40 protein-coding genes, 4 tRNA genes and 2 riboswitches (2 of these 46 only partly in view) are annotated in these 57671 nt (G+C 37.1%); of the genes, 13 read left to right on the top strand and 31 right to left on the bottom strand.

Annotation, left to right across the window (positions count from 1 at the left end; translation table 11 throughout):
- Both ACP3T3_RS16660 and ACP3T3_RS16655 read left to right on the top strand, forming a co-directional pair.
- Window positions 1–1076: the 3' portion of an N-acetylmuramoyl-L-alanine amidase family protein gene (locus ACP3T3_RS16660; RefSeq protein ID WP_426476932.1), read on the top strand. 211 nt of this gene lie to the left of the window's left edge; the window shows 1076 of its 1287 coding nt (coding positions 212–1287); its start codon lies off the left edge, out of view; it ends in the stop codon at window positions 1074–1076.
- Between the two features lie 59 nt (window positions 1077–1135).
- Window positions 1136–1207: transfer RNA gene (locus ACP3T3_RS16655), tRNA-Glu, on the top strand.
- A 232-nt stretch (window positions 1208–1439) separates the two neighbouring features.
- Here ACP3T3_RS16655 and ACP3T3_RS16650 read toward each other — a convergent pair.
- Window positions 1440–1739: a hypothetical protein gene (locus ACP3T3_RS16650; RefSeq protein WP_426476931.1), complete on the bottom strand. Its 300-nt coding sequence runs from the start codon at window positions 1737–1739 to the stop codon at window positions 1440–1442.
- Window positions 1739–3901 carry a zincin-like metallopeptidase toxin domain-containing protein gene (locus tag ACP3T3_RS16645; RefSeq protein WP_426476930.1) on the bottom strand — a complete coding sequence of 721 codons (2163 nt, stop codon included), beginning with the start codon at window positions 3899–3901 and terminating at the stop codon, window positions 1739–1741. Before ACP3T3_RS16645 ends, ACP3T3_RS16650 begins: the two co-directional genes overlap by 1 nt.
- A gap of 273 nt (window positions 3902–4174) precedes the next feature.
- Between ACP3T3_RS16645 and ACP3T3_RS16640 the strand changes: the two genes are divergently transcribed.
- The 7 genes from ACP3T3_RS16640 to ACP3T3_RS16610 all read left to right on the top strand — a co-directional run bounded on the left by ACP3T3_RS16640 (window position 4175) and on the right by ACP3T3_RS16610 (window position 6811).
- On the top strand, window positions 4175–4504 hold the full coding sequence (locus ACP3T3_RS16640; RefSeq protein WP_426476929.1) for a hypothetical protein: 330 nt from the start codon (window positions 4175–4177) through the stop codon (window positions 4502–4504).
- A gap of 57 nt (window positions 4505–4561) precedes the next feature.
- On the top strand, window positions 4562–4816 hold the full coding sequence (gene rpsT / locus ACP3T3_RS16635; protein WP_002983073.1) for a 30S ribosomal protein S20: 255 nt from the start codon (window positions 4562–4564) through the stop codon (window positions 4814–4816).
- Between the two features lie 10 nt (window positions 4817–4826).
- Window positions 4827–4898, top strand: a tRNA-Glu gene (locus ACP3T3_RS16630).
- An 82-nt stretch (window positions 4899–4980) separates the two neighbouring features.
- Window positions 4981–5052: transfer RNA gene (locus tag ACP3T3_RS16625), tRNA-Glu, on the top strand.
- Between the two features lie 63 nt (window positions 5053–5115).
- Window positions 5116–5187 (top strand) — tRNA-Glu (locus tag ACP3T3_RS16620).
- A gap of 283 nt (window positions 5188–5470) precedes the next feature.
- A complete protein-coding gene (locus ACP3T3_RS16615; RefSeq protein ID WP_426476928.1) occupies window positions 5471–5800 on the top strand; it encodes a T9SS type A sorting domain-containing protein in 330 nt (109 codons plus the stop codon).
- A 222-nt stretch (window positions 5801–6022) separates the two neighbouring features.
- Window positions 6023–6811 carry a T9SS type A sorting domain-containing protein gene (locus tag ACP3T3_RS16610; RefSeq protein WP_426476927.1) on the top strand — a complete coding sequence of 263 codons (789 nt, stop codon included), beginning with the start codon at window positions 6023–6025 and terminating at the stop codon, window positions 6809–6811.
- Window positions 6812–6962: 151 nt separating this feature from the next.
- Here the strand turns inward: ACP3T3_RS16610 and ACP3T3_RS16605 are convergent, their stop codons facing one another.
- The 18 genes from ACP3T3_RS16605 to ACP3T3_RS16520 form a co-directional block, all read right to left on the bottom strand.
- Window positions 6963–9221, bottom strand: a complete 2259-nt coding sequence (locus ACP3T3_RS16605) for a DUF5074 domain-containing protein (RefSeq protein ID WP_426476926.1) — start codon at window positions 9219–9221, stop codon at window positions 6963–6965.
- A 36-nt stretch (window positions 9222–9257) separates the two neighbouring features.
- Entirely contained in the window at window positions 9258–10451 is a 1194-nt protein-coding gene (locus tag ACP3T3_RS16600) for a cell surface protein (protein WP_426476925.1), read from the bottom strand.
- 14 nt (window positions 10452–10465) lie between these two features.
- Window positions 10466–11599 (bottom strand): YncE family protein, encoded by a 1134-nt coding sequence (locus ACP3T3_RS16595; protein WP_426476924.1) that lies wholly within the window; start codon window positions 11597–11599, stop codon window positions 10466–10468.
- On the bottom strand, window positions 11596–13629 hold the full coding sequence (locus ACP3T3_RS16590) for a TonB-dependent receptor (RefSeq protein ID WP_426476923.1): 2034 nt from the start codon (window positions 13627–13629) through the stop codon (window positions 11596–11598). The genes ACP3T3_RS16595 and ACP3T3_RS16590 overlap by 4 nt, the downstream gene beginning before the upstream one ends.
- Window positions 13630–13738: 109 nt before the next feature.
- Window positions 13739–13923: riboswitch (cobalamin riboswitch) on the bottom strand.
- 92 nt (window positions 13924–14015) lie between these two features.
- Window positions 14016–14963: a transporter gene (locus tag ACP3T3_RS16585; RefSeq protein WP_426476922.1), complete on the bottom strand. Its 948-nt coding sequence runs from the start codon at window positions 14961–14963 to the stop codon at window positions 14016–14018.
- Between the two features lie 12 nt (window positions 14964–14975).
- Window positions 14976–16025 carry a cytochrome-c peroxidase gene (locus ACP3T3_RS16580; RefSeq protein WP_426476921.1) on the bottom strand — a complete coding sequence of 350 codons (1050 nt, stop codon included), beginning with the start codon at window positions 16023–16025 and terminating at the stop codon, window positions 14976–14978.
- The gene (locus tag ACP3T3_RS16575; protein WP_426476920.1) at window positions 16018–16845 is read right to left on the bottom strand and encodes an MbnP family protein; all 828 of its coding nucleotides are present in this window, start codon (window positions 16843–16845) and stop codon (window positions 16018–16020) included. Before ACP3T3_RS16575 ends, ACP3T3_RS16580 begins: the two co-directional genes overlap by 8 nt.
- Before the next feature lie 178 nt (window positions 16846–17023).
- Window positions 17024–17392 (bottom strand): hypothetical protein, encoded by a 369-nt coding sequence (locus tag ACP3T3_RS16570; protein WP_426476919.1) that lies wholly within the window; start codon window positions 17390–17392, stop codon window positions 17024–17026.
- Between the two features lie 4 nt (window positions 17393–17396).
- Window positions 17397–18071, bottom strand: a complete 675-nt coding sequence (locus tag ACP3T3_RS16565) for a superoxide dismutase (protein ID WP_426476918.1) — start codon at window positions 18069–18071, stop codon at window positions 17397–17399.
- Window positions 18072–18439: 368 nt separating this feature from the next.
- A complete protein-coding gene (locus ACP3T3_RS16560; RefSeq protein ID WP_426476917.1) occupies window positions 18440–19117 on the bottom strand; it encodes an SCO family protein in 678 nt (225 codons plus the stop codon).
- Window positions 19104–19379, bottom strand: a complete 276-nt coding sequence (locus ACP3T3_RS16555) for a YHS domain-containing protein (protein WP_426476916.1) — start codon at window positions 19377–19379, stop codon at window positions 19104–19106. Before ACP3T3_RS16555 ends, ACP3T3_RS16560 begins: the two co-directional genes overlap by 14 nt.
- Before the next feature lie 176 nt (window positions 19380–19555).
- The gene (locus tag ACP3T3_RS16550) at window positions 19556–19918 is read right to left on the bottom strand and encodes a hypothetical protein (RefSeq protein ID WP_426476915.1); all 363 of its coding nucleotides are present in this window, start codon (window positions 19916–19918) and stop codon (window positions 19556–19558) included.
- A 1083-nt stretch (window positions 19919–21001) separates the two neighbouring features.
- Window positions 21002–22651: a heavy metal translocating P-type ATPase gene (locus ACP3T3_RS16545; protein WP_426479982.1), complete on the bottom strand. Its 1650-nt coding sequence runs from the start codon at window positions 22649–22651 to the stop codon at window positions 21002–21004.
- A gap of 378 nt (window positions 22652–23029) precedes the next feature.
- Window positions 23030–23449, bottom strand: a complete 420-nt coding sequence (locus ACP3T3_RS16540; protein WP_426476914.1) for a Fur family transcriptional regulator — start codon at window positions 23447–23449, stop codon at window positions 23030–23032.
- Window positions 23450–23461: 12 nt separating this feature from the next.
- Window positions 23462–24343, bottom strand: a complete 882-nt coding sequence (locus ACP3T3_RS16535) for a bestrophin family protein (RefSeq protein ID WP_426476913.1) — start codon at window positions 24341–24343, stop codon at window positions 23462–23464.
- A 132-nt stretch (window positions 24344–24475) separates the two neighbouring features.
- Window positions 24476–25693, bottom strand: a complete 1218-nt coding sequence (locus tag ACP3T3_RS16530) for an efflux RND transporter periplasmic adaptor subunit (protein ID WP_426476912.1) — start codon at window positions 25691–25693, stop codon at window positions 24476–24478.
- 1 nt (window position 25694) lies between these two features.
- Window positions 25695–30056, bottom strand: coding sequence for a CusA/CzcA family heavy metal efflux RND transporter (locus tag ACP3T3_RS16525; RefSeq protein ID WP_426476911.1), 4362 nt, complete (start codon window positions 30054–30056; stop codon window positions 25695–25697).
- A 148-nt stretch (window positions 30057–30204) separates the two neighbouring features.
- Window positions 30205–30582 (bottom strand): DUF6660 family protein, encoded by a 378-nt coding sequence (locus ACP3T3_RS16520; protein WP_426476910.1) that lies wholly within the window; start codon window positions 30580–30582, stop codon window positions 30205–30207.
- 323 nt (window positions 30583–30905) lie between these two features.
- Here ACP3T3_RS16520 and ACP3T3_RS16515 point away from each other — a divergent pair, with 323 nt between their 5' ends.
- Genes ACP3T3_RS16515 through ACP3T3_RS16505 form a run of 3 tightly spaced genes read left to right on the top strand, consistent with a single transcriptional unit; the run spans window position 30906 to window position 38921 of the window.
- Window positions 30906–31865 (top strand): hypothetical protein, encoded by a 960-nt coding sequence (locus ACP3T3_RS16515; RefSeq protein WP_426476909.1) that lies wholly within the window; start codon window positions 30906–30908, stop codon window positions 31863–31865.
- Between the two features lie 6 nt (window positions 31866–31871).
- Window positions 31872–32339 (top strand): hypothetical protein, encoded by a 468-nt coding sequence (locus tag ACP3T3_RS16510; protein WP_426476908.1) that lies wholly within the window; start codon window positions 31872–31874, stop codon window positions 32337–32339.
- A gap of 6 nt (window positions 32340–32345) precedes the next feature.
- Entirely contained in the window at window positions 32346–38921 is a 6576-nt protein-coding gene (locus ACP3T3_RS16505; RefSeq protein ID WP_426476907.1) for an RHS repeat-associated core domain-containing protein, read from the top strand.
- 704 nt (window positions 38922–39625) lie between these two features.
- Here the strand turns inward: ACP3T3_RS16505 and ACP3T3_RS16500 are convergent.
- Together ACP3T3_RS16500 and ACP3T3_RS16495 are read right to left on the bottom strand one after the other, a co-directional pair.
- Complete coding sequence (locus ACP3T3_RS16500; protein WP_426476906.1) at window positions 39626–41119, bottom strand: RagB/SusD family nutrient uptake outer membrane protein; 1494 nt, start codon at window positions 41117–41119, stop codon at window positions 39626–39628.
- Window positions 41120–41136: 17 nt separating this feature from the next.
- Window positions 41137–44070 (bottom strand): SusC/RagA family TonB-linked outer membrane protein, encoded by a 2934-nt coding sequence (locus ACP3T3_RS16495; RefSeq protein ID WP_426476905.1) that lies wholly within the window; start codon window positions 44068–44070, stop codon window positions 41137–41139.
- A gap of 83 nt (window positions 44071–44153) precedes the next feature.
- Window positions 44154–44252: riboswitch (SAM riboswitch) on the bottom strand.
- Window positions 44253–44497: 245 nt separating this feature from the next.
- Between ACP3T3_RS16495 and ACP3T3_RS16490 the strand changes: the two genes are divergently transcribed.
- Window positions 44498–44905, top strand: a complete 408-nt coding sequence (locus ACP3T3_RS16490) for a type II 3-dehydroquinate dehydratase (protein WP_426476904.1) — start codon at window positions 44498–44500, stop codon at window positions 44903–44905.
- A 150-nt stretch (window positions 44906–45055) separates the two neighbouring features.
- On the opposite strand, the gene pckA is transcribed toward ACP3T3_RS16490, so the two are convergent.
- The 9 genes from pckA to ACP3T3_RS16445 form a co-directional block, all read right to left on the bottom strand.
- Window positions 45056–46672: a phosphoenolpyruvate carboxykinase (ATP) gene (gene pckA / locus ACP3T3_RS16485; RefSeq protein WP_426476903.1), complete on the bottom strand. Its 1617-nt coding sequence runs from the start codon at window positions 46670–46672 to the stop codon at window positions 45056–45058.
- Window positions 46673–46799: 127 nt separating this feature from the next.
- A complete protein-coding gene (locus tag ACP3T3_RS16480) occupies window positions 46800–47705 on the bottom strand; it encodes a GYDIA family GHMP kinase (protein WP_426476902.1) in 906 nt (301 codons plus the stop codon).
- Window positions 47706–47715: 10 nt separating this feature from the next.
- Complete coding sequence (gene fabD, locus ACP3T3_RS16475) at window positions 47716–48591, bottom strand: ACP S-malonyltransferase (protein WP_426476901.1); 876 nt, start codon at window positions 48589–48591, stop codon at window positions 47716–47718.
- A gap of 70 nt (window positions 48592–48661) precedes the next feature.
- The gene (locus ACP3T3_RS16470; protein ID WP_426476900.1) at window positions 48662–50629 is read right to left on the bottom strand and encodes a LysM peptidoglycan-binding domain-containing protein; all 1968 of its coding nucleotides are present in this window, start codon (window positions 50627–50629) and stop codon (window positions 48662–48664) included.
- Between the two features lie 38 nt (window positions 50630–50667).
- Window positions 50668–52254, bottom strand: coding sequence for a bacillithiol biosynthesis cysteine-adding enzyme BshC (gene bshC, locus ACP3T3_RS16465; protein ID WP_426476899.1), 1587 nt, complete (start codon window positions 52252–52254; stop codon window positions 50668–50670).
- Between the two features lie 12 nt (window positions 52255–52266).
- Window positions 52267–54204 (bottom strand): putative porin, encoded by a 1938-nt coding sequence (locus ACP3T3_RS16460; RefSeq protein ID WP_426476898.1) that lies wholly within the window; start codon window positions 54202–54204, stop codon window positions 52267–52269.
- Between the two features lie 95 nt (window positions 54205–54299).
- Entirely contained in the window at window positions 54300–55127 is an 828-nt protein-coding gene (locus tag ACP3T3_RS16455) for a hypothetical protein (RefSeq protein WP_426476897.1), read from the bottom strand.
- A gap of 18 nt (window positions 55128–55145) precedes the next feature.
- Window positions 55146–56693: a RagB/SusD family nutrient uptake outer membrane protein gene (locus ACP3T3_RS16450; RefSeq protein WP_426476896.1), complete on the bottom strand. Its 1548-nt coding sequence runs from the start codon at window positions 56691–56693 to the stop codon at window positions 55146–55148.
- A gap of 12 nt (window positions 56694–56705) precedes the next feature.
- Window positions 56706–57671 carry the end of a SusC/RagA family TonB-linked outer membrane protein gene (locus ACP3T3_RS16445; protein ID WP_426476895.1) on the bottom strand. Its footprint extends 1905 nt past the window's final position, so the window shows 966 of its 2871 coding nt (coding positions 1906–2871); the start codon falls outside the window, past its right edge — the gene reads right to left on this strand; its stop codon occupies window positions 56706–56708.

Below are 57671 nucleotides of genomic sequence, written 5' to 3'. Positions count from 1 at the left end.
AAAACAGGGATTTCAAAGTAATATATACCCGAAAAATTGACGAGTATCCTTCTTTATCCGACAGAACCAACCTGGCCAACAGGAGTAAAGCAGATCTTTTTATATCTATTCACTGTAATTCTTCCCAAAGACCTACAGCCTATGGTACAGAAACGTATGTACAGGGGCCTAACCAGAATAACGAAAACCTTGAGGTAGCCAAAAGGGAAAATGATGTAATCTTTCTGGATGAAAAGGATAAGCAGACTTTTGGTTCTTATAATCCCGATTCTCCGGAATCATTGATTGCCCTGAAACTTCAGCAGAGTAAATATCTGGAATCTAGTCTTCTTTTGGGAGGATTGGTTGAGGACAACTTTGTTAATAAGGATAAAAGGTCTTCAAGGGGAGTTTTTCAGAAAAACCTTCACGTTCTCCGTATGAATGCTATGCCATCCGTACTGATAGAAACAGGCTTCATCAATCATCCTGAGGAAAGTCACTATATCGCTTCAGATAAAGGGCAGACTGAAATTGCAGAAAGTATTTACAATGCTGTTATTGATTATAAAAAGGCAATTGACAGAAAATCCGGCGGTTCTATTGCTGTCAGAAAGCCTGAGCCTGAAAAGCCGGCAGAAGTTCCCCTGAAAAATGATTTCAGAATCCTATTGATGAGTTCTCCTACGAAGTATAATGAAAATGATCCTGCCCTTAAAGGCCTGAATTATATTCTTACACTTAAGGAAAACGGGCAATACAAATATTATTACGCTGTAACCAATATGGCTTCTGTAAAAGATATTAATCTTAAAACTGCCAAGGATGCAGGATTCAGGAATGCCTTTGCTGTTGGATTTATGCCTAATCAGAGAATCAGTATGGGATATTATACTATAGAAGTATTTGCCGGTGATAAGCTGAATGGCAATTCTTATATCCTGCAGAATTTAAAAGATGTGGAACGAAACAAAGACAGTGGCGTATTCTATTATACGTATGGAAAGGTGTACACCCTGGAAGATGCTGTGAAGCTTCAGAAAGAGCTTGATGCTAAAGGTATCAAAAATACGGTGATACAAAGAGTCTACAAATAAATCCAGAAAATAATTTTGATGTTTAAAAGTTAATTCCTACTTTTGCGACCTCAAAATTCGGCCTATTCGTCTAGTGGTCAGGACTCAAGATTTTCATTCTTGCAACAGGGGTTCGATTCCCCTATAGGCTACAACAAAAACAATCCCTGAATCTTACTGATCAGGGATTTTCCATTCCAAAAGTCAATAGTATCTTCACGGATTTTAAAAGTACGCTCGTATATGCTTTGTGCAGGATGAATTTCGAAAACTTTTCTTTTAACTGAAAATTGGTTAAACAATATAAAACAATGTCCAAAGTGGCTATTAAACATTATTCATAGTGTTTTAAAACACTGTCTGAGAAGACGGCTTTTTATGTTGCTATTTTTTGTATTGATAAATACCATCATTATTTTTAATAATTTCAGTTGTAATATAATTGAAATTTTGATAATATATCGGTTCTCCTGTTTCATCCGAAAGAATTAAAAAGTCTCTATTATCAAAAAGGGATTTTACTGAAACCGTCCAAGAGTCTATAATTTTGCCTTTAGGAATTAATAACTCATCATCTTTTTGAAAATTGATATTTATTATATTGTCTTTACCATAAGCTCCTTCTGTTAAGTCAGTTATAATTTTTATTGCCTTTTCTCTAATTTTATCTTCTGTCTGTTTCATTACTTTATTTTTATTGGTTCTAAATTAAAATCTTTTCTAACTTTATTGATATAGTACAGTGCTTCCTCAAATTCTTCTTTTGACCATCTATGCCTATTGGCTAAAGTTTGCCCCCAAACGTAGGTTTCCTTTTCTAATGTACTTAACGTATGATATACATCTCCTAATTGCTCAAAATGTTTTACGTGAGACATTTCGTGGAAAGCAACCAACTCTGAAATATTTTTGGGAAGCACTAGTTGTCTATTGACAGCATCAAACCCTCCTGCAATTCCATTTTTTCTCATAAAATAAAACAAGTCATCTACATTACTGTAGCCCATTACAGGTGTAAAGAGTCTTTTAATACTTCTTATATCATCCTCCATTATAAGGATTATACCCTTTTCTTTAAGAAGTCCTCTTAGTCTTCTGATTTGTTTAGCTGTCAATATTTTCCCTCCAAACTCATCTAGTCTTCGGGTTGCCATCCAGTCCAACTCATTATCAGTTAAACCTGACAGTTCTCCCAACGGCTTATTTCCTTCCCCAAATATAGCATCAATTTTCTTTCTAATCCATTCCGCAACTTTACCACTTTTTATAGCTTCCAGCATTTCTAAAAACTCTTTCTCCAACCACTTGTAAAGATCTTTGGCGGTATTAGCTATTTTCCTACCTATATTTTTGGTGAGGTGTATTCCCTTCGCTCCTAATTGCTCAGCTTTAGCAGCCATTCTACTAATTTTGGTAGAAAGACTGGCTACTAAAGAACTTCCCCCTGTAAAATATGCAATAATAGCATCCAAGATAAGTTCAAAAGCAACGGCACCAACGAAGTATGCCCAAAAATATTCATTCAGGTCTTTTATTTGGATAAATTTCTTTTTCAGCATATCAAAAAACTGAGAAATTTCTTTCCATATCTTTCCGTCACTAAAGAGATTTTTAATACCTTCAAAAAATTCTTTAGAGTTTTTGGCAAATAAATCTACAAAATCCTCAATAAATTCGAGTTCTTCCTGATGCTTTGCCAATTCCAAAGGACTGCTTTTTTCTATTTCAAAAAGTGGAAATTTTTCAACCACCATTGCCAAAAGCATAATAATAGTTTGTACCAATGAGATTAACCCATTCAGCAAACCACATAGGAAGGCATTTATTTTAGCGATCTCACTATTGAGTTCTACTTTTATAAAATTTTCAATTCCTGAAACAACATTCAACAAATCATTAAAAACAGCTTTTAGCTTATTGTACACAATTTTAATACTTTCAGGCATATTGTCTTCTATGGCATTTTTCACTAAAAAGGTGACAGCAAAAAGAATATCATCCGCAATAGTAGGTGTAGCCTTTACAATATTGAAAACGGCAGCAGTAGAAATTTCATCAAATGAAGTAATGAAGTCTTTAAGGTTTTTCAAACCGTTTGCCACAATATGTGGGGACTCAGACATATTCTTGTATTGATTGTTGGGAAAAGGAACTGGAATTACAGGTTTGTATTTCATTTCCTGTTGCGGATAGCCGATTGTTCCTATTCTATTATGGTAGTTGCTGTACATAGGCAATACATAATATTTTATGTAGTCGTAGTTTTCCTCTGTGAACTTCCATTTTTCAGTAGCTTCTATGCCTCCCTTTAACCAATCTGCCAATTGGTTGTTCAATGAAGATATTTTTTTGAAGGCATCATTTATCTTACTTTTATCTAAAATTTCCAAGTAAATAGCACCTTTCAAAAGGGTTGTATTAATCCCATAATCTTCCGCAATCACTTTTATAAGGCTATTGAAATCTGAAACACTTCTGTCTAAGGTGTTTCCATCATAATTGATTGTTTTTCCCTTACTGTAATAGTGTTTTATCAATTGCTCCCTTGCATAATCTCCCATTTTTACCCGACACGCTGTTCCAAAAAAATTACTGGTATTTTTGGAGGTCATTTCGTAATAAATTGTAAAGTAATCAGGTTCTATAGGATCTTTTTCATACCTGTCAAAAACTTCTGTCCCACTTTCGCAAAAAACAGCCTGATGATGAACCACACTGTACTTTTCTGATTTGGGATAGCTTTCTTTTAACTCTGGGGGTATAAAAAAGGTTTCATAAAACACACTGTTTTTTCCTAAAGGACTGTCAATTTCTCTGCTTAAAACATAATCTAATCTTTGTATCATATCATTTGAATTTGAGCCAAATGTAGATGTGAGGAACGACAAAACACGGCGTATTAAATTTATTTACTTGAATCTTCTGCTCATAATCTTGCCGTTACCCATATTTGTATTAAGAATTGTTTTGAAAAAAGCATTCCGTGTTGTTATATATGACAAAAGCATTATATTTGCAAAAATTTTCCATATTGGTTACACAAATATGGTCACACTGATGAAAAATATTATTGATAAATCATTGTTTGTAGTTGTCTACAGACTACCAAATTTTATATCATGCCGGATTTAAAAATACAAGAAGCGAAATTGCTTTTTAAGAAAATCCACTCTAACCCAAAAAGTTACGATTTACAAATCAATGAAGGCGGGATTACAGGCAGAGATGATAAAATCAGTTTCAGGCTTTACAGGACTGGAGAAAGGGTTGCTTTTGAAGTAACAATTGACGAACTTACTTTCACCAATACCACTGGGGAATGGAACAACGCACTGATCATGCTGGGAAATACGATCAAAAAATTAGAGAAAGAACAGGAAAATTTAAAAATAGAACAGGCAATAAATAAACTAAGAAAGTACCTATCAGAAGAAAATAAATTTTTTTAAAAATAAATTTGGTAGTTTAAAAAAAAGTTTATAGTTTTGCACTCACATTTAAACGATATGGCAAATCATAAATCAGCACTAAAAAGAATCAGACAAAACGAAACTAGAAGACTTCGTAACAGATATTACCACAAGACTGCTAGAACAGCTTTAAAAGCTTTAAGAAATGAAGAGAACAAAGCTGCTGCTACAGAACAATTGCCAAAAGTTATCGCTTTATTGGATAAATTAGCTAAGAAAAATATTATCCACAAAAACAAAGCGGCTAACTTGAAAAGCAAATTAACAAAGCACGTTAATAAATTAGCGTAACAATATAGCCGGCCCGTTCGTCTATCGGTTAGGACCTCAGATTTTCATTCTGGTAAGAGGGGTTCGATTCCCCTACGGGCTACTTACATCTTATAAAACCACTGTAATAACGGTGGTTTTATAAAGATCACAGTAGAAAAGCTATATTAAAAATAAATCTAACCGGCCCGTTCGTCTATCGGTTAGGACCTCAGATTTTCATTCTGGTAAGAGGGGTTCGATTCCCCTACGGGCTACAATAAGAGTTGATACTTATAAAACAAAAAATCTAACACATTACTTGGTAATGAAAGATAGAGGGCCCGTTCGTCTATCGGTTAGGACCTCAGATTTTCATTCTGGTAAGAGGGGTTCGATTCCCCTACGGGCTACAAAAGGACTTTTCAAAGTCCTTTTTTCGTTTCTAATACATAACATTTCGGTAATTTCTTTAAAAAACAACTGCAGATTTACGCATTTGACCGGCCAATTATACAGACTGAAGCTTAATTTAAACAATACTTTTCCAACCAAACCTGTCAACCAGACCTGGAGTATGATTGTCCATACCAATGACAAAGTCATATTAAATTTCATTAAAATATCACCAACAATGGAAATATTATTCTATTAATGTTTAAATTTGAATAAAACTATTTATTCTAAACATATAACATGAAATTCAATTTATTCCTAGGAAATCAATTCTCTTTTAAAGCCGTATTGATGGCTCTATTTCTATTTTCTGCCGGTACAATATCTTTTGCTCAGAACAGAATTTATGCTCACGCTCAAAGTTCGGGTGTATTCGGAGTAGCATGCCTGGGCTGCCGGGTAGACAATCCGCTCAATGCAGTGGGATTTAACGAAGATGATTATCAACAATGGTATTGGGAACAGCACTTCTGGGAGGAATTCAGCAAACCACAGCCCGCAGGTGTTTATATAATGAATGTACAGACTAAGGAAGGGAAAACATATTCCAGAAAAATATTAATCAAATAATTCAATAAGTAAAATAACAAGTGCGGCAGACTTAATAAGGCTGCGGTATTTTCTGTATTCATTTCCAACGAAATACAGAAGAATATTTCTTGAATAAAATAAAATCATAATTGATAGTATCAATAAATCATTAACAAATCACACAAATATGAAATAAATTATACAACATAATTATTTTATTTATAAATTTACAAAAAGCTAAAACCCAAAAATTTTCTACATATGAAAACTTATTTATTACCTGGCCAACGCACGATGAGAACTGCAGCTTTGGCATCATTCCTGTTTTTAACAAGCACAATGTCTTTTGCACAGATTGTGAAAACCTATGCAAGCAGCCAAACCAACCAGGTGTTGGGAGTATGTTTAGGCTGCGGAGTATTGAATCCTCAGAATGCAGTGGGAAGTAACGAAAGTGACTACTCTACTATCCAGGTTTCAGTAGGTCTTTTAGCGAGAACAGAACAGACACTGATCTTCCCAACTACCAATATCGCCAACAATACCAATAAGCTTGTGATCGGAATTGGTTCAAATGGCACTCCACTGTCTGCTCAGGTATTGGGAGGGGTATCGATTGAAACCTTTAACGGGGACGTTTCCAATAACGATTACCAGAGTCTCAACAATGCTCTGATCAACCTTGGAGCCGGAGATCCAAGCAAAGGTGAAATTGAGCTTACCATGAACATTCCTTTTGACCGTATTAAAATTAATGTGAATTCAGGATTATTGAATATTGGCGGTGAACTTAGAGTATACTATGCTTATCAGTACAAGGATCCGTTCATCAACTTCATGGCTCACAATCAGAATGGGCAATTCACACTTGACAAAAATGTTGCTGCAGAAGGTTCGGAAGTCACTTTAACCAATACTTCAGGAAAAGAAGTATTCCGTTCCAAGTTGAGTTCTAATACATTTGAAGCAAAACAGCCACAGGGTGTATATATCATGAATATTACTACAAAAGAAGGAAAGACATATTCTAAAAAGGTGATCATCAAATAAGAGAAGATACATAATAACCGGCCCGGCAAGCTAAAGCTTGCCGGGTTTTTATATACCAACTTATTATCCTTCATATTCTGCAATATTTTATAAAAAACCCTGACCAAAACTGGCCAGGGTTAAATTAACAAGATAACTATCTAAATAGTTTTTAGTTTTTGATCAGTTTTTGCTGATATACCGCTTTATCGGTCACTGCTTTCAAAATATAAGTACCTTTTGGAAGGGCACTTACATTGATCTGTCCGTTGTTCAGCTGTACATTGACTGCTCTACCTGAAGCATCATAGATAGAAACATGCTGAATCTTCTCCCGGGTTTTAATCGTAAGGATATCAGTAACCGGATTCGGGTAAATACCGAATTCAAGTTTCTTCACCTCAGCAGTTGCCAAGGTTGATGCTGTACTGTTAACTGTAATTGCTTTTTCCACCAGCTTACCGTTTGAATTAAAGCTGATGACGATATCAGATGTACCGGAAACAAGCGGCGTCAAAACCAGCTCATCATTATTATTAATCACAGCAGAAACGGCTGTAGGATTGCTGTTTGATTTGATTGATTTCACAACTGATACCGACAGATTGTCTGCATCAGAAACTATTGATTTCAGGTCAATTGCTGTTGTACTTCCCGCGGTAACCTGTGAAGGCAAAGTATTGCTGACAACAGGAACTGAATTATTGGTAAATACCGTTATTGAAGGAAACCAATAATAGTCATTCAGCGTTTTGGTACTGATAAGAGCTCCGCTCGTATTGTAGGTATGAATCCAGTTTTTCTGGTAATGTGCTCCGTACCCGCTTTCTGTTGTGTTTAAAACAAGCTCACCGGTAATTGGATTTACACGCAGTGCCGCACCGTAAGGAATCTGCTTAAACTGTCCTGTCTGTCCGGGAATGGCTGCAAAGTTTTCGTTAAACGTTTTCGTGGTCACATCAAATCTCACAATCTGCGTTCCTGAGCTCCAGCTGCTGATTGAATTGATCCAGTATAAGGCATTTTCTTTGTTACTGGCAGTAAATCTGCCTGCATTCCATGCCCCCCAGTCACCGATATACTTTGTTGTTGGAATATTGTAAACCTGTGTTGCAAAAGTAGCAGGATTGATGCTGATCAGCTTCTGATCCTGGATTCCCCATACACTTCCGTCTTTGGCCTGAACCACCGAGTAGAACCCTCCGGCAATAGTACTCACTACTGTATCTGTATCAGGATTAATTACTAAAATTCCGGCCCCTTGCTTCACTGCAAAAACATATTGTGAAGTACGGATCATGTTGCCGATCTGTCCTGTTCCACCTGTTCCGGCAATTAAGTTACCTACCTGTAAATTATCAATATTGAAAAGAACGATTCCTGTAGAAGTTCCGATATACCCTTTATGCTCGTTCACCCCTACAAATGATCTTCCGTCACCACCTCCGATGTTGCTGAATCCTGCAAGTTTCTGCATCGTCTGCGCATTGGCTACAACCAATCTTCCTCCGGGAGTATACTGAGTATCTCCTCCATCCGCAGCCTGTTTTGATACGAAATAGAATTTATCTCCATAGATGGTTCCGTATTGTGTCGTTGCTCCGAAAGCCTGGTTATTGTTGGCGTTACTATACACACGGTAATTGATCTGACCATTATTGTCAATGAAATTCACGGAACCGTTGGTATGACCAAACCATTCTTCGTTTACCATAAAATATCCATTGGTAAAACTGGTGGAAGCTACATATGGGGAAACAGGAGTGATAGTGGAAGAAACCGGAGTTTGACTAAATCCTACATTAAAGTTCCAAACATCCCAAGATCCGTTTTCTAACACACGTGAAGAAGCTCCAACACTCGAATATCCGAAATCACCATCTGCCGGGTTTTTCACCCAATATGCCCAATATCCGTTCACTGTCCAGCCAGACTGCCAGTGATCGCTGGCAGCATCTACAATGGTATAGCTGTCAAAATCATAAGCTGTGGTATTCACAAAACCATTTACCGGATACAACGGATAAGTGGTATTTCCGCTTTTGATCAGTGCATTGGTGTTCTGCCCGTTAAGGTCAAAACCAATTCCACCGACAGCTGATCCAAACTGAGTTCCCTGATACAATAATGTGTATAATCTGTGATCTGCTTTAGCAATAGCCTTCAGCATGTCTTCGCCAGTGGCATTTCCGTCCCATTTGAATCCCCAAACCATTGCATCAGGATTTTTGCTATCGTTCCACTGGACTACAAAAGCAGCCTGATTGGATCCTGATCCTACCCAATACTGAATATCAGAAAAACTGATGGTAGTGGCATTAAGGTTGCTGATCCCTGAAATATCATTTCGGGGTACACCCTGAACTTTTATCTGTGCATTTGATACGCATGCAAACAGAAAAAGCATCATAAAAAGATAAAACTTTTTCATTTTTTATTAATTTAAATAGATTGTATAATTGAACTATTATTTGAAATGTAGATCATAGGCTCCTGCCACTTCTGTAGAAACTTCTCCCAGCCAGCCAGCTTCCTGATTGACTCCCGTATATATCTTCATAAAATCGACTCCCGGAAGTTTCACATATTTTCCGTTTCTGTCCACCGCCCAGGAAATATCAATATTAGAAGCTGCATCAGTATTCGGGGCATTATCTGCATAGCCGAACTCATATGATTTTCCTACCCAATAGGATCCGTCTCCGTTCTGGTCAAAGAAATTATTGGCAAGTCTTGTTCCTGAGAAATTATAAGCGGGATCCGTAAACCATAAAGGATAATAACTCTGGGTGTGAAAAGTATTCTTTGTTTTAAAGCCATGGTTTCCGAGGTTGTCATTCCATTTGATATATTCTACATCGGTTTGCCAGAATTCGGTTCCGGGTACAGGAGTTTTATTTTCGTCAGGCTTATGATACGTTATGCTGTAATCTTTTATAGTGGTATTTTTAAAATATTCACTGCCGGCAATTTCGTACCATTCATCATTGTCCGGTTTTCCGTTTTTATTTCGGTCGTAGGCCACCATAATAATTCCCGGTTCACAAGATCCTGAACGCTGATCAGCAGCATCATTTCCAAAAAATGCATTTCCCAGTACTTTAAAATCTCTTCCGTTCAGATTGGGAATAGTATGATCAAAACCGAAAACTACGTATCCGCCATAACCTCCCAAACTGATCATGGTAGAATTTCCTCCAACCAACGATTCATTGGCTTTCTGAAGCATATTTACAGCTGTATTTCCTGGTACATATTCCGGAATTTCGTTCATAAACTGTCCTACAGCAGGGCGGAACTCTAATACTTTAGAAATATATTTACTGTAAGGTGTTTTTTCTTTGCTAACGATTATTTTGGAATGAAAAACCTGCTCGTTTCCTTTATTGTTGATCTTTAAAGACAAAGGATAAGCATCGGCTTTCGGACTTATAAATTCTAGTTCTGAGTTCTGAGAAATAATAGAGTCATTAATACTCCATACAACCGACCCCGCAGCATGAGTAGGAATGCTCAGAACTTTAAAACGCTCAATGGTATAGGAATCATCTAGACCGTTGAATGTAAATTCTTCTTCATCATCATGTTTACAGGCTATCACACCTATCAGGAAACATGATAAAATTCCCGTTTTCAAATAAGTAAAGGTATTTCTGTTCATTTCTTAAAGTTTGGTTATTTGTATAAAAAAGCGAAGTGGGCAGGAATATTTCCGCCCTCTGTCTTCCATTTTAAGTGTCCGTTTTTATCAAAGCAATACACAAACCCCATGGATACGTAATTTCTGGCGTCTGTCATATAGATATCTTCTGTGATCGGATTTACTGCAATTCCGTAAGGTGTTTTAATGGCAGTTTCATATTCTTTATCAAAAATTCTGTTGGCGATAATCTCTTCTGTTTTTACATCAATGATCCCAAATGTTTTTTTGTAACTGTGGGTGTTGTAATTGAATTCATTTCCATAGAAATAAAGTTTATCATTAACGATTATCATTTCACTGACAGAGAGATTGAAATTTTTCTTCACAGTTCCGGTAGCTGCATCTATCAAATACAAACTGGAAGGAACGTTATAATAATCTCCTCTTGAGGTTACATACAGATCACCGTAATTGTCTTTTTTAATGTGGTGAAGATTGATGGCAACCTCTATTTTTTTGAGTTCTGTAAAAGTGTTCAGATCGATGACGGAAACTGTATTGTCATAATCGGGAGCTTTGTATCCTCCGGAATTGGCCACAAATAATGTATTCCCAACAATTTCCAATTCTTCCGGCTGGTATCCTACCACCACTTCACGCTGAATGGAAAGAGAAGTGGTGTCAATCTCCACTACTTTTCCCTTAGGTGCTTTTGGATTAATAGCTACCGGACCGGCATAGCTGCTGGCATACGCTTTCCCGTCTTTGAAGGCAAGATATCTGCAGTTTTGTAATGGAATAGAAGTAATACGTTTAGCAGTTTTAGCATCCAGTACTTCAATTTTGTTGGAAACATTGACAACGATATAGAGTTTGCTTCCGTAGACTTTGATATCATTTCCTACATCTCCCAGTTCTTTTATCACATTCGGGTTGATTTCTGCGTAGATATTGCGGTAATAGGTTCCTTTGGTATAATCAAAAAAGTCCAGCGTACATTTGTTGCTTCCCATATTTCCTTCATTGAGCATATAGAAGCCTTTTATTGCTGTATTTTCTGAGGGAAGACCTTCTACCACTTCCTGACGGACGATAATATCATCTGTACGGCATGACGTAAGAAAAGCTAATACAAGAAATAAAAAATAAAAGTTTAGTTTTCTCATAGAGTGAAGTTTAGAATAAGTTTAAAGTTTCTTCCGGGCATCGGATAATTGATAACCACATCATAGTATTGATTGAAAATATTATTCACCTCAAGGCTTACTTTAAACTGATGATTTGCCCAGCTGAACTTTTTCTGAACAGACAGATCGTGAGTATACCAAGGCTGTACATAATTGTATTGAATGTTATCCTGATTCACGTCATATCTTTCTCCTACGTACATTGCACTGTAATTGAAACCCCAGTCTTTATAATCCGCCATCAGACTGAAAGATCCGCTATGCCATGGGGTATAAGGAATCTGATTGCGGTAGAAAGTGTCTTCCGGATCGCTCATATCTCTTGCACTTTGATAAGTATAGGAAAGCAATGGTCTTAGTTTTACTTGTCCCAGCTGCATTTCGGTCTGAAGATTTACATCAGCTCCTATGATTTCAACCATTCCAAGGTTCATCATCAGCCAGCGGAACATACTTCCGTTAGGTGCAGCTACGATTTTATCCTGTACTTTGTTGTAATAACCATCTACTTTAGCATAAAAGCTTTTAAAGAAATGGTTGTTGTAATTCTTCTGATAGGTAAATCCTACATCATACTGATTGGTGAATTCCGGCTTCAGATACGTATTTCCGATATTGGTATAATACAAATCATTGAAGGTTGGAAGTCGGAAAATCCTTTTATAAAATGCTCTAAGGGTAAGTTCGGGAATGATTTCCGGCTGATAGCTCATAAATACGGCAGGTGTCCATTCTCTTGCATCTCCCGGCCTTTTGTTTTTTCTTACTTCTTCAAAAGTAAAGGTTCCTAAAAGGCTTCCCAGGATTTTGAACCTGTTCCACTGATAGGTTGTTGCCAATGCTACCAGTGTAGTATAGCGTGTTGGATAAGAAAAGTTATCCAGATTGGCATCCAGGTTATTGTACTGAAAATCCCCGCTCAGACTGACATCCCAATTGGGTGTGATAGAATAGATATTGGATGAGGAAAGATAGAGCTCTCGCTGGATATAGGTGTTATCTGTATAAATAATAGACTGCGAACGAACCGTATCCATAAAATGGGTATAATCGTAAGCAAATTTTGCTTTCAGCTGTGTTTCCAATTTGGGAAACAGCTTTTTTCTCAGGTTGGCCTGCACAAAATAATTTTCATCGGAAAGTCTCGCTCCTCTTCCTCCGAAACGCCCGTTGACAATAGGAGCCGGCATTCCGCGGTTTGAAATATAACCGTAGCCACGGATATTCCAGCTTCCGTTATTTAAAGTTCCGTTTAAAGAAGTTTCAAAACGTTTTGCCCGAATATCTGAATCCTGTCTTTTTGCAATGGTATCATAAGCCTGCTGTCCGTCTGGATATTTTTTGGCATACCGAAATCTGTAAATTCCGTCACTCTGCATAAACTCTCCACTGAAGCTGGCAGAAACCCTGTCTGAAATCTTCTGCTCCAATCGGAATGACGGATTGAAAAGATCAATGGAAGCACTCTTCGCTCTGATAACCAGATTAGTTTTTCTTGTTCCTTTAAATACAGGCGTTTTAGGCTGTAAATAAATAGATCCCGAAGATCCGAAGTCTTTTGCCGGCTGGAAGATTTCACTTTTCTGACCGTTATACAATGATATTTCTTCCAGATCATCCAAAGAATATCTTCCCAGATCCACCAGTCCGTTTTGGGCATTTCCTAATTGAATTCCATCATAGAAAACGCCTACATGCTGACTTCCCATGCTTCGGATATTAATGGTTTTCAAACCACCCAATCCTCCATAGTCTTTGATCTGAACACCTGAAAAATACCGCAGTGCATCTGCTACAGACTGGCTGTTCAGTCTTTCCAGCTGCTCTCCCTGCAGGGTTTGTGCCGGAAGGATCTCTTTAAAACTTTTCTTGTAAAGGCTGATCACCTTGATGGATTCTTCCTTCAGCGTGTCATTCTTCTTTTTTTGAGAATATAAAAGTTGAGATGTGATCACCAATATTGTGAAAACAGCTTTATGAATTGTAGAAGTAGTTAGTTTTGCCGCCATTAGCTCATTTAGGATAATGATGACGCTAATGGATATAAGAATACAACGACAAAGCACAGCTGTCACTGCACAGAATCATTGATGTCCTAAGCTTTATTCCACGAAAGCGTCAAACGATTATTTTCTGGCAGGTCTTCTGACTTACTCCATTTTTGAAATCCTTCCCATAAAAAAACAGTGGATATATTCTTCAAAAACTTTGGTGCGGAGCTTACAGCAGCGGGTCTGTTCCGGATTTTCACCGGATTCCCTTTTAAGAGCTTTTTACGGCTCACCAAATTCCGGCAAAGATAAATAATTATTCCTAATACCCAAGTAAAATCATGATTCATAAATAATTAAAGCTCCCGAAGGAGCTTTAACGTGATTTTATCAGGGGTTTCACTTTAAATTCCAATATTCAGGAAAATACTGAACCTTGATTTTGCTTCAATATCTCCCCCAGCCAGATGAGTGTACATGGGAAGCATTACTTCACTTCCCAGACTCAGCTTTTTATAAGAAGCTTCAAATCCCAGTTTTCCGTACAAAGCACTTCCTGCAGTATTGGGTAAACCTTCATCAAACTGTTTGTTCTGAGCATAAACCTCTCCCTGCACTCCGGTTTTTACAGAAAAAATGGACTTATCATTTCCTGCAACCTGATAAAAACCTGTTGCGGCATAGTTCCATTGATTTCCAAAGCGGTAATTTTTTTTATTCTCTGTTTTGATGGTATAATCTGTATTGACCAATACGGCCACTTTATTTTTCTGAAATTTATAATTCAAAGCAGCCTGATAATCCCAGCTTCCGGTTCCCAGCTGAAAACTCGGATTAACACCGGAGACTCCTTTTTCATCAAATTTTCCAAGCGGAATTTTCACACCCAAACCTCCGCTAAGGTGATGGAAATTATCCTTGGAGCTCATCAGCTGGTAAATTCCCATCAGGTTCAGATCCCCTATTCCATTGATTTTAATATCTCCCTGCATGGTTTTCTTTTCATGAAAATGAAAGGGCAGACTTATATAAACACTCAGTTTTTTAGTCAATGGAATTTTTCCCCAAAGCTGTAACGTATTGAAATACTGATCCTGTGTAAGGTCTTTTACAAATAAGTTTTCCTTTGCTTTGTAATGTTGTGCAAAGTATTTGATTCCGATAAACTGTGGGTTCAATAAAGATTCAAAGCCGGAAGATCCGTTACCGGCTGCACAGCCGCACGCATCACAATCATCATCAAAATCGAATCTGCTAAAGGTTTCAGGAACAATATACGCGCTATCTCTAATGGTCTTTGCCTGATACTGACTAAACAGGATCAAACTTACTATTACTATAATCTTCTTCATGTTTTCTATAAATTATTCTGCAAATTTTGGATTGGATATAAAACTTTTGTCCGATAATGTTTTCAGGAATGCAATGATCGACTGTTTTTCCTGGCTGTTCATGACAATTCCCACATGACCGTTCTGTTTCAGCTGAGGATCAAGATTGGCATTATCTTCTACCTGATTCGAATAGAAATTAAGGACCGCATCTAAGGTATAAAATCTTCCGTCATGCATGTAAGGCGCTGTATATTCTACATTTCTTAAACTCGGAACACGGAATTTCATCCAATCTACCTGATTAAGGGTCACTCTATAACGTCCTGCATCCTTGAATTCAGTGTTATAATACATTCCTGTATTTCTGAAACTCTCATCAGTAAACAGTTCTCCGCTATGACAGGAAGCACACTTCTGCCCGAACAAAACCATTCCCTGAGATTCTGCTGAAGTTAGCTGCTCTTTTCCCTGCTTGAATCGGTCATATTTTGAATCTGCAGAAATTAAAGAAGCCATAAACTGCGACAATGCTTTCAGAATTCTTTCTCCGGTAATGGTTTCATCACCATACGCTTCCCTGAAGAGTTTTTTATATTTCTGATCATCTTTTATCTTTGAAATGGCTTCCGGTATGGAGCTGTCCATTTCATTCACGTCGGTAATCGGGCTGATGGGCTGTTCATTCAGATTATGAATTACACCGTCCCACATATACCTTTTCAAAAAAGCCATATTCTGGATGGGTGGCGCATTCCTGATTCCGATTCTGTCATCTACACCATGACTTACTGTGTGGCCATGATGGGTAAAAGCATTTTCCTGAATATGACAGAAACCGCATGAAATGGTATTATTTCTGGAAAGCCTGCCTTCATAGAATAATTTTCTTCCCAACTCCACTCCATTTTTAGTTACCGGATTGGTTGATTTATCAAAAGTCATTTCGGGAAAATAAGACGGAAACTGCAGGTTATACGCTTCATCTTTTTTCAATGGCTGAATCACCTCATCAGAGCAGGAAATACAACTCAACAGAAATACAAGCAGAACCAGTATCGTTTTAACAAAAAAATTAATCATTGTGAACGTGGTCTACTTTAAACATTTTTGTGAGATTGTTGGTAACATCTACCAGGTGTTGGTTTGAGCCCATCAACATGTCATTGGCTGTGGTGAGGGCAAGTGCCTTATCTCCGCTCAAAAACTGGTTCAGATCGGCCAGAATATGAACAGAAGGACGAATTTGTGCCGTTACTCTTGCTGTGGTAGGAAGGTTTAATGTGATTTCGCGATAAAGATCCGCTGTATTATTGGCTTCAGTATTACCCATATTTCCGGTATGGTTCATAAATTCTTTTGAAGGAGCATCATTACCATATTTCCCTTCCAGTTTTACAAAAACATAACCGGCAGCCCATGACCATGACATTCCTTTCTGCTTGGCTTTTGTCCAGAATTCAGCCTGTCCATCCTGCCCTAGTAAATATGCTTTCTGGCTGACTCCCAAACCGAATTTTATTTTTTTGTAATTGTTTTTCGGAACACCATCCAGGTTAAGATATATAATTCCGGCTACAGCGTCTGCCTGATCTACAATAAAAGCGCCTTTATCAGGATTGTTTTCATTGTATTTAAATTCGTTTCCGTTTTCATCTATCAGCGCGATATTGCTGATGACGTATTTCAAAGCGGAGAAATTATGTTTCTGTCCGTTAGAAGAAGTCTGAACCGTTTGATTCAGAACAATGTCTCCTACATTATTAAATCCGTTTTCAAATTTGATCTGAAGTTTTCCGGGTGTTGCATCCTGCGGATTATCATCCCTGCTGCTTTCGCAGGATACAAAAGAGAATAAAGTAAGGGCAATAAAGGATAGTGATAAAAATTGAGAAATTTTCATTGTTGATTTTTTAAGTTGAATACAATTTGAATGTGTTATTTTGAATGCAAAAACATTCTTTTTTTACCACAAAAGGCACAAAAGTTCTTACACTTAAGTGATATTAAGTGATAAGCCTTATGTACATAAGAACACTTAAGCTTTTGTGACTTTTGTGGTTAGATAGTGATAGTACAACTTAAAAAACCGGTGGTTTGAAAATATGGGTAAGAAACAGAAAAGAATAGGCTGTTTCGTAAGTAAAATTGAAATTGAAAAACGTTTGCTTTTTAGTAGTAATAATCTCTGTAGTATCCGGCAGGATATAGGTATCAAGGACCTTCTGTCCTGAATTTTTTATCTTTTGAAAGGGTGAAGATTCCGAATCATTGGTTTTGGCCAGTTCTTTACTCAGATAACATTTTCCATTACAGTGAATCTCCGGTCTGTTTTTATTAATACAGAGAACTTTAGCAATATAATCATAATTTACAGCATACTCTACTACAGGCACTAAAGGTCTTAGCACCATATAAAAGGTAAAAAGTATGCTGTACAATAATTTCATCAGGCTATTTCTTGCTTATCGCTTCGTCATATCTTCTGCTGATTTCTTTCCAGTTCGTAACGTTCCAGATCGCAGTAAGATAATCTGCTCTTTTATTCTGATATTTTAAATAATAAGCATGCTCCCATACATCAATTCCGAAGATAGGAGTTCCTTTTTCTTCTACTACATCCATCAAAGGATTGTCCTGGTTAGGAGTAGAAGAAACGAATAATTTCCCGTTTTTATCTACAGAAAGCCATGCCCATCCTGATCCAAAACGGCCTGCTCCGGCTTTAGCCATTTTTTCTTTAAAAGCATCCATACTTCCGAAAGTTTCAGTGATGGCTTTTGCTAATTTTGCAGAAGGCTGTGTATTTTTCTGAGGCGTAAGAACAGTCCAGAACAGTTCGTGGTTGTAATGCCCTCCTGCATTATTTCTTACTGCAGCCGGCAGTTTTGAAACATTGGAAAGAATCTGAAACAACGTTTCTTTTTCCTGTGGAGTTCCTGCAATAGCTTTATTCAAATTGGCTGCATAAGCTGCACCATGCTTTGAATAATGAATTTCCATCGTCTGGGCATCAATATTTCCTTCCAGAGCATTATAAGCATATGGCAGAGGAGTCTGCTTAAACTGAGCCAGTGCAAACTGAGCCGCGAAAACTGCGCTTAAGGCAGCTATTTTCATAATCTTCATAACGTTTTTGTTTATGGTTTAACAATGTTTTCTATTAGCTGGAAGATGGGAGATGGAGGCTGGAAGTAATTAATGCCATAACATAAATTCTTCAACTTCCATTTGCTTCTACAGCTATCTCAAAAATCGCTAGATCTTCCCCGTCCGGAATAACTTCCAGCTTCCAGCTTCACTCTCCCAGCTTCCTTATTTCAATAATTTCTTAATATCCTCTTGCTAAGCGGGAAGATGGGAGATCGAGGCTGGAAGTAATTAATGCCATAACATAAATTCTTCAACTCTCATTTGCTTTTACAGCTATCTCAAAAACCGCCAGATCTTCCCGTCCGGAATAACTTCCAGCTTCCAGCTTCACTCTCCCAGCTTCCTTATTTCAATAATTTCTTAATATCCTCAATCAGGATTTCTCTGTCGGGATGGTATTTACCCGTCAACATTGGCGTTTTACCTTCCGGATCTTCGTAATTCAATCCTGAATAATATAAAATCGGCATATTTTCTTTATTATATCTGCAACGGATATTTCCTTCCTGATCAACCAGGGCAATCATCCCGCTGTGGTTCAGACTTTCTCCTTCATCTTCTTTGTCACCAACATAGATATTAAACTGATCAGCAAGATCACCAATATAGGTACGGTCTCCGGTCAGGAAATGCCAGTTCGGAGATTTTGCGCCTATTCTTTGAGCATGTTCTTTCAATGCTGCGGGAGTATCATTTTCCGGATCAATGCTGATGGAGATAATACCAAAATTGGGATCATTGATCTGGTTTTGAATAGCCTTCATATTCGTATTCATCACCGGACATATGGTAGGGCATTTGCTGAAGAAAAATTCTACGAGATATACCTTTCCCAACATATCTTTATTGGTAATTTTTTTGCTGTTCTGATCGGTCAGTTCAAAATCAGGAACTTTCATCACGGTGTAAAGGTTCTTTTTAAAATACCCCATTCCTACCCCGATTCCCAGGAAAAGTAATGCTATAACCGCTATGGGTATGATCACTTTACTTTTATTATTGGTTTTTTTATTTTTGGGCATATTTCTCAGGGCTTTTTTTGAATTCATCTTTGCAGTACACGCTGCAAAAACCGTACGTTTTATTTTTATAGACAGCAGTATCTTTAAGAGATCCGGCCGTTTTCATATGACAGATAGGATCTACTTCATTCACAACCTGTATATTTTCTATCTTTTTTCCGGAAGAATCCATGTGGCTTGCATGCTTTACCTTAGGCGTTTCCTTGGCACACGACAGCAATGATATTGACAGCAGTGCAGCCAAAATAATAGGAGATGTCATTTTAATGTTAAATTGAAATTAATAATGTTAGATAAAATTATGATACAATGTACAAGTCTGAGAAAACACATAATTCCTCAATGTATTTTAACTGCATAATGTATCTTTAATGACTTATCAATAAAAGCTTTAAACTCTTTTACCTCATAAACTAAAAATATAGTTTACAATAAAAATTAAGCCAATGGAGGATGGAATATCCTTGAAAAGTATTCTGAAGAGTGAGAATTAAAGTAACTGGAATCAGGAATTTCAGAAAGCGATTCCGAGGTCAAATAAGATGAGAAAGAAAGGATATCATGAGAAATAAAAACATCTAATCCGGCAATTTTTATGGTTTGGGAGCTATTGGACTGTTTTTCTGTTTTTGCCAGTTCCTTTTCCACGTAGCATTTTCCTTTACATGTAGATTGCGGTACGTTTCTGTTCTCACAAAGGTTTTTCACAATATAATCATAGTTTACTGCATAATTTACCAATGGCAAAACGGGACGTACTGCAACGGTAAAAATGATGAATATGGAAATAAATACCTTCAATGATTTTGTTCTCTGCTACAAATATACTACTTCAAAACTGTTTTCCGGATGATTTATGATGAATGTCAGTATGCTTGTTTACTGTTACCCACAAAAATTACAAAACTGTGCCTGTCATCGGAATAATATTATCCCGAACTTTGAGTAAAATTTAGTTCTTTATATACAATTTAATCTTGTTGATAAAGCTTTGCTGATGTTTTTGGCAGAGCTTTTTGTTTTTAAAGTGTTTTGTTTTGTTGGAAATCGCAAAGACGCAAATTTCTTTTAATGCTTACTGCTTTAAGGCGCAAGGATTTTATCTCCGATAAAATTTAATACTGCTAATAATGATCTGAATGCTGCTAATCATTAATAAGCAATCTTGCTGAAAATCTTTGATTTTCTTGCGTCCTTAAAAAACAACACAATTTTTATCTTCTTTGTGCCCTTGCGATTTCCAACAAAAAAATCTGTTACCTTTTTTAAATTAAATTTTGATGTGTATGCGATGTTGGAAACGCAAAGACGCAAGTTATTTTTTAATGCTTACTGCTTTAAGGCGTAAGGATTTTATCTCCGATAAAATTTAATACTGTAATAATGATCTGAATGCTGCTAATCATTAATAAGCAATCTTGCTGAAAATCTTTGATTTTCTTGCGTCCTTAAAAAACAACACAATTTTTATCTTCTTTGCGCCCTTGCGATTTCCAACAAAAAAATCTGTTACCTTTTTTAAATTAAATTTTGATGTGTATGCGATGTTGGAAACGCAAAGACGCAAGTTATTTTTTAATGCTTACTGCTTTAAGGCGTAAGGATTTTATCTCCGATAAATTTAATACTGCTAATAATGAGCATGATCATTGAATTCCTACGGAATGACAAGCTGTGTGTATCATTTTTATATTAATTGTATTTGTCAGTCATAGTTTATATGGAAAGTAAAGACAGTCCTTTTGTCACTCCGTAGGAATCTCAGCTTCATAATATGGATTTCAATGGAATGGCTGGCACGATGTATTATTAAAAACAAAAGCCCCACTGAAATCCAGCAGAGCTTTTATTGAATATAATTGAGTTGTGTTTATTATTTGCTTCTTAAAATTTCATTCTCTGAATTCTTACGGCATTTAAAATAGCCAGCAATGCTACTCCTACATCAGCAAATACGGCTTCCCACATGGTTGCCAGTCCACCGGCTCCCAGGATCAGAACAACGGCTTTTACAGCGAAGGCAAGAATGATATTCTGCCAAACGATCTTTTTCGTTTGCTTTCCGATGTTGATGGCCATGGGAATTTTACTTGGTTTGTCATCCTGAATGACAACATCAGCTGTTTCAATGGTGGCATCACTTCCTAAGCCTCCCATCGCAATTCCTACATCACTTAAGGCCACTACAGGAGCATCATTCACGCCGTCTCCTACGAAAGCGACGGTTTGATTTCTGGCTTTGATTTCTTTAACTTTATTGACTTTATCTTCAGGCAGCAGATCCCCGAATGCATTGTCAATTCCCAGCTGGTCCGCTACGTATTTCACAACAGTTCCTTTATCACCGCTCAACATGGTGGCTTTTACATTCATTTTATGCAAATTGTCTACGGTTTCTTTCGCGTCTTCTTTTATACTGTCTGCAATCGTGATATATCCTGCAAACTTATTGTCATAAGCAACCGCAATGACCGTATGCACAATATTGGCATGGTTAAGATCATAACTGATGTTGAATTTATCCATCAGCTTAAAATTCCCAACCAGAAGTTCTTTCCCATTAATAGTCGCTTTCAATCCGTGACCAGCTATCTCTTCTACATTTTCTAAAGGAATAGCATGATTGATCTCTCCTGCATAATTGTGAATAGCCGTTGCCACCGGGTGGGTACTTTTACTTTCAAGAACATTGACCATCTGAAGGATTTCTTCTTTATTAAATTCAGGGCTCATGCTTACTTCCTGAACTTTGAATACACCTTCCGTCATGGTTCCTGTTTTATCCATCACTACATTCTGAATGTCTGCAATGCTGTCCAGGAAATTACTTCCTTTGAATAAAATTCCGTTTCGGCTAGCAGCACCAATTCCCCCGAAATATCCTAATGGAATTGAGATCACAAGGGCACAAGGACAGGAAATTACCAGGAATATCAATGCTCTGTACAGCCAGTCTCTGAACTGATAGTCGCTCACAAAGAAATACGGCAGTAAACAGATTCCTATGGCAAGAAATACAACAATTGGAGTGTATACTTTAGCAAATTTCCTAATGAATAATTCTGTTGGAGCTTTTTGAGCCGTGGCATTCTGAACCAATTCCAGAATTTTGCTCAGTTTACTGTCTTCATAGGCCGTATTTACTTTTACCAAAGCAATACTGTTCATATTGATCATCCCGGCAAGGACCACTTCGCCTTTATTTTTGGTATCAGGCTTACTTTCTCCCGTTAAAGCAGCCGTGTTGAATGAAGCTGAATCCGAAAGCAGTTCCCCATCCAGCGCCAGTTTTTCACCGGGTTTCAGTTGAATGATGTCTCCAATTTTAGCTTCTTTTGCTTTCATAGTCTTTGGCTGATTATTATCCATAACCGTTACCTCATCAGGACGCTGATCCAATAATGCTTTTATATTTCCTTTAGCTCGCGTAACTGCCATAGACTGGAACACTTCTCCTACAGCATAAAACAGCATTACTGCGACTCCTTCAGGGTATTCTCCTATGGCGAAAGCACCAATAGTTGCGATGCTCATCAGAAAGAATTCTGAAAACACATCTCCTTTGATGATACTTTTATAGGCATCTTTCAATACCGGGAATCCTACAGGAATATAAGCTGCCAGGAACCACACTAAACGTACCCAGCCTGTAAACCATACGGGTTTTATATAGTTATCAAAAGCAATTCCTAACAATAAAATGATAAAGGATATAATAGCCGGAAGAAACATCTGAAAGACTGTCTGATCTCCGGAGTCGTGAGAATGATCATGCCCGTCATGGTCATGTCCGTCTCCTTCTTCGTGATGATGTTTGTGTCCTTTTGTATCTGGTTTTTCCGGGGTTGTACTACAGCATTTTTCCATAACTGAATATTTTTATACAAATGTAAAGATGAGACTGATGCAATGCTATTGCAAATTTTCAAGGCAGTTTTCGCAGATTCCTTTAGCAAACAATCGTATTTCGTCAATCCTGAAATTGGTCTGAATGTTTTCCGGGAAAGAAACATCTTCTTTACAGGTGGTTTGCTTGCAAATCTTACAGTAGAAATGCAGGTGCCAGTCTTTATGTGTTTTTTCATCACAATCGTCTTCGCATAATTTGTATTTCGTGGTTGTATTTTCCTGAATGCTGTGAACAATTCCTTTTTCTTCAAAGGTTTTCAATGTTCTGTAGATGGTAATTCTGTCAGCATTGTCAAAATGATTTTCTATTTCAGAAAGAGACAAAGCTGCTTCCTGGGAGCTTAAGAAATCATATACCAAGATCCTCATACTGGTAGGTTTGGTATTTTTATCAATGAGTTTGTGTTCTATATCCTTTTTCATATTTACAAATTATTACATTTCATAATAGGATGTATTCTCTTTTTTGGGTGGAACATTCTGCTCACCGATCATTTGCCTGATATTGACTTCTATGGTCTGTGCCAGAGAGGTCATTGGTGTATCTACAGGGCCATTTTCAAACGGATCCTGCATGATGATGGATGTTTTTTCAATCGCAATGAATGTCACCGGGACCAGGAAAGTGATTGCAATTTCTACCAACAGCTGTGAATCATCAAGTCCAAACGGAAGGATAGCCGCAAAAACATAGATCAGAATATGAACTAAAACACTGTAAGAACGCGGGAAAACCGTATTCTTCAGTCTTTCACATTTCCCCATGCTGTCGCAGAGCCTTGTGATGATATCATTCAGCTGCATCTGCTTAAAATCTGTCAGTCCTTTGGAAACTGCAATTTCTTTCAGCTGTCTGGAGTGTGCATCCAGAATTGCATTGGGAATATTGGCTCCTTTGATCTGATGTTGATCCAGATATTGCTGAACTTTTTCAGAAAATGGAAGTTTTCTCAGTGATTCTCCAAGTGCATACGTCCAGATGATCTGTCTTTCAGCAAAATCTTTTATTGTTTTGTCTTCTCCTGCCGGCATAAACTGAATAATCAACCTTACAAAAGTTCGGGAATCATTAACAATAGCGCCCCAAACGGTTCTGGCTTCCCACCATCTTTCATAGGACTGGGAGGTACGGAAAGCCAGCAGCAATGATACTGCTGTTCCCAATAATGCCGGGATATTCAACGGCAGTGATATTTTGCGAAACCATGGCAATTCGTCCAGAAGGCCAATGGCTATGGCAAATATTCCGATAAACAGAATCTGGGTTTTTATCTCACGGATGAAATACCAGACTGATATTTTTTTGTTTAATAACATAATCGGGTTATTTATTAAAATTCGGTGAGGTTATCTTTAGTTTCTTCCAACCGTTTTTATTCAATAAAAATTACGTAAACAGCTCTAATTTAAGGATAAAAATCGATATTCTACTGGTTCCGGCGCCTTTCATTAGTGTTCGTGTTCTCCTGAATTCACCAGTTTTGCATTCACGAAAAATGCTCCTTTCACTACTATTTTTGCATTGTCCGGAATATTCCCTACCGGAGTTATCGCGGTATATCCCATATCAGCTGTTCCTTTCACTATTTCTATTTTTTCAAAGTTTAAAGTTTTCGGATGTGGTTTTCCTTTTTCTTCGTACTCTTCTTCCACTTTTTTATCGGTTTGAATAAACACGTAGTATTTCCCATCGGCTTCCACAATGGCCTCAGTAGGAACTGCAGGAGTTGTACTTTTATCAAGGCTTACAATTCCGGTGATATTCATTCCGTCAATCAGTCCGGATTTGTTCCCGATCACTTCGCAGTGCATGGAAATGGTTTTACTTTCGTTTTCAAAAGAAGATCCTATGCTGTAAATTCTTGCATCATATTCGGTTTCCGGATTGTTGGTCAATTTAAAATGAACAATCTGCCCTACTCTCATTTTAGGGAGGTCTTTTTCAAATACCTGGAGATCGAGATGAATGGACCCGTTATCAATCACCGTTGCAACGGGAGAGGAAATATCCACATAACTTCCAATCTGTGCGGTGATACCGCTGATTGTTCCGCTGATGGGTGCAGTGATCACCAGACCGGATTTCATATTTCCATTGCTCACTTTTCCCGGGCTTATTCCCATCATTTGAAGCTGTTTTAAAAGGGATGCCCTTTTCGTTCTTAAGGTTTTAAGTTCTGCATCAGCGCTCTGAAGGTTTTTCTTGGCTCCGGCATCATTATCAAAAAGTTCTCTCTGTCTTCTGTACTCCTGTTCTGCATAGGTTATTCTGCTGTTTGTGGTCAGATAATCTTCCTGAAGCTGGATGTATTCCGGGTTGGCAATGGTGGCAATGACCCGTCCTTTTTTCACGATACTTCCTACCTGAATATTGATGGTTTTGATGATTCCTCCATACAGGGAAGTGATTGTGGCTTTATTACTGTTAGGCACGCTTAGCAAACCGTTGGCTTTTATGGTGGATGTCAGCTCTTTCATTTCTAGGGTTCCCAAAGCAACTCCTACAGACTTCATCTGCTCTTCTGTAAGAGAAGCTATGGTTTGGGGCTCCTCGCCATGGCTTTTTTCCGATTGTTCGGTTTTAACATCTGCCTTTTCCTGCTTTCCGCAGCTTATAATGGAAAGAGCCGTAACTGTAAGATATATGATATTGTGTTTTAGTTTCATGTTATTTATTGATGATTGAATTAATAGTAACTACAGATTGATTCACCTGTTGGATGGATTCCAGATATTTCAACTGGATATTTGTGGCAGTCTGCAGGGCAAAAAGATATTCCACGTAGGAAATTTCTCCTGTTTTATATCCCAGCTGAGCTGCTTTTACAATTTTCTCTGCATTAGGCAGTGCCTGACCTGTATAGTAATCATACTGCTGTAAATCCTGCTGGTACTGGCTGAAAGCATTTTCCAACTGAGCAGAAAGCTGTTTCTGCTGCATTCTAGCATTGGTTTCAGCGACCTGTTTTTCATATTCCAATGCCTGGATTCTTGCTTTTGTAGCCCCAAATGTCAATGGAATAGCAACCCCTACTGTTGCCGACTGAAAACGTTTCCCTGAGTTATAAAAATTCTCCTGCCCGTTGATGGTATGAAGACCTATCAAAGACTGGTTGGTATATCCTAAGCTGAAATCAGGAAGCCCGAGAGATTTTTCAACTTTCTTATTTTTTTCAGCAATTTCCATTTCCTGGTAAAAAGCTTTTACAGATGGGTTGTTGCCAACCACAGCACTATCGAGTACATTTTCTGCTTTTAAAGGGGCATAATCTTTATTAAATGGTACTTCAATATCTTCTGACGTATTCATAAGAGTTTTTAAATTCTTATAAGCATTATTCAGATAGACTTCATTTTGTCTGAGCAGCAGATCAATTTCTCCTTTTTGAGTTTCCGCGGTACTGATTTCGATCTTTTTGATATCACCTGCTTTGAATCTTACAGTTGCAATTCTGATAAACTCTTCATAATATTTATCCAGGCTGGTCAGCTGTGCCTTATTATACTGAAGATATTCAATCTGATAATAATAGGTACGAACCTGTTTTATCAGTTCATTAGCTGTAATTTCCTTATCAATCTGCCTGCTTTTAATATTCTCATTGATTAAGTCTTTTCTTGCTTTAAAAAGGGTTGGAAAAGGAATGCTTTGTGAGATGGCAAACGACTGGTCAAACCTTGGACTGTTGTATTGCCCAAGCTGTGCTGTAACCCCTAACTTAGGAAGTTCTTTTGCAGTTGGTCTTAATGCTTCAGCAGATTTAATGCTTAAATCTTTAGACTGCAGGGCTAAATTATTGTTCACCGCCTGTTCTACCGCCTGTTCTACAGAAATCGGTCTGGACTGTGCCTTAAAAGTTTGTCCCAGCATCATTAATCCTACAACAAGAACGGCAGTAATGGTTCCCGTATTATTATTTTTTCTTTTCAAAATCTTGGTATTAAAAATGATATACAGCATCGGCAAAACAAATAGTGTAAGGAATGTTGCTGTTACCAGCCCCCCAATCACTACTGTAGCCAATGGTTTTTGCACTTCGGCACCCGCACCTGTAGAAATAGCCATTGGCAAAAATCCTAATGAAGCTACCGTTGCCGTCATTAATACAGGTCTTAATCTGGTTTTTGTTCCTTCAAATACTCTTTTCAGAATATCGGTTTCGCCTTCTTTTTCTAATTGGTTGAATGTTCCTATCAAAACAATTCCGTTCAATACTGCCACTCCAAAAAGGGCAATAAATCCGATCCCGGCACTGATACTGAATGGCATATCTCTCACTAAAAGCGCAAATACACCACCAATAGCACTCATAGGAATGGCTGTAAAAATCAATGCTGCCTGTTTGAACGAGCGGAAGGTAAAATACAACAGCATAAAAATAAGAAGCAATGATATCGGAACAGCGATCATCAGGCGCTTGCTCGCTTCCTGAAGGTTTTCAAACTGTCCTCCGTAGGTAAAGTAGTATCCGGAAGGAAGTTTCATTGTATTCAGTTTTGCCTGAATATCTTTCACCACACTTTCCACATCACGGTCTTTTACATTGAATCCGATAACAATTCTACGTTTTCCCTGCTCACGACTGATTTGTGCGGGTCCTAATTTGTAACTAATATTTGCCACCTGCGATAATGGAATCTGTGCACCTGTAGCAGAAGTAATCATCAGATTATTCACATCTGAAATATCCGTTCTATGCAGACTGTCCAGGCGGACAACCAGATCAAAACGTCTTTCATTTTCAAAAACCTGTCCGGCAGCTTTCCCTGCAAAGGCTGTACTTACGGCATTGTTGACATCTTCGATATTCAATCCGTAATTAGCGATTCTTGTTCTGTCATACTGAACATTAATCTGTGGAAGGCCACTCACTCTTTCAATCTGAGGGGCTGTAGCTCCGCCCACTGTCTGAATGATTTTCCCAACTTTATCTGCATACACAGCTAAGGAATCAAGGTTTTCTCCAAAGATTTTTACCGCAACATCCTGTCTGATCCCGGTCATCAGCTCATTGAAACGCATCTGAATAGGCTGGTTTTTTTCAAAAAATACGCCAGGAATTGTTTCTAATTTTTCGCTGATCTCATCGGCTAACTCATTGTAAGATTTTTTGGTTTTCCATTCGCTTTGCGGCTTTAACACCACAATCATATCGGTTGCTTCAGGTGGCATTGGATCTGTAGGAACCTCAGCGGAACCGGTTTTCCCGACTACCATTTTCACCTCATCAAACTGTTTTATAATTCTTGATGCCTGCATGGAGGTTTCTATACTCTGACTGAGCGAACTACCCTGTGGTAAAATACAATGGAAAGCAAAGTCTCCTTCCTGCAGCTGCGGAATAAATTCACCACCCATATTTTTAAAAATAAAAGCAGAAATAAGAAAAACGACAGCCGTTGCTGACACGATAATATATTTTACTTTGATCGCTTTCTGCAATAAGGGCTGATATATCTTTTGCAGACGGTTCATCATTTTATCAGAGAAGGTTTCTTTATGGGATATTTTCTTAGATAAAAAGAGAGCACTCATCATGGGGATATAGGTTAGGGAAAGAATCAGGGCTCCCAGAATGGCGAATCCTACTGTTTTGGCCATTGGAGTAAACATTTTTCCTTCTACACCAGCCAATGTAAGAATCGGAATATATACAATAAGGATGATGATTTCTCCAAAAGCAGCACTGCTTCTGATCTTTGATGCAGAAAGGAATACTTCTTCATCCATTTCAGATTGCGTCAATGCGCGGACAGATTTTCTTACGCCCAAATGATGCAGGGTAGCCTCAACAATAATTACGGCACCATCTACAATCAATCCGAAGTCTATCGCTCCAAGGCTCATCAGATTGGCACTTACCCCGAAAACATTCATCATTCCCAATGCAAAAAGCAAGGAAAGTGGGATGGCTGAAGCTACGATAAGTCCGGCTCTCAGGTTTCCTAAGAAAATAACGAGAACAAAAATAACGATCAAGGCTCCTTCATTGAGGTTTTTCTGTACAGTATTGATGGCTCTGTCTACAAGATCTGTTCTGTCGAGAAATGGCTCTATAATGACATCATCCGGAAGGGATTTCTGTATAGTCGGAATTTTTGCTTTGATATTGCTGACTACTTCATTACTGTTGGCTCCTTTCAGCATCATCACTACTCCGCCTACAGCATCTACTTTCCCATCATACGTTAATGCTCCGTAACGAACAGCGCTTCCTAAACGCACATCGGCAACATCCTTTATAAAGATCGGAACGCTTCCGGTTTCGTTTTTAACCGCAATATTTTTAATATCTTCTAAAGAGGTTACTAAGCCAATTCCACGGATAAAATAGGCGTTGGGTTTTTTATCAATATAAGCTCCTCCGGTATTGTGGTTATTTTTTTCAAGGGCTGTAAATATTTCCGTGATGCTTGTTCCCATTGCTTTTAAACGGTTGGGATCAATGGCCACTTCATACTGTTTTAATTCGCCTCCGAAACTGTTGATCTCTGCAACTCCCGGTGTTCCATTCAACTGTCTTCGGACAATCCAATCCTGCATGGTGCGGAGTTCTTTGGCATTGTATTTCTTTTCGCTTCCTTTTTTAGGGTGAAGAATATACTGATATACTTCCCCAAGACCTGTACTTACAGGAGCCAGCTCAGGAGTTCCTACTCCTTTCGGAATTTCCTCCACTGCATTTTTCAGCTGTTCATTAATGAGCTGTCTCGCAAAGTAAACATCTACATTTTCTTTGAACACCACTGTAATTACAGAAAGTCCGAATCTTGAAATACTTCTTGTTTCCTGAATATCGGGAACATTGGCAATACTCTGTTCAATAGGAAAGGTAACCAGCTGTTCCACCTCTTGTCCCGCCAATGTAGGACATACGGTAATGATCTGCACCTGATTGTTGGTGATATCCGGCACAGCATCTATAGGTAATCTGGTGGCACTCCAGATCCCCCAGATAATCAGCACCAGGGTCATCAATCCAATGATCACCTTATTTTTAATACTGAATTTTATGATTTTATCTAACACGATTGATATTTAATTTTTATTGAAAAGTGAATGCACACAGTATAAAATACTGCAGCAAAAATATCCTGAAAACCCCTGCAATGGTATTGCAAAGTTTCAAGCACAGGTAAATATCAGAAAGCAAAAGCTTTCTAAAAGTCAATAAAAATTAAATTTTAGGAGGCTGCCAGATAGGATCGTAAACCTGGTAAGCAAAGTCGTTTTTGTGGAATAAGATCTTTTTTGAAAAGTAAGCAGGAATCTGCTCGGGAATTTCCAATAAAGGATCCATTTTAAATGCTGAAACTGTTATCTGGCAACAGCTGCAGGCACACAGCGGAGAACAGATATCTCCTTTTTCTGTGGAATGATTTTCCTCAATACTCAGAGAAATCATTTTATTCCCCGAATTCTGCGGATGAGACACATCAGCACATGGCATTAATGATAGCGCCATGAAATAAAATGCCAATATCCATCTTAAGAGATTCATGGGTACAAAGGTAGAGATTTTTTCTAAAGTTGAAACCTTTCTTAACCGGCTCATAAAAAGTATGATTTTTAGCTACAGTTTATTCGACACAATAAATTTGAGCTAAAAAAAATTCACGATATGAACAAATTTTACTACAAAAAAACAACAAAACAGAATATTTATTAAATAAAATACATTATTAAATTACTTATATTAAAATATATTAATTCACAAAATAAAAATCAAAATATTATATCTATTTTTATAAATTTGCAAATAAAACAATAACTCATCAATAGGTATTTACCAATTGTTGATAAAATTATTATTAAACACGACACCAATTGTCGCCTTGCAGTTATAGCTTTACAAAAAAATAAATTTTAATTATAATTATGAAAACACAATTATTTTCGATGGCCTTATTGGTTTCATCCCTGGCATTTTCACAACAGGCCCAAACATTTTCTGAAGTTACTGTACAGGCATATTCTCCAACTATATATTTAAAAAGAAGTGTAAACGATGGTGGCTTTATCAGAGGAATTCAGACTCAGTATCTTAATGGAGATAACGGATGGTTTTTTGGTGATCTTCATGGTTCTCAATGGGTCGTTTCCAAAGGAGATTATAATGACCGAAAGCTAGTAGTCAATGATAATGGAAATGTGGGAATCGGAACCGTAAGTCCTAACAGCAAACTACATATCGCCCAGGACAATATAAACAACCAAAATTTGTCTCTGGGCAAGTTTACATCTGTAGGACAAACCGGGGGTAGTGCTATAGTCAGTTTAGCATATAATAGTACTACGGCTAATCTGGAAGTAAATTCTACCTACTCAGGCAGTGGCTTCAGATATGGAACTTATGGTGACTTTAATATTGAAAATGAGATTACAACCCCGGATTTTGGAGCGATTAATTTTATTACAAACAAGAAAGTACAACTTGCCATTAAACCCAATGGAAATGCTTTATTACAGGGAAAATTTGAAGCCAAAGAAGTAAAAGTTACTCTAACTCCTACTGCCGATTTTGTATTTGATGAAAAATATGATCTTCCAAAATTAGAAGAAGTTGAAAAACATATCAAAGAAAAAAAGCACCTTCCTGAAATTGCGTCTGCTAAAGTAATGGAAAAAGAAGGTGTAAATGTAGGTGAATTCCAAATAAAATTATTGCAGAAAATTGAAGAGCTTACTCTTTATTCAATCGAGCAGAATAAACAAATAAAGCAACAGTCAGAACAGCTGAAACATCTTAAGGATGAAAATGAAGCTCTAAAAGCCCAATCTGCTAAAATTGAAAAACTGGAACAGCAGGTTCAGCAACTCTTATCAATACAAAAATAACCGCAAATGAAAAGAAAATTACTCTCACTATCATCCCTGATGATAGGATTCTTCGGCTTTTCCCAAACCGAAGTGTATTTCAAATATGATGAGGCCGGAAACCAGCGATACAGGGGAATCGACGCTGCTGGTAAACAAGCCGAAGAAATGGTTTCAAAAGAGTCAAAGGTAGCAGCTGTTACCAGACAAGCTCCTGTTATTGATGAAAAAACATTCCTGAAACAAATACGTCTGTACCCGGTTCCTGTTAATGACTATCTTACGATAGACTGGACAGAAGAAGTGGATGGCCTAATAGAATCCGTTTCATTGTATCAGCACAGTACAATTCACTGGAAATTCCAGCAACAGAATATCCCGGACTTAAACCGTCAGGTTAAAATCAATATGACTGGTTATGACTGGGGAGTGTATGTTTTGCGCTTTACGCTAAAAGATGGCAGAATTTTCAGTAAAAACATCACCAAACGATAAATAACCATGAAACCTTACGATAAGAAAATACAAGTATTTTCATCATTCATACTGTCATTATGGTCAGTAATGGGCTTTTCACAGACCATACTGTATCAGGCAGAAAGTACCTCAAGAACGGTTCAGGATCCGCAGTCGGTTGTATTAGCTCCGGGATTTTATGCTTCATCAAGTTCATCGAACCCTTTTGTAGCGAAAATTGGTCCTGCAACGGAAAACCCGGGTGGAGGACCCGTGGATTCAGGGGCAGGAGTAGGCAATCCATCGGGGACAACCGCTCCGACAGGACAAAGCTTCCATGATACCAAAGGTAACATAGAAGTTGCAGGAGGAGGTCAACTGCAATTTAGTTTACCCATTGCCTTACCTCCCGGAGTAAAAAGTGTAGCTCCGCAAATAGATCTTGTCTATTCCAGTGATTCCGGAAATGGAATTGCCGGTTATGGCTGGAATTTATCTGGTATAACTTCTATTTCCAGAACTGGAAAAAACATAGGAAAAGATGGAGAGGTAAAAAGTATCCAAATTGACTATTCTGACTATTACAGCTTCAATGGACAAAGGCTTATTTTGAAATCAGGAGAATACGGAAAAGATGGTGCAGAATATATCACCGAAAAGTATTCCAACATCAAAATCAAGTCCCTTGGAAATATGCCGAACTGGAAACAGCCTGAATATTGGGAGGTAACTTTCGAAGACGGCTCCCAAGCCTGGTATGGAGGAACGGCTCCCGGCTGGAACAATGCTACCAATCGCTTAGGATTTAGTATCGTAAAATGGAAAGATGCTCAAGGGAATGTTATCAATTATAGCTATGATCAGGAAAATAATGTCAATGTTATAAAATCTATCACCTGGGGCGGAAATGAAAATTTAGGAACACCTTCTTTTAATGAAATCATTTTCACTTATAACGATAGAAATATCTTTGAGGGAGCATACATCAATGGTCCTGGAACTTTGTTTACACAAACAAAAATTTTAAAGGATATTACAGTAAAAACAAACGGACAAGTCTTCAAAAAATATACGCCAGAATATATAACCGATTCGATAGGTTATCAGTACGTTAAAAAGATTACTGAATCTAATTCGACTGGCGAGTCGGCGAATCCCATTGTATTTAACTACCCTGCTCAAAACCCAACTTCTATAAGCGGTTGGAACATAGACAGTCAGGCTTTGTTTGATAAAATTAAATTTACCGGAGACTTTAATGGAGATTCTTATCTTGATTTTGTAATGACCGATGGAACTATTAAGTTGGGGGCTTTTAATGATGATTTTAATGTTATTCAGACTAATAAAATCTTCAATTCCAGTTCTGTTGTTGTTAACACATTCCTGGATGAAACAAAAAAAGTGGTTAATGGTAATGGGGTTGCAGAATATGAAGGTGGTAAAATTTCGGTATATACTTTTAGAAATAATACTTTTGTCAAGGTATTCGAAAAACAGGTTTCTCAAACACCATGTACAACTTGTTCAGCTGTACTAAATGAAGGAGATCTTAATGGTGACGGCATCTCTAATGTTTTTCTTACTTTATCTGGGTCGGGGCTTGTAGAAAATTACATTATAGATCTGAGCAACCAAAGGAATTCTGTTGCTACTTATACTTTGGATAATGGGATTAATGAAAGTTTATATACAGATCAAAAATATATAGATATTGATAGTGATGGAAAGGTAGATATCATTAATGTGTCCAACACTACATACACTGTATTTGAATTTGTAAAGACAGAACCCGATGTGTACTTAAAGAAGATTAAGTTTTCCGGAAATTTAGAAGAAACCAAAGGGAATGAGTTTCCTGTATTATTTGGGGATTTCAATGGAGATGGAAAGCTTGATTTTACCCTTCCTCTTACTGAAGGTAAAGTGGGTAAAGATGACTGGAAATTTTACATTGGAACGGGAAAAAGCTTTAATACAGCTTTTAAACCTGATTTCTTAATGTATAAAAATGAAAACACACAGAGTAATGGGGCTTGGTTAAAGTTTAGTAGAACCATGTATTCTATTTCCGATCTTAATGCTGATGGAAAATCAGATATTGTTCAGGTTCATTCCTATTCAAATCTTTTAAATTCAAATTCAAGAACCATGGGGGTTGTTGTGAATGGACTGATTTCAAAAGGATCTCCTATATTCGGAGCCATAGATTTTGAACCCCAGAATATTTATACCTTTCCTATCCCACCTCAGTTTACCATCGTTCAACCTTACGATGATCTTTCCATCTATCAGCCGATAACCAATGTGATAAGATCTAATAATAACTATTATAACGTTTTCTTATTCAGGAAAAATAATGTTCTTAAAATTAAGGCACCTACGGGGGTAGATGAATTCAAAAGAATACAGTCAATTACCCAAGGAGGAATCAGCACCTCTATTAAATACTTGGAAATTGTTCCTGATAATACGACAACTCCTACTTTCTATAAAAATCCAAAAAGTGAATTATATCCTTATTTTTCATTAAATAGGATCGACAGAGGGTATGCTGTATCACAACTTCAACAAGAAGGTAGAAAACAGGATTTCCGATACAGGGGCATGACTTTGCATATGCAAGGAAAAGGAATGATAGGATACTATCAAACCGCCCGTTCTTCATGGTATGCTGATGGATTGGAGAACACAAAGATATGGTCTGGAACAGAAATAGACCTTCAAAATGAAGGCGTTCCAACAAAAGAATGGAGCATTAGAACTAATGATGAATCGAAAGTTTTCCCGGCAGATATCTCAGAAAACAACAATGAGTTATTAAGCTTAAAATCAACCATTTACCAAAATGACTACCTGCTAAACGGTCAGATCGTAGATTATTATTCTCTCTCTATTGCGGACAGACCGAAAGTTATTACCGCTATTTTTCCAAAAAGCACCAAGATAAAAGATTTTTTAACGGGTACAGTAACAAATAACACAATATCCTATAATAATTATTATCTTCCGGTACAAACAGTATCAAATGTTAATAATGGGTATGCAGTAACTACTTCCACAGTTGATTACATACACAACCCGGCAGGAACAGGTTCTAATTATTATATTGGTCGCACAAAATCCAAAACCAATATATCACAGGCTTATGGTGATACGAAATCAGACAAAGAAGAGTATATCTATGAAAGCAACCTCTTAAAAAGCCTGAAAACATGGAATAGAGACAATACTGGATATTTACAGGAAACTTACAATTATGATGGATTTGGAAATATTACTCAAAAAGTAGTAAGTAATAGTATAGATTCTCAAACACAAACGATAGCCAGCGTTTATGATTCGAAAGGAAGATTTGTAGAAAAAAAGACTGATAATTTAGGATTAGAAACTAATATTGAATACAATGATTGGGGACAGATCAAAAAGCAAACTGATCCATTGGGTAATACACTTGTTAATACTTATGATGGCTGGGGGAAACTTTTAACTTCCAAAACCAATTTGGGAGGAACAACCACCTATCAATATAACAGGGATGATAGTTCCAATATAACAATTACTCAAAATGACCCGGATGGTGATGTATCGAAGAAATTTGACAATAAATTAGGACAGAATTATAAAATCTCTTCCAAAGCATTTGGACAAGGACAATTTATATCTAAAGAAATTCAGTATGATATTTTAGGAAGGAAAATCAAAGAATCCGAGCCTTATTTTGAAGGACAGACTCCGAATCAATGGAATGTTATCACTTATGATGATTCTGTATTTCCTACAAAAGTATCAGCTGTAGAATTTAATGGTAAACAAGTGGAAACTTCTGTTTCCGATTTAACAACAACGATAAAAGAGCTCAACGGCTATGGCAGAACTACGTCTAAAACTACTGATGCCTTAGGAAATATAGTCGCTACCACCGATAAAGGGGGAACAATCCAATTCTCGTATGATGCAGCCGGAGAACAGATCAAGGCTCAATATGCAGAAAATATTGTGACTACTAAATATGATTCTTGGGGGAGAAAATCAGAATTCAATGATCCTTCCAACGGATTATATAAATATGAGTATGATGCTTTTGGGCAACCGAAGAAAATCATCAGCCCGAAAGGAACTAAAGAATACATCTATAATAGTTTAGGACAATTAATTTCTCAAAAAGAAATTTCTACCGCGGATGGTGGGGAAGCAACCAATAAGTTGATTTCTTTCTCCTATGATAATAAAGGAAGAATTGTTTCAAAATCTGGAACTTCGAAAGGAAAAGCATACAGTTCCAATATCAGTTATGATCCACAGGGACGAGTATTATCATCCTCTGAAAGTAATAATGGAAAATACTTTATCCAGAACGGCATTACGTATAACGATAAAGCAAGAGTAATTTCTTATGAAAAACAATTGTATTCTTCCGGTATTTTAACTAAAGTTCAGATTGAAAATGTATACAGCACATGGAACGGTGAACTGTATCAGGTAAAAGATAAAAACTCTGGTAAAATCCTGTGGGAGCTAAAACAAGCCAATGCCAAAGGACAGGTGCTGAAAGCAAAATTAGGAGCAGCAGATATTAACAATATCTACGATGCCAATGGCTTCTTAACGAATGTCAATCATTCTTCCTCAGTAAAACCAAGTATTCTGCAACTATCCTATTCATTCGATGCAATCAGGAATGAACTCAAGAGCAGAACTACCGGAGGAGATTTTAACATTAATGAATCTTTTGATTATGATGATAATAATCGTTTGGTGAACTGGACGAATCCTGTAACCGGAATCAAGCCAACAGCCAATAGAAATGTTTACGACATCAAAGGAAGAATTACCCAAAACGATCAGGTAGGTACGATCAAGTTTGAAAATTCTGCTAAGATTTACCAAGCTACAGGAATGACATTAAATGCTGCCGGAGAACAGAATTATAATAATGATCTTATCCAAAGTATTGTGTATAATGAAAACAACGATCCTGTATTCATAGACGGAATGAAAGGAGATGTAGCCTTCCAGTATGGCTTAACAAGTATGAGACAAAAGGTTACCTATGGAGGCAATTTTAGTACAGATGGAGAAGGCAAGTTCACCAAATATTACAGTGAAGATGGTAGCTATGAAGTTGTAAAAGATAATACGACAGGGAAAGAAAAACATATCATTTATATTGGCGGAACCCCGTATGAATCTAATATTGTATATTTAAAGAACTTTACGGAGAGCAGCGGTTCTTACAAATTTTTGCATAAAGATTATATCGGAAGTATTTTAGCCATCAGTGATGAAGCTGGAAATAAGCTGGAACAAAGGCATTTTGATGCATGGGGTAATTTCACCCATCTACAAATAGGAAACGGAGCGATTATCACCGATAAAAATATAATTGATAATACTTCATTATTATTGGAAAGAGGTTATACCAGTCACGAGCATTTTGCAGAAGTAGGAATCATCCACATGAACGGTAGATTGTATGATCCTTTATTAAGGAGATTCTTAAATGCAGATGAGAACATCCAAGACCCTACAAATACGCAGAATTATAATAAATATGGCTATGTACTGAACAATCCACTGATGTATAATGACCCTAGTGGGGAATTTGCCATTGTTGCCTTGATAGCGGTAATGGCCAAAGCGGCCTTCGCTGCAATTGCAATAACCGCTGCTACCTATACTACCATAGCATTAATAAAAGGAAATTGGACGGTTAGCGGATTTTTTAGGTCTATTTCTTCAGCAGCGATTACCGGAATGGTAAGCGGAGCACTGTCTTTTGGGATAGGAACACTGTTTCAGGTCGCCAGTATTGCCAATTCTTTAGGAACTACAGGCGTTACGCTGGCAAGAGCAGGATTACACGCCGTAAGCATGGGCGTCCTATCTTCTGTTACAGGTGGCAGTTTTTGGAGCGGAGCTGCTAGTGGCGCTTTCGCAAGTTTAAGCGGTGATTTGCTAAAAGGTATTAAAAGCGGCTTTTTTGCAAGTGATACGGGCAAAATTTTAACGGGTATGACCTCTGGAGGTGTAGGAAGTGTGTTAGCAGGAGGAAACTTCTGGGAGGGTGCTATGAGCGGATTTTTTGTTATGGCTTTTAATCATTTAGAACATAAAATAGATAACCGGTTCGATACAGAAAAAAATAAGAAAGCAAATTATAAGATTCCAAGAAAAACCGTAAATGCTTCAGACGGTGACGGGGTTATGGATAAAATAGGAAAGGCATTAGGTGGTTTAGGAATATCAACCAACACCAAATTAGCGATCATGCAATTAGTAAAAGGAGATCTTACCGCTTTTGGAGGCTATTTGAAGGGGTTGGCTAGGTTTGGGCAAGGAATTGCTGTTTTAGGTGCAGGAGTAGCACTTTATCAATATTCGATTAATCCTACTACGGCAAATCTTCTTAATTTTGTAATAAGCACAGCTTCAATTATCTTTTCACCGGCTGCTAGTTTAGCTTTAGGTTTTTTAGATGCAACAGGAGCTAGTGGCAAGGTTTATAACTATGTGGGTAATATAATTGATAATCAAGTAGGCTATTCTGTAGGAAAAGCATTCTTTAACAACTTTCAATATACCTATAAGCATATCCAGACACAACTGGCAAAACCATAATCTATGAAAACACTTACTTATTTATTTTGGAGCTTGAAAAAATATTATGAAAAAGTTTGGTTAACAAAGGGACAGTACAATTGGACGATATTAGTTTTTAGTCTCCCCTATAATATTCCTATAATGTTTTTTTCGGGAGCCTTTGTTCAGGTATTTATTAACCCTTATTTAGAAATGGAGATATTGCGAATAATTATATTTTTATTATTTACTTTATCAATTTTCTTTTTATTAGCGCAGCCTCTGAAGTTAATTTTCCCAAGGAAAAAGATAGAAAGCTTATCTTATACAAAAGAGGAGGTAAAAAAATATCGATTAAATATTTTATACTTTTTCCTGGGTCTCATGCTCTTAATTGCTTTATTAGTAATCTATAAAAAGTATGTTAGCTAATCGAGAACAAAGGTAGTGTGAACTATTGTATTCGGAGCTATTTACGGAAGTGTAAGCTTTCCCAAAAACAGGAAACTACATGGGATTTATATCTTTAATTATAGGATTAGTCATAATATAATCACTGTAAAATTTGATAGAAAATTATATGATCCTGACGAATCAATGTATCAGAATATTAATAAAATTGACGTTTGGGTATTTCTGTTTTTTACGTGGTAAACCGTTGCTCTTTTAGCGACGGTTTTTTAGCAAAAAAACCACCGCAAAAGCAGTGGCTTAAAAAAATCAATCTAATTATGGACTATATCTTATAAATTCGGGTTATTCTCAAATTCCCTCTGAGGAATACTGAATAAGTAATAATTACTGTTTGGAGTAAATGCAGATTTATCCGGAAAATCCAAAACAGAATGCCCTTTACCGTCTACTGTTTTCACTGTTCCATCTGGTGTAGTTATCTGAACTTTTATCGGTTTACCATCAGCATCTACGAATGGTTTTCTTACTACTGTTCCCTGCGTTCTGATAATATCTGAAAGGGAAAACCCTTCTCCGAATAATTCTTTTCTTCTTTCAATCAGAACGGCATCTACTACTGCATTCTGTGTTAATGAACCATTATAAATATTAGCATTTCTGGCAGATTTCAACTGATTCAATACTGCTACCGCTTGAGAAACATCTCCGTTTCTGGCTTCAGCTTCAGCTTCGATCAGATACATTTCAGCGGCTCTCATATAAACAATGTCTGCAATAAGGGTGGGTTTAAATTTAAACTTGGCATACCTCAGCAAACCTTCTCTTCCTTTCTGCCCGTCCCATGAAAATAATTGATATCTGATGTCATTGGTATCAAAAAGGTCTTTAAAATAAGGATCCGCCATAAAGCTGTAATAGTAACTTCCCGATGAAGATACATCCAGATAATGGAAGGCATAACTTTCATCAGACTGTTCCTGGGTCTGCCCATGCCCCCAGATCCACTCTGCATTGTTGATGTCATTAAAGCCATCTTTATACTTTTCAGGAGCCATTAGAGAGAAACCTTCCCTTGCGATTTTCGCTGATGCTGAAGCCTTACTCCACTCACCGGTATTCAGATAAGTTCTTGCTAAAAGTCCGTTCACTACAGAACGGTTGATCTTATCTTTATTATTTCTTGTATAATTTTTCAACAGGTTATCAGCATCGGTAAGATCACTTTTAATCAAAGTATAGATTTCTTCAAGACTTGCCCTCTTCTTCCCTACCGTACTGGTTGTAGAAGGTTCAGTATAAATGGGAGCTGTCAGCGCTGATTTGTCTTTCAGATAGCTGAATTGGTAAAAGCTTGCCAGATTCAGATAACAAAAAGCACGTAATGCTTTTGCCTGTCCTTTCACCTGATTTTTTTTCTCCTGGCTCCCTTCTGTCCCATCAATTCTTGTAATCACATTATTCATATTGTTGATGGCGGAATACAGCATAGTCCAGATAAACAACGGGCGGCTAGCCGTACTATTCACCATTTCTGTAAAGGCATAAGTAGATGCAAAACCGTATTTATTGGTCAGTACCGCTACATCACTTCCCATGGCATCACTTGCTCTTAAAACAGTGGAATACCCGATATTGGCATAGGTTGTCCCGTCATTATTAAATTTTGCCCAGGTACCGTTCACTACTGTTTCAGCACTTTCAGCGGTTTTAAAAACTTCCACACTATTGGCCTGATCCGTTGGCGCAGTATCCAGCTCGCTTTCGCAGCTTGTCAACGACAAAAATCCGATAAAAGCAAATGATATATATTTTAATTGTTTCATTGTTTCAATTTTAAAAGTTAAAGCGTTGCCTGAAGACCAAAATTGATCGTTCTCATGGCAGGATATCTGTAATACGTTGTTCCGTCCAAAGCCTGCTCGGGATCCATTCCCTTATGTTTATAGAAGGTCAGAAGGTTTTCTGCCTGGACATAAATTCTGAACTTTTTAAGTCCGATTTTCTCAAAATAAGATTCAGGAAGCGTATATCCCAAACTTACATTTTTAAGCCTTGCGTAGGTACCGGAATATAGGAATCTTGAAGAGGTTGACGTCCAGTTATTCGTTGTGGTACTCAGTCCAGGAACATCTGTATAAGGATTTTCCGGAGTCCATCTGTTTAACATTTCTGCGCTCCATGCGCGTCCTCCGGCACTTCCGTTATGCATGATAGAAGTATAGTCGGTATCTAAAATTTTCCCTCCGATTTTGAAGGTCAGTAATCCTGAAAAATCAAAATTCTTATAAGTGATACTGGTGCTGATTCCTCCAGTCAGTTTAGGCAATGCAGAACCTTGCAGCAATTTTGTAGCTTTTGAATATTCCGAAGTAGTTCCTTCCACTGAATTTCCACTGGCATCGGTAGAAACTGTTTTCCACAATGGCTTTCCATTGCTCGGATCTACCCCTACCCATTCCGGAATAAAGAAATCATATACAGAACCTCCTACTGTCAGTAACTTAGTTCCTACGACCAGAGAACCACCAGGCAACTTGGTTACTTTATTATTTAAAGTACTCAGGTTTACATCCACATTCCATTGGAAATCATCAGTCTTAATCGGAGTTGTAAATAATGAAAATTCAAATCCTGTATTCTGAATCGTTCCGATATTGGCAGGGTAATCACTGATTCCCAATGATGGAGCAACCGGCATATTAAACAGAAGGTCCTGGCTTTTTCTTTTGAAGTATTCGATATTTCCTTTAATCCTGTTATTAAGAACAGCGAACTCCAATCCTACATTTAAATTAAGGTTGGTTTCCCACTTCACATTATTGGTAGATGTTTTTTCAAGCGTGGTTCCCGGTTCTCCCCCAAGACTGATAAATCGGTACAACTCCTGATATGCATAATAAAGAGGCTGTCCGTTGGGACGAAGTAATTTATCATTTCCCTGACCTCCATAACTGGCTCGCAATGTTAATTGATTGAAGACATTTAAACTTTTAATAAATTCTTCATTGGATATCTTCCATGAACCTCCTACTGACCAGAATCTTCCCCATCTGTTATCTTTTTCAAATCTTGAAGAGCTGTCTGCTCTTCCTGATGCGGATAAGAAATAGGTGTTGTTATAATCATATTCTACTTTTCCCAGGAAGCTTAATAAGCTTAATTTATTACTGTTTCCACTGAAGCTCCCTAATAGAGAAGCCGCATCCGGCTCATAATAGTATGGCAGAGAAAACTGGCTTCTTGTTCCGGAAATTGTCTGATAATCATATTTATAGAATTCGTGTCCTGCTAAAGCATTGATGTGATGCTTTCCGAACTTTTTATCATACGTCAGTATATTGCTGGTGGTATAAGAAAGCGTTCTGGTATTGGTTTTCGTCACCGAACCTCCGATTTCAGCACCCTGTCCCAGTAATGGATTTGAATAATAATGCCCGTTATAATTCACCAAATCAACAGAAAAGCTGGTCTTGAATTTCAACTCCGGTAAGAAAATGAACTCCATGAATCCTTTTCCTGAAAAGTTATCTTCTTTATTTTCGTTTTTGTCTAATGGAAGGGTTGCTGCCGCATTTTGATTCTGAAGCGCATTCGTAGGTCTGTATTTTCCAAAATCATAAACCGGGTTTCCATCAGCATCCAAAATGTAAGTTCCATCAGCATTCCTCTCATAATAAGGGTAGAATGAAGGGATGAATCTTGCCGCATTGATGATATTACTGGCCTTGGAATCCGAAGAAGTAGGTGCCTGCTGAACACTGTTTGTGTAATTTAGGTTTACCCCAACATTCAGCCATTTTTTTACTTCAGAATTGATTTTTAATCGGGTATTGTATCTTTTATAGCCTGATTCAATCGCCATTCCTTTATCATCAAGATAGCCCAGGGAAAAGAAATAATTGCTTTTCTCACTTCCTCCACTGATATCAAGATCTACCTGATTTCTTGAAGCTACTCTTTGTAAAATATCTCTCCAGTCGTCATTCCAAAGTGGTGAGGCACCCGGTAATAGCTTTCCATCTGCTCCTACCGGTTTTGGATAAGCGGTCCCATAAGGATTGATTCCAAGGGTAGAAACAAGGTTATCCGTTGCCATCTGGGCAGCCTGCTGAGAAGAAACTTTTCCGGACTGATATCCGTTTCTCAATGCTTCCCAATAGAGTTGAAAATACTGATCCGTATTTACCTGTTCATAATCTTTGACAGCTCTTCCTGAGAATCCCTGACTGATATTGAAATTGACTTTAGCTTCTCCTTTTTTACCTGATTTTGTAGTAATGATGATAATTCCGTTTGCTCCTCTTGAACCATACAAGGCACTTGCTGTAGCATCTTTCAAGACACTGATAGATTCAATATCGCTTGGGCTGATAGAGTTCAGGTTTCCGTCAAAAGGAATTCCGTCCACCACATATAAAGGGTCGCTGGAAGCACTGATGGAGCCAATCCCTCTGATCCGGATGGTAGAAACCGCGCCGGGCTGTCCTGATGCACTTGTTGTTTGGATCCCCGCAACCTGCCCTTCTAATGCTTTGGTAATATTGGTGACAGGCCTGTTATTGATCTTATCGCTGGAAATGGTTGCTACTGAACCTGTATAGCTGTTTCTTTTTGCCTTTCCATAGGCTACCACCACTACTTCATCAATTTCTTTTTCATGGAGGCTGTCTTTGTTCGGCCTGGAATTCTGCGCGCTTACACTGGCCACTCCCAGAAAAAATACAGCAACCGGAGGTATCCAGGTTTTAGAATTGAATAAATTTTTGCTAATCATAATCAATTTTATTTATCATATATTAAAAATTTACCCTTTGCAGAAAAGTCAGCAAAGGGCATCGATAAATACGATAAACCAAATGCTTATTTTTCCTTAAAAGGCTGAATGTAACACCTTGCCGCACGGGTAGGTTGTTAAGACTTCACAGGGTCAGTTCCCTCCGTCTTTCTTTATAAGCCGATCGAAATATGGTTGCAAAGCTAAAAACTTTTAGTCTACAAAACAAGTAGACTTATAGATTTTTCATGATAAATTTTAAAAAATTAACATAAAATTTTAATAAAATCCATTATAATAAGGAGTTGCAACCGTTGCTATATTCTCATACATGATAAATATCATTATTAATAATTCAAAGTCATATAAATTCAACCTGAGGTTAATTTGTGTGTGATTAATTGAAAAAAGTTTTTAATTTTATAGGATGAAAGTTTTGATTATAAACGGGCCAAATCTCAATCTTTTAGGAACCAGAGAACCGGAAATCTATGGAAATGTTTCTATGGAAAACTATTTGGAAATTTTAAGGTCCGAGTTTCGGTCTCATGAATTAAAATATTACCAGTCGAATATCGAGGGAGAACTTATCAACAGGCTTCAGGAAGATGATTTTGATGCTGTAGTGATTAATCCGGGAGCTTTCACCCATTATTCTTATGCTATTGCAGATTGTTTGAAAAATATCCGCAAACCAAAAGTAGAGGTTCACATCAGTAATATTTACAAAAGAGAGGAATTCAGACAGAAGTCTGTAACGGCAACAAATGCGGATGCGGTTTTATCTGGCTTTGGAATGGATGGATATAGATTGGCTTTATTAAGCTTGAAATAATTTTTTCAACCACAGATTACCCAGATTTTCACAGATAATTATGGATAGTAGGAAAGGTAGGAGGTAATATTTACTGCTATTAAATTGCGAGAAATAAAATAAGAAAGCCTCATCGTTGATGAGGCTTTCTTGTATGTTGATTGATAACTATCAGATAGTTTGTTCCTGTAACTGAGGTCCTGAAGCTATTAACTTCTTCCCTTCTTCTGTATCACAGTACTGTTCAAAGTTCTTAATATATCTTGAAGCAAGATCTTTTGCTTTTTCTTCCCATTCTGAAGCATTTTCATAGGTATCTCTAGGATCTAAAATACCTGTAGAAACGTTTGGCAATTCAGTAGGAATTTCAAGGTTCATGATAGGAACCTGAGTTTTAGGGGCATTTTCGATTGAACCATCAATAATAGCATCAATGATGGCTCTGGTATCTTTCAGAGAAATTCTCTTTCCTGTACCATTCCAACCTGTATTTACCAGATAGGCTTTAGCACCGTGCTCCTGCATTTTACCGATCAATGTTTTAGAATACATGGTTGGGTGTAATGTAAGGAATGCTTCACCAAATGCCGGAGAGAAAGATGGCTGAGGTTCTGTAATTCCTCTTTCAGTTCCTGCTAATTTCGAAGTATACCCGCAAAGGAAGTGGTATTGAGCCTGGTCTTCATTCAGGATAGAAACCGGAGGAAGTACCCCAAATGCATCTGCAGAAAGATATACAATCTTCTTAGCATGACCTGCTTTAGAAGGCAATACAATTTTGTTGATATGATAGATTGGATAAGAAACTCTTGTATTTTCTGTGATAGATCCGTCAGTATAATCTGCTACTCCATTGTTCACAACAACGTTTTCAAGAAGTGCATCTCTTTTGATTGCTCTGAAAATATCCGGTTCTTTTTCTTCTGATAAGTCAATTACTTTAGCGTAGCACCCACCTTCATAGTTGAATACTCCGTTGTTATCCCATCCGTGCTCATCATCACCGATAAGGTATCTTTTAGGATCTGCTGATAAAGTAGTTTTACCTGTTCCTGAAAGACCAAAGAATAAAGCAACATCCCCTTTTTCTCCTACGTTTGCAGAACAGTGCATGGAAGCCATTCCTTTTAATGGAAGGTAGTAGTTCATCATGGCAAACATCCCTTTCTTCATTTCTCCTCCATACCATGTACCTCCGATGATCTGTAGTTTTTCAGTAAGGTTGAACATGATGAAGTTCTCAGAATTTAACCCTTGTGCTTCCCAGTTCGGGTTGATAGTTTTTGATCCGTTGATGACTGTGAAATCCGGCTCACCAAAGTTTTCCAGTTCGTAGTGAGAAGGACGAATAAACATGTTTGTTACGAAATGCGCCTGCCATGCTACTTCAACGATAAATCTTACTTTAAGTCTTGTATCTGCATTCGTTCCACAGAAAGCATCTACCACATAAATCTTCTTAGCTTCAGAAAGCTGGTTCATCACTAGTTCTTTACAAGAGCTGAAAATTTCTGATGTGGTAGGTAAATTTACTTTACCATCCCAAAAAATTGTATCTCTTGTAACATCATCCTGAACAATATATCTGTCTTTAGGTGAACGACCTGTGAAAATTCCTGTTTTTACTGACACTGCGCCAGATTCTGTAAGTTCAGCTTTCTCAAATCCCTGATTTTCAGGAGAAACTTCAGCCTGATATAATTCTTCATAAGAAGGATTATACACTACTTCATAGTTTCCTTTAATCCCCAATTTTTCTAAATCCTGGATGATTTTAGTGTTTTTCATTTTACTTATATTTTCTATTTCTTTATTGACTTCAACAAAAATAATATTAATTATTTGTTAAAGATGGTTTAAATATACTGATATAAGTCAGAATGACAAATAAAAAAAAGGAATTGTAAATTACTGATTATAAATTAATTATATTTTCCCATTCAAAAACGGTTGTAAAACCTTTCTCCCAAAAATAGTCTTTAAAGCCCCCAAATTTGGCACTCATTACAAAATCTCCGCCCCATGCACCCAAACTTTTGACAAATGAGGGGCAATCTGAGAATAATTTTTCTTTAACTGTGGAAATTTCAAGAAAATCAGCGATTTTTCGCTCATGAATTATCATTAATTCGGAAAAATTTTCCAATTCACCGCATAACATTATTTTCTTTGTGATATCTGAAAATTCATTAACCAGTTCCGGAGACTTCTTTTTTGATTTATAAAAACTGATTCCTTCTCTGCTGTCCTGCTTCTGATTTAAATGAATAAAAATAAGTTCATTTTTAAAAGAAGGACTGAAGTTTACTTTCTCATATTTTATCTCAGGCTTACTTTGGAAAAGGACTGCAGATTTTTCCTTCGCTACTGCGATATCATATCCGCTTCCTCCCAGGCTGACCGTATTCAGATGGAAAGGGTCAATTTCTGCCCATTCTGCAAGATTGGTCATGAGAGTGGAACTGCTTCCTAAACCATAATCCGCAGGGAACTGCAGATTGGTCTTTAAATAGTAAGTAGAATTACTTTTGAATTTAGTTTTGGAAAGCTGCTGAACATTCTTTAATGTTTTGGCAATAAATTCAGCGCTTGATGGAATATTGGCTTCAAGGATCTGCCAGGTTTTATAATCAATGACAGCTTTCAGCCATAATGTGTTCTGATGATAGGCTTCCCAGAAAATCAGGGAGTTTTCGTCATCTTTTTCTTCAAAGAAAAACTCTTGTCCCAGCCTGGTAGGTACCGCTAAGACAAGAGCTCCATCGATTGCGAAATATTCTGAAGTAAGCATAAGCTTGCCCGGTGAAAATATCGCGTTCATATTTTTTTGTTTAGATGGCAGAAGCAGCTTCTACTGATCCGTCAATTTTTTTGATCAATCCCTGAAGGGTTTTTCCCGGTCCTACTTCTACGAAGTTAGAGGCACCATCTTTAATCATATTCTGAACAGACTGTGTCCATTTTACAGGACCGGTAAGCTGAGCGATCAGGTTTTGTTTGATCTCATCAGGATTCGTTACCGCTGTTGTTGTGATATTCTGATATACAGGAATCGTTGCTTTTCTGAATTTTGTTTTTTCGATAGCTGCTGCCAGTCTTTCCTGTGCAGGCTGCATCAGTGGTGAGTGGAAAGCTCCGTTTACCGGTAACAGCAATGCTCTTTTGGCGCCTGCTTCTTTCAGTTTTGCGCAAGCTTCTTCTACTGCCGGTGTTTCTCCTGAGATTACCAATTGCCCCGGGCAGTTATAGTTTGCCGGAACAACAATTCCGCTGATCTGTGCGCAGATTTCTTCAACCTTAGCATCGTCTAATCCTAAGATAGCCGCCATAGAACTTGGATTGGCATCACAAGCTTCCTGCATAGCCTTCGCTCTTTCAGAAACTAATTTTAAACCGTCATCAAAGGATAAAACCCCGTTGGCAACCAAAGCTGAAAACTCTCCTAAAGAGTGTCCTGCTACCATTTCAGCACCCAGGCCATTTACGGCTTTTAATGCTGCTACTGAATGTATAAATATTGAAGGCTGGGTAACCTCTGTTTTCTTAAGATCCGCATCCGTCCCGTTGAACATAATGAAAAGAATATCGAAACCTAAAATTTCATTGGCAGATTCCATCAGATCTTTAATATCTTTTCTAGAATCATACAATTCTTTTCCCATTCCTACGAACTGAGAACCCTGCCCTGGAAATACAAGTGCTTTCATGTATTGAATTAAATATTATGCAAATATAACTATAATGTTAACAATATTCCTTTAAAGAGCTATAAATCATTTAAGGTACTAACCTGATTACTCTATAACCGGTATTTACATAAGCACCGTTAGCTTTAGACTTCACAAACTCAAATTTTGTAGCAAGCTGAGTCTGAACTTTATTCATCTGTTTAAAGATTTCTCCTTTTTTATTTTCTCTGGTTAGCATGTCGTTGACAACATCAAAACCTACAATAGCATATTTTGGCGGAGTTTTACAGTATTTGGCTTTATAGGCTGCCAGAATTTCTTTTTCAAAATTTCCGTCAGTGTTGATCTTCCTATCCATCAGATAAACCAGACTTGCCTGGCTCAATTCATCCACTTTCTTTTCAAAAACCGGAGAATAGAACATACTGAATGCTTTCACACCCTGCACTTCTTTAGAAATAGCAGCAATTTTGTTGGCAAAGGCATCGCCTGCGGCATTATCATCATTGGCTAAAATAGCAATAACCGGTGCAGACTGCCCTGTCATCATATTCTGGTCCAGCTGAATATCTGCCGGAGAATTAACAATAATGATATTAGGATTTTTTACAGCCTTTTCAAGACCTGCTTTGATATAGTTGGCATTTTCTTTCTTAGCATCTGCCACTATATATATTTTCTGGTCTGAATACACCCCTTTTACTTCTTCTACAATCTTATCAGCATACGTCTGATTGTTGGTTTCAACAATAATAAGGTTACTGTAATTATATAGTTCCGGAGTGTTTGCAAATGGTGCTACAACCGGGATTTTCTGATTTTTTGTAAAATCAAGAACATCAATTACATTTGATTTGAAGAAAGGGCCGATAATAAGATCTGTATTATCCGGATTAATCTGTGTTAAAGAATTTTTAAATGAAGCCTCATTTCCTGAGTCTACCACTTTAATATCCAGCTTTTGTCCTCCTCTTGCATTTCTTTCAATAGCCAGTTTAGCGCCTGTCAGAAAGTCAAGTGCCATTGTCCTATACTGGGTTTCATTGGTGCTGTACCCGAAAGGCAGCATTAGGATAACACTCAGTGCATCACCGTTTTTCTTTATATAAGCTGCATCCTGCTTTTTGATCTTTAGAACCATTCCGGTTTTCAACCCATGTGAAAGATCAGGGTTCAGAGCAATAAGCTCATCAATGGAAACCCCGAATTTGTTAACGATGGAGAAAACCGTATCTCCCTGCTGAACTGTATAGGTAACATAATCGTCACCTGCAACAATATTGGAAGAGGGCGTTGATTTTTCGTTCCCGGAATCCATTTTTGCTTTCGGATTCGCGGGTTCAGAAACGGTATCAACGTTCGTATTGGTATTGGATGTTTTTATTTTAATAGTCTCACCAGGTTTAAGCCCCTTTTCTTCCAATCCCGGATTTAAAGCAAATAGCTCCTGCTGGCTGATTCCAAATTGTTTCGTAATTCTGTAATAATTATCTTTAGACTGAATCACATAAGATTCTCCTTCTACAGCAGGGGTAACCGTTGTAGGGGTAATCGTTGTGATTGTTTTTTCTACAGGAGGTTCAGCCTGTTTTTCTCCTGTTACAGCCTGCTGAGTTCCACCGTATTTTTTAATGCTGGCAAGAGGCAATGTGATTTCATCTCCGATTTTCATGTGAGAATCCAGTTCAGGATTCAGCTTTCTCAAATCGGTTTCAGAAATTCTGTATTGTTTTGTGATGCCGTAGATTGTTTGCTTTGGCTGTAAAACGATTTTTCCCAGGGAAGAAGCACTTGTGGTTGAAGTTACTTTTTCTGCCGGAGTTGTTTTTGTTACAGCTTGAGTGGCTGTTTTTTCTGATTTTATAGTTAAAACATCTCCGATCGCCAGTTTGCCGTCTTTATGCTTTGGGTTTAGCTTCAGCAATTCATCTACAGTCATTCCATACTTTTTTGCAATGTTGTAAGGATTATCACCTTGCACAACCGTATGTGATTTCTGGGCTGAAACTCCCAAAACCATACATAAACTGGATAGAATAAAAAACCTCTTTATCATATTCGATAATTATAATTTACAAAAATACTTCTTTAAAATTAAATGGCAACAATTATTAATTTGGAATCTTGAACCACCATTTCTTCCAAACAATTTTCAAGCCACGAATAGCCATAATCTGAAAAGAATACACTAAAGTTATAGACTCTCTCCTGCCATGTTTTAGCAGGATGAACATCTAAAAACAGATTTTCAAGTCTTTCCAGCAACTCATTCTGTTTTATTTTTTCGGCATGAAGCAAGCGCTTTTTCATTCTTTTGAATGACTTCAGCTGTCGTACCTCCTCAGCCTTTACCATATTTCCGAATGATTTTTCTGTATTTTCTGCCGAAGCTCTCAGTGCAGAGAAATTGCTGATCAGTAATTTTTCTTTCTCTTCGAGTAATTGTAAAATAGGATTATTTTTTAAAATTTTCTTATTGGTAAGTATCGTGAAATTCTGGAAAAAATCTTCTATCTTAAGATCCAGCTTCTCAATTTTCCCTACTGTTTTTTCTTTCAGGAAAAGCATAGAATTTCTTGGAATCAGGATAGGGAAAGGAATATTAATTTTTGAGTAATAATCTTTCAGTTCCAGCCAGTACATGATTTCGGCATTCCCTCCGATATAAGCCAGATTAGGAAGTACATTTTCCTGATATACCGGGCGCATTAAAGCATTCGGACTGAATCTTTCAGGGCAATTTTCCAATTCATTCAGAATTTCTTCTTCTGTAAACTGAATTTCTTTATCTACAATGATATATTTCTGTCCGTTAAATTCAATTCTGTCTCTGGTTTCGGAAAGATAGAAAAGGTTAATTTCACGAGGATTTACCTGAACCTTCCCATATTTCTCTGTAAGAAAATCTACTTTATTTTCAGATGTCTTTTGTAAGCTGAAGTTCAGAAGTTCATCTTTGAAAATCTCCTTCATCTGATTTTTAAGCGCTTTAGAATCTCCATCTAAAATTAAAAGTCCGAATTCTGAAAAAAGACGGTTAACAAGAATCTTAATAGCTTTTGTTAAAGTATTTCCCACTTTATAAGCTTCCTTCATCATTAGGATCAGCTCTGTCCCGAAAATAGAATCTTTGAATTCTTTTTCAAATTCAGAAATAAAATAAGTATCACTGATCTCAATTCTTCCTACGGGGCCACCGGATTTCTCGTTGGTTTCATAGTAATTATTTTCGGTCTTAAGATGATTGATCTCTGCAAAATCATGATCCTCGGAAGCCATCCAATATACCGGAACGAAATTAAAATCGGGAAAATTTTCTTTCAGATAGGTACATGTCTTTATCGTCTGAAGAATTTTATACACAAAAAACACCGGCCCTGAAAACAGATTTAGCTGATGTCCTGTTGTAATGGTGAAAGTGTTTGGCAGTTTAAGATTCTCAAGGTTTTCTTTCTGCTTTGAAGAAAGAGTGAGTCCGGAAAGCTGGTCTTCAAAAACATCAGATAAAATATCTCTCTTTTCTGATGAGAACGAGTCTTTTTTAAGATGAATCTGCTGTCTGAAATGATCTAAGGAAAATGTATTATTTTCAAAACCCTCAATTTTCTGATTTAAAAAATCTTTTACCAGCTGAGGGATGCTTTCTATATCGTTAAATGATATTTTATTAATTGTTTTCAACCTGTATCGTTTTTAGTTGAACAAATACCACACAATCCCGATGTTCAGTCTGAAATCATATACCGGATAATGTGGAAATGCGTATGCTTTGTTATTGGAAATAACAGTTCCTATCTGCTGGCCTTCTATGAAAAAGAACATTTTCTTTACTTTCATATTGATATAGATATCGGCGATAGGCTGTCCTCCAATGGAAAATGAATCCGCTCTCGGAAGAATATATTCATTAAGAACAGGGAAATATTCTCTTGAAGCAAATTTAGAGAAATAATAGACTTTAACACCTGCCTGAATCTCTGCTGCTTTTTTAAAAGCCTGGGTCTGGTAGAAGAAATTGGCTCTCCCGATAAAGCCCGGCATCGGAAGCAGTTCTTTATTCGTTAAGGTATTCTGGAAATGCAGTCTTGTATTCAGATGGAATTTATTGAAGCTGAATGTGGCATCTCCTCCAATTTGTGATATATTCACTGAATTGTCACTTTGCTTCGGACTTCCGCTGCTGTCAAAATAAGTATAGTTATCGATTCTGAAGTAATTGGCAAAAATTTCTGTTTTAAACCACTTCAGATTAATGCTTCCTCCTATTTCCATTACGGATTGGTTCTTCGCATTCTCAAGATAATAATTGAAGTTATTATATACAGAAGTATTCAATAAATAATTGAATGACGGGTATGCACTTTGGAAATTCACTTTAGCATTAACAAAATAGTCTTTGACGGGTTCAAATTTCAGGTTATTGGTTGTTTTCAGGTAACTTTTAAACTGACTTCCGTTTGAAAATTCCAGGAATGAATTCAATTGAATTTTATCCCAGAGCTTTACCTGCAGGTTTCCTACAGCACCAATTCTGTTTTCTTTTAATTCACCCGGAAAAGGCACTCCATTAAGGGCAACAACATCTCTGATTCCAAATTTTATCATCTGATAACGTACACCGGCATCCAGTTTGAACTTTTCATTATTAAAAATCAGGCTTACGGTATTGCTTAAATTTTCAGAATATTTTTTTGTAGTTAGCGGAAAGCCATCAACTAATTCAGTAGGCTCATCATACCAATAAGGCTCCAAAGCAGTTTGATTATAATAATATTTGTTCCCCTGATGAGAAATAATATGTCTGATACTGAAAGGAAATTTTCCGGAATTGAAGGGAGTAAACTGATGGCTCAGATAATATCTTCTGTAAGAAAACTGTGAGCTTGAAGAGGCCAGATTTACCTGAGCATTTTGTCTGTTGCTATAATTGCTGTCCCCGCTCTGAAACAGATTATCTTCCGTAATACCACCATTTTCCTGATTGTTTACATTCTGATGAAGATAATGTGCAAACAGCTCATAGTTCCCACTTTTTGAAACGTAGTGTCCTGAGAATATGGTATTATTATTGGCCGCTAATGAGTTTCTGTAAAGCCCCTGAGAACGAAGTCCCATATATTCAAGAGCGAAATTGAATCTTTTCCCGATATTCTGGGTATAGGTAGATCTTAGAGCGGCACCGTTACGCATGGCATTGTGATAAATAAATGATGCGGTAGGTGTTTTTACGTCATAATATTTCACGTCATTTGCCCCAATGATCATATAAGATTTATTGGATGGCAGTAAGGAAAGATTTTGCTCATCATTCACTTCAAATACCAGCGGATTGAACCCTGAGCCAATATTGGCAGGCTGTACTCTCCCAAAGTTATCTTTATTATTTTGTTGTGAAAAGATATAGGTTTTATCAAAAGTCATTACGGTATCAAAGACTTTCTTTTCAGAAAACTGAGTCTGATACAGGTAATCATTAATAGTAGGCTTGAAAATTTTCAGGGAATCTTTCTTCCCGGAATCGATCACCAATGTGTCTTCTTTTTTGGTTTGAGGCTTAGCATCAGCTTTATTAACAACCTGAGCATTGGCTACAAAACTTAAAGACAAGAGTATGAAAAGGATGTACTTCATTATTCATTATTGTACAGCAAAAATAAGAAATAAAAGGACATAAAAAACCCCACAAAATGTGGGGTTAATTTTATATATCAATATTTGATATTTACTTACTGACCTGTAAATTCTTCATCATAATCTCCAAAGCTTCCTAGTGAAGCACCAGTAGCAGGATTTTTAACAAAGAAGTTAACACGAAGTTTCAATACTCTTGTACATGCATTGAATGATGATTTAGTTCCATCAGCAGCATCTTTAATGTAGTTAACACCACCATTAGAGTTAGAACCAAGGCTCTGCTCAGGCGTCGTAACAGCATAAGTATCAGGATTGTACTTCAAAATCATATCAGCACCATTATCCATAAAGCCAATCACTTTAAATGTACCAACACCAGCTGTAACTCCTAAATCCTGAATAGTATAAACTGCAGTAGGATCTTCTTTCCATGAAGATACATTGTTTTTGAATTGTCCATTTCCAACAAATGCAGAAGACGGACAAGCTTTAGTATACGTCAAAGTGTAAGTCTGATCAAAAGATGTATTAGGAATTGATGAAGATTGTAGTTTAAATACAATTACTTTAGGTGCAACTGTAGCTCCTCCTTCAAGAAGTTTTACTTGAAATTTACCATCTGCCTTACCTGCATCAACTGTTACAGTAGGATTTACAATTTGGAAATCTGTACCTTCTACAGCTGTTGAAACAGTTTTATCTACAACAAGTTTTACTTGTGCTGATGAAGACAATGTCTGAATAGTTCCAAAGTCAATATCAACTGTAGTAGAACCTGTTCCCATTTTCACAACCGCTTCGCTTCTTACTCCTTTATTGAAATGTAAATATGGATCGCCATCATAAGTCTGAGCTTCGTCCTTACAACTGTTGAAAAAGAAAACGAAGGAGGCCAATATTAGGAATGCAAATTTTTTCATAGATTTTATATTATTATATTAATAACCTGGGTTTTGTTGAACATTAGGATTTGCATTAATTTCATCCAATGGAATAGGTAATGTAAATCTATAATCACTAGCAGGTAATGTAAGAGGCATAGTCTTATTGTCATCATCATAAACATCTCTGTCTACTCCAACGCCAGCAGCTACCCCCATTCTTTTTAAGTCTAAATAACGGTGACCTTCAAAACATAGCTCTCTTCTTCTTTCTAAAAGAATATCTGCATATGCTTGCTGAGGAGATGTATAAGTAATAGTAGCAGCTAATGACTGTTTCGATCTTGTTCCTCTGATTGCTCTAACACGAGTTGCAGCAGTTACTAAGTCACCTTCATGTACAGCAACTTCAGCTAAAATCAGATACATTTCTGATAATCTGAACATTTTGATATCATTTCTTAAAGCCATTGTAGAACTTGCAAGAGGAGCGAGCTTACCAGGATATTTATCTATAACGATAACATCGTCTTCTCTAGCATTTGGTCCGTTAGGATAAAGCTGATCAAACTTGCTTGACGGATCAACAAATACATCAAATCTAATATCTCCACCTGGTAACTGATTAAGGAGTGAGAATAATTTTCTACTCATATCAAAATTTACGGATCCGTTAATATCAGTTGTGTTTGTAGTCCATAGTCCAGCAATATTTGACCAAGAACCAGTAGAACTGTTAGGTCTATATAATGACCATAAGATCTCACCTCGACCACCATTCGCAGCGGTAGCATCTTTCCACATATTAGTATATGCAGTACCATTACCACTTGATAGGGTTAAACCACTGGTAGTGATAGCAGCTGTAGCATTAGCTTTAGCATTAACATCATCACCTTTGTAGTTATAATATCTTGCAGCAATAGCATTAATTGATGCTTTTTTATCGAAATAGTGTTGTGCAGAAACTCCTGTAGAAACTACGCTTCCGTTGAAGTTCGTAAGTGCATATTGCAAATCAGATTCAATCAAAGCAAAAACTTCAGAGTTTTTGACTCTAGGTAATTTTGTATTAAAAATATCTGCAGGTTCTGTACTAAGCATTACCCCTAAAGCATTAGGATCCTTCATATTGGTAGAGAAATATGACTCCAAAGTAAGATAAGCATAAGCTCTTAAAGCTCTTGCATTTACTAATATACCTGTATATAAAGCTTTATTAGCATCATTTAACGAGTTATAATTAATCAATGTACTTCCCTTCAAAAGAATATTTACTTTATTGATAATGTTATAATTACTTACCCAGATACCTGACGGCTGGCTTGTTGTAGAATTAAGTACAAATCTGTGTGTTAAGATATCTGATGTACTTACACTGCTAGGCCCAAATCCAACCTCATCAGTGAAAAGAGAAGTAAAAAAGATCTCATTAGTTGGGTTTACAGCTGGATAAACACTTCCATTAAGAAACTTCTGCATATCTTCTACTGATTGAAAAGCAACATTTGCATCATTAATTTCTCCATCTTGGACAATTTCTAGTGCATCGTTACATGACGTCAGCACTAAGAAAAACGATAATATATAAAATACTTTTTTCATTTTAATAATTTTTTAGAAATCAATTTTCACCCCTACTGTATACATTCTTGGGTTAGGGTATACACTTAAATTAGATCCTGTAATTGGCTCAGGGTCGAAACCTCTCCATTTTGTCCATGTATAAAGGTTTTCTCCTTGTACATAAATTCTAAGTCCTGTAATTGGCAGATTCTGCAACTGATCTTTTCTAAGCTGATATCCTATTGTAAAAGATCTAATCTTTAGGAATGAAGCATCCTTAATAAAGTAGTCTGAATCTGCTGTATATCCCCAGTTTGTAGCTCTTAGGCTTGGAGTATCAGAATTTGAATTCTGAGGAGTCCATGCATTTAATAAGTCTGTTGACATGTTTGAAGACCCAACAGCACTAGAACCTAATCCTTCAGGGTTAGCTAACCAATAAAGAGCATTATCAAATTTCTTAACTCCTTTTTGGAAAGTGAATAATCCATCAACGAAGAATCCTTTATAATTTGTTTCGAAACCAAAACTTCCTGCATACTTAGGAATTGGACTCACGTCAAGGAATTGTGCATCTTCCACTTTTGGAGCCTCTGTTACTCCACCGTCTTTAGAATAGAATAACAGGTTACCATTGCTCTTATTAACTCCAGCATATTTATATACATACCATTCACTTAGAGTATGACCAGCCATATTAATGGTATTACCTGGTTCAGGATCTCCGAAAATCGTATAGTCATTAATTTTATTGTTGTTATAAGAACCATTAGCAAATACACTTAAAGTAAGATCACTAGTTTTTATAACATTATAACGCAATCCAAGTTCAATACCCTTATTAGTCATTGATCCATTGTTACCAGATACGCTATAAGAACCTGATACACCAGAAACAGGGATTGTACTGAATAGATTTGTTGTTTTCTTCTGGTACACATCAAGAGTACCTTCCAGTTTATTATTAAGTAAAGTGAAATCTAATCCAATGTTCGCCTGAGCAACATCTTCCCATTG

The organism is Chryseobacterium sp. CBSDS_008 (assembly GCF_049959325.1).
Taxonomy (GTDB): domain Bacteria; phylum Bacteroidota; class Bacteroidia; order Flavobacteriales; family Weeksellaceae; genus Chryseobacterium.
This window is presented reverse-complemented; position numbering and strand designations above follow the sequence as displayed.

Bases quoted from the DNA above. Each gene is read 5' to 3' on its own strand.
- ACP3T3_RS16455 (WP_426476897.1), bottom strand. From the start codon at position 55,127: ATGAAAAAATTTGCATTCCTAATATTGGCCTCCTTCGTTTTCTTTTTC.
- rpsT (WP_002983073.1), top strand. From the start codon at position 4,562: ATGGCAAATCATAAATCAGCACTAAAAAGAATCAGACAAAACGAAACT.
- ACP3T3_RS16590 (WP_426476923.1), bottom strand. From the start codon at position 13,629: ATGGCGGCAAAACTAACTACTTCTACAATTCATAAAGCTGTTTTCACA.
- ACP3T3_RS16640 (WP_426476929.1), top strand. From the start codon at position 4,175: ATGCCGGATTTAAAAATACAAGAAGCGAAATTGCTTTTTAAGAAAATC.
- ACP3T3_RS16555 (WP_426476916.1), bottom strand. From the start codon at position 19,379: ATGACATCTCCTATTATTTTGGCTGCACTGCTGTCAATATCATTGCTG.
- ACP3T3_RS16520 (WP_426476910.1), bottom strand. From the start codon at position 30,582: ATGAGCCGGTTAAGAAAGGTTTCAACTTTAGAAAAAATCTCTACCTTT.
- ACP3T3_RS16490 (WP_426476904.1), top strand. From the start codon at position 44,498: ATGAAAGTTTTGATTATAAACGGGCCAAATCTCAATCTTTTAGGAACC.
- ACP3T3_RS16645 (WP_426476930.1), bottom strand. From the start codon at position 3,901: ATGATACAAAGATTAGATTATGTTTTAAGCAGAGAAATTGACAGTCCT.
- ACP3T3_RS16610 (WP_426476927.1), top strand. From the start codon at position 6,023: ATGAAAACTTATTTATTACCTGGCCAACGCACGATGAGAACTGCAGCT.
- ACP3T3_RS16460 (WP_426476898.1), bottom strand. From the start codon at position 54,204: ATGAAGTACATCCTTTTCATACTCTTGTCTTTAAGTTTTGTAGCCAAT.
- ACP3T3_RS16595 (WP_426476924.1), bottom strand. From the start codon at position 11,599: ATGAGAAAACTAAACTTTTATTTTTTATTTCTTGTATTAGCTTTTCTT.
- pckA (WP_426476903.1), bottom strand. From the start codon at position 46,672: ATGAAAAACACTAAAATCATCCAGGATTTAGAAAAATTGGGGATTAAA.
- ACP3T3_RS16480 (WP_426476902.1), bottom strand. From the start codon at position 47,705: ATGAACGCGATATTTTCACCGGGCAAGCTTATGCTTACTTCAGAATAT.
- ACP3T3_RS16545 (WP_426479982.1), bottom strand. From the start codon at position 22,651: ATGAGCATCGCAACTATTGGTGCTTTCGCCATAGGAGAATACCCTGAA.
- ACP3T3_RS16565 (WP_426476918.1), bottom strand. From the start codon at position 18,071: ATGAAGATTATGAAAATAGCTGCCTTAAGCGCAGTTTTCGCGGCTCAG.
- ACP3T3_RS16585 (WP_426476922.1), bottom strand. From the start codon at position 14,963: ATGAAGAAGATTATAGTAATAGTAAGTTTGATCCTGTTTAGTCAGTAT.
- ACP3T3_RS16600 (WP_426476925.1), bottom strand. From the start codon at position 10,451: ATGAACAGAAATACCTTTACTTATTTGAAAACGGGAATTTTATCATGT.
- ACP3T3_RS16540 (WP_426476914.1), bottom strand. From the start codon at position 23,449: ATGAAAAAGGATATAGAACACAAACTCATTGATAAAAATACCAAACCT.
- ACP3T3_RS16560 (WP_426476917.1), bottom strand. From the start codon at position 19,117: ATGCCCAAAAATAAAAAAACCAATAATAAAAGTAAAGTGATCATACCC.
- ACP3T3_RS16515 (WP_426476909.1), top strand. From the start codon at position 30,906: ATGAAAACACAATTATTTTCGATGGCCTTATTGGTTTCATCCCTGGCA.
- ACP3T3_RS16580 (WP_426476921.1), bottom strand. From the start codon at position 16,025: ATGATTAATTTTTTTGTTAAAACGATACTGGTTCTGCTTGTATTTCTG.
- ACP3T3_RS16500 (WP_426476906.1), bottom strand. From the start codon at position 41,119: ATGAAACAATTAAAATATATATCATTTGCTTTTATCGGATTTTTGTCG.
- fabD (WP_426476901.1), bottom strand. From the start codon at position 48,591: ATGAAAGCACTTGTATTTCCAGGGCAGGGTTCTCAGTTCGTAGGAATG.
- ACP3T3_RS16495 (WP_426476905.1), bottom strand. From the start codon at position 44,070: ATGATTAGCAAAAATTTATTCAATTCTAAAACCTGGATACCTCCGGTT.
- ACP3T3_RS16450 (WP_426476896.1), bottom strand. From the start codon at position 56,693: ATGAAAAAAGTATTTTATATATTATCGTTTTTCTTAGTGCTGACGTCA.
- ACP3T3_RS16505 (WP_426476907.1), top strand. From the start codon at position 32,346: ATGAAACCTTACGATAAGAAAATACAAGTATTTTCATCATTCATACTG.
- ACP3T3_RS16605 (WP_426476926.1), bottom strand. From the start codon at position 9,221: ATGAAAAAGTTTTATCTTTTTATGATGCTTTTTCTGTTTGCATGCGTA.
- ACP3T3_RS16575 (WP_426476920.1), bottom strand. From the start codon at position 16,845: ATGAAAATTTCTCAATTTTTATCACTATCCTTTATTGCCCTTACTTTA.
- ACP3T3_RS16615 (WP_426476928.1), top strand. From the start codon at position 5,471: ATGAAATTCAATTTATTCCTAGGAAATCAATTCTCTTTTAAAGCCGTA.
- ACP3T3_RS16650 (WP_426476931.1), bottom strand. From the start codon at position 1,739: ATGAAACAGACAGAAGATAAAATTAGAGAAAAGGCAATAAAAATTATA.
- ACP3T3_RS16510 (WP_426476908.1), top strand. From the start codon at position 31,872: ATGAAAAGAAAATTACTCTCACTATCATCCCTGATGATAGGATTCTTC.
- ACP3T3_RS16535 (WP_426476913.1), bottom strand. From the start codon at position 24,343: ATGTTATTAAACAAAAAAATATCAGTCTGGTATTTCATCCGTGAGATA.
- ACP3T3_RS16470 (WP_426476900.1), bottom strand. From the start codon at position 50,629: ATGATAAAGAGGTTTTTTATTCTATCCAGTTTATGTATGGTTTTGGGA.
- ACP3T3_RS16570 (WP_426476919.1), bottom strand. From the start codon at position 17,392: ATGAAATTATTGTACAGCATACTTTTTACCTTTTATATGGTGCTAAGA.
- ACP3T3_RS16530 (WP_426476912.1), bottom strand. From the start codon at position 25,693: ATGAAACTAAAACACAATATCATATATCTTACAGTTACGGCTCTTTCC.